The sequence below is a fragment of the Pseudomonas sp. ATCC 13867 genome (assembly GCF_000349845.1).
Lineage (GTDB): Bacteria > Pseudomonadota > Gammaproteobacteria > Pseudomonadales > Pseudomonadaceae > Pseudomonas.
The window spans coordinates 1-57,671 of sequence record NC_020829.1 but is presented as its reverse complement, the minus strand read 5'-3'; the positions used below and the strand labels follow the sequence as shown (position 1 = coordinate 57,671).

General features: G+C 59.4%; 48 protein-coding genes and 1 pseudogene. 26 read left to right on the top strand and 23 right to left on the bottom strand.

All coding sequences use genetic code 11. The features are described from left to right. Nucleotides 1-52 precede the first annotated feature (52 nt). The 4 genes from ehuB (at nt 53) to ehuA (ending at nt 3,166) form a co-directional block, all read left to right on the top strand. Complete coding sequence (gene ehuB, locus H681_RS00225) at nt 53-907, top strand: ectoine/hydroxyectoine ABC transporter substrate-binding protein EhuB (RefSeq protein WP_015474817.1); 855 nt, start codon at nt 53-55, stop codon at nt 905-907. Between the two features lie 77 nt (nt 908-984). Beyond that, nucleotides 985-1,641, top strand: coding sequence for an ectoine/hydroxyectoine ABC transporter permease subunit EhuC (gene ehuC / locus H681_RS00220; protein ID WP_015474816.1), 657 nt, complete (start codon nt 985-987; stop codon nt 1,639-1,641). Further along, complete coding sequence (gene ehuD / locus H681_RS00215) at nt 1,641-2,297, top strand: ectoine/hydroxyectoine ABC transporter permease subunit EhuD (protein ID WP_015474815.1); 657 nt, start codon at nt 1,641-1,643, stop codon at nt 2,295-2,297. Before ehuC ends, ehuD begins: the two co-directional genes overlap by 1 nt. A gap of 23 nt (nt 2,298-2,320) precedes the next feature. Continuing rightward, the gene (ehuA, locus tag H681_RS00210; protein ID WP_015474814.1) at nt 2,321-3,166 is read left to right on the top strand and encodes an ectoine/hydroxyectoine ABC transporter ATP-binding protein EhuA; all 846 of its coding nucleotides are present in this window, start codon (nt 2,321-2,323) and stop codon (nt 3,164-3,166) included. A 117-nt stretch (nt 3,167-3,283) separates the two neighbouring features. Here ehuA and H681_RS00205 read toward each other — a convergent pair whose 3' ends face one another. The 4 genes from H681_RS00205 to H681_RS00190 all read right to left on the bottom strand — a co-directional run bounded on the left by H681_RS00205 (nt 3,284) and on the right by H681_RS00190 (nt 6,766). After that, nucleotides 3,284-3,550, bottom strand: a complete 267-nt coding sequence (locus tag H681_RS00205) for a PilZ domain-containing protein (RefSeq protein ID WP_015474813.1) — start codon at nt 3,548-3,550, stop codon at nt 3,284-3,286. Nucleotides 3,551-3,608: 58 nt separating this feature from the next. Next, complete coding sequence (locus tag H681_RS00200; RefSeq protein ID WP_015474812.1) at nt 3,609-4,922, bottom strand: Nramp family divalent metal transporter; 1,314 nt, start codon at nt 4,920-4,922, stop codon at nt 3,609-3,611. A gap of 193 nt (nt 4,923-5,115) precedes the next feature. Beyond that, nucleotides 5,116-6,003, bottom strand: coding sequence for a lysophospholipid acyltransferase (locus H681_RS00195; RefSeq protein ID WP_015474811.1), 888 nt, complete (start codon nt 6,001-6,003; stop codon nt 5,116-5,118). Between the two features lie 214 nt (nt 6,004-6,217). After that, nucleotides 6,218-6,766, bottom strand: coding sequence for a DNA-3-methyladenine glycosylase I (locus H681_RS00190; protein WP_015474810.1), 549 nt, complete (start codon nt 6,764-6,766; stop codon nt 6,218-6,220). 193 nt (nt 6,767-6,959) lie between these two features. On the opposite strand from H681_RS00190, the gene glyQ reads away from it, so the two are divergent. From glyQ to H681_RS00170, 4 genes are all read left to right on the top strand, one after another. Further along, the gene (gene glyQ, locus H681_RS00185; protein WP_015474809.1) at nt 6,960-7,907 is read left to right on the top strand and encodes a glycine--tRNA ligase subunit alpha; all 948 of its coding nucleotides are present in this window, start codon (nt 6,960-6,962) and stop codon (nt 7,905-7,907) included. Continuing rightward, the gene (gene glyS / locus H681_RS00180; RefSeq protein WP_015474808.1) at nt 7,907-9,961 is read left to right on the top strand and encodes a glycine--tRNA ligase subunit beta; all 2,055 of its coding nucleotides are present in this window, start codon (nt 7,907-7,909) and stop codon (nt 9,959-9,961) included. Before glyQ ends, glyS begins: the two co-directional genes overlap by 1 nt. Before the next feature lie 95 nt (nt 9,962-10,056). Beyond that, entirely contained in the window at nt 10,057-10,587 is a 531-nt protein-coding gene (gmhB, locus tag H681_RS00175; protein ID WP_015474807.1) for a D-glycero-beta-D-manno-heptose 1,7-bisphosphate 7-phosphatase, read from the top strand. 6 nt (nt 10,588-10,593) lie between these two features. Beyond that, nucleotides 10,594-11,364, top strand: coding sequence for a lysophospholipid acyltransferase family protein (locus H681_RS00170; protein ID WP_041711631.1), 771 nt, complete (start codon nt 10,594-10,596; stop codon nt 11,362-11,364). A gap of 308 nt (nt 11,365-11,672) precedes the next feature. Here H681_RS00170 and H681_RS00165 read toward each other — a convergent pair whose 3' ends face one another. Together H681_RS00165 and H681_RS26290 are read right to left on the bottom strand one after the other, a co-directional pair. Next, the gene (locus tag H681_RS00165; RefSeq protein ID WP_015474805.1) at nt 11,673-12,773 is read right to left on the bottom strand and encodes a hypothetical protein; all 1,101 of its coding nucleotides are present in this window, start codon (nt 12,771-12,773) and stop codon (nt 11,673-11,675) included. Nucleotides 12,774-13,010: 237 nt separating this feature from the next. Further along, nucleotides 13,011-14,180 (bottom strand): hypothetical protein, encoded by a 1,170-nt coding sequence (locus H681_RS26290; protein ID WP_157883288.1) that lies wholly within the window; start codon nt 14,178-14,180, stop codon nt 13,011-13,013. A gap of 121 nt (nt 14,181-14,301) precedes the next feature. On the opposite strand from H681_RS26290, the gene H681_RS00160 reads away from it, so the two are divergent. Continuing rightward, nucleotides 14,302-15,282: a hypothetical protein gene (locus tag H681_RS00160; RefSeq protein WP_015474804.1), complete on the top strand. Its 981-nt coding sequence runs from the start codon at nt 14,302-14,304 to the stop codon at nt 15,280-15,282. Further along, complete coding sequence (locus H681_RS25465) at nt 15,270-15,794, top strand: hypothetical protein (RefSeq protein WP_015474803.1); 525 nt, start codon at nt 15,270-15,272, stop codon at nt 15,792-15,794. Before H681_RS00160 ends, H681_RS25465 begins: the two co-directional genes overlap by 13 nt. 78 nt (nt 15,795-15,872) lie before the next feature. Here the strand turns inward: H681_RS25465 and H681_RS00150 are convergent, their stop codons facing one another. Then, on the bottom strand, nt 15,873-16,799 hold the full coding sequence (locus H681_RS00150) for a competence protein CoiA family protein (RefSeq protein ID WP_015474802.1): 927 nt from the start codon (nt 16,797-16,799) through the stop codon (nt 15,873-15,875). Between the two features lie 143 nt (nt 16,800-16,942). Here H681_RS00150 and H681_RS00145 point away from each other — a divergent pair, with 143 nt between their 5' ends. The 5 genes from H681_RS00145 to H681_RS00125 all read left to right on the top strand — a co-directional run bounded on the left by H681_RS00145 (nt 16,943) and on the right by H681_RS00125 (nt 20,975). After that, nucleotides 16,943-17,932 carry a hypothetical protein gene (locus H681_RS00145; protein WP_015474801.1) on the top strand — a complete coding sequence of 330 codons (990 nt, stop codon included), beginning with the start codon at nt 16,943-16,945 and terminating at the stop codon, nt 17,930-17,932. Nucleotides 17,933-18,153: 221 nt separating this feature from the next. Next, a complete protein-coding gene (locus H681_RS00140) occupies nt 18,154-18,684 on the top strand; it encodes a hypothetical protein (RefSeq protein WP_015474800.1) in 531 nt (176 codons plus the stop codon). A gap of 65 nt (nt 18,685-18,749) precedes the next feature. Further along, nucleotides 18,750-19,301: a hypothetical protein gene (locus H681_RS00135; protein WP_015474799.1), complete on the top strand. Its 552-nt coding sequence runs from the start codon at nt 18,750-18,752 to the stop codon at nt 19,299-19,301. A 140-nt stretch (nt 19,302-19,441) separates the two neighbouring features. Continuing rightward, nucleotides 19,442-20,509, top strand: a complete 1,068-nt coding sequence (locus tag H681_RS00130; RefSeq protein ID WP_015474798.1) for a helix-turn-helix domain-containing protein — start codon at nt 19,442-19,444, stop codon at nt 20,507-20,509. Continuing rightward, a complete protein-coding gene (locus H681_RS00125) occupies nt 20,490-20,975 on the top strand; it encodes a PIN domain-containing protein (RefSeq protein ID WP_015474797.1) in 486 nt (161 codons plus the stop codon). Before H681_RS00130 ends, H681_RS00125 begins: the two co-directional genes overlap by 20 nt. Before the next feature lie 272 nt (nt 20,976-21,247). Here H681_RS00125 and H681_RS25585 read toward each other — a convergent pair whose 3' ends face one another. The 10 genes from H681_RS25585 to H681_RS00080 form a co-directional block, all read right to left on the bottom strand. Next, entirely contained in the window at nt 21,248-21,520 is a 273-nt protein-coding gene (locus tag H681_RS25585) for a CopG family ribbon-helix-helix protein (RefSeq protein WP_015474796.1), read from the bottom strand. A 101-nt stretch (nt 21,521-21,621) separates the two neighbouring features. Continuing rightward, nucleotides 21,622-22,164 (bottom strand): helix-turn-helix domain-containing protein, encoded by a 543-nt coding sequence (locus tag H681_RS00120; protein WP_015474795.1) that lies wholly within the window; start codon nt 22,162-22,164, stop codon nt 21,622-21,624. Nucleotides 22,165-22,399: 235 nt separating this feature from the next. Next, nucleotides 22,400-23,713 carry a type II toxin-antitoxin system HipA family toxin gene (locus tag H681_RS00115; protein WP_015474794.1) on the bottom strand — a complete coding sequence of 438 codons (1,314 nt, stop codon included), beginning with the start codon at nt 23,711-23,713 and terminating at the stop codon, nt 22,400-22,402. A 51-nt stretch (nt 23,714-23,764) separates the two neighbouring features. Continuing rightward, entirely contained in the window at nt 23,765-24,175 is a 411-nt protein-coding gene (locus H681_RS00110; RefSeq protein WP_015474793.1) for a DUF6957 family protein, read from the bottom strand. Beyond that, entirely contained in the window at nt 24,175-24,927 is a 753-nt protein-coding gene (locus H681_RS00105) for a metallophosphoesterase (RefSeq protein WP_015474792.1), read from the bottom strand. Before H681_RS00105 ends, H681_RS00110 begins: the two co-directional genes overlap by 1 nt. After that, nucleotides 24,924-25,310 carry a hypothetical protein gene (locus tag H681_RS00100; RefSeq protein ID WP_015474791.1) on the bottom strand — a complete coding sequence of 129 codons (387 nt, stop codon included), beginning with the start codon at nt 25,308-25,310 and terminating at the stop codon, nt 24,924-24,926. The genes H681_RS00105 and H681_RS00100 overlap by 4 nt, the downstream gene beginning before the upstream one ends. Nucleotides 25,311-25,653: 343 nt before the next feature. Next, nucleotides 25,654-27,567 (bottom strand): TniQ family protein, encoded by a 1,914-nt coding sequence (locus tag H681_RS00095; protein WP_051070414.1) that lies wholly within the window; start codon nt 27,565-27,567, stop codon nt 25,654-25,656. 1 nt (nt 27,568) lies between these two features. Then, a complete protein-coding gene (locus H681_RS00090; protein WP_015474789.1) occupies nt 27,569-28,477 on the bottom strand; it encodes a TniB family NTP-binding protein in 909 nt (302 codons plus the stop codon). Next, on the bottom strand, nt 28,470-30,404 hold the full coding sequence (locus H681_RS00085; protein WP_015474788.1) for a Mu transposase C-terminal domain-containing protein: 1,935 nt from the start codon (nt 30,402-30,404) through the stop codon (nt 28,470-28,472). Before H681_RS00085 ends, H681_RS00090 begins: the two co-directional genes overlap by 8 nt. Continuing rightward, entirely contained in the window at nt 30,397-31,110 is a 714-nt protein-coding gene (locus H681_RS00080; RefSeq protein WP_015474787.1) for a TnsA endonuclease N-terminal domain-containing protein, read from the bottom strand. Before H681_RS00080 ends, H681_RS00085 begins: the two co-directional genes overlap by 8 nt. Before the next feature lie 194 nt (nt 31,111-31,304). On the opposite strand from H681_RS00080, the gene H681_RS00075 reads away from it, so the two are divergent. Then, a complete protein-coding gene (locus H681_RS00075; RefSeq protein WP_015474786.1) occupies nt 31,305-32,234 on the top strand; it encodes a hypothetical protein in 930 nt (309 codons plus the stop codon). A gap of 30 nt (nt 32,235-32,264) precedes the next feature. Here the strand turns inward: H681_RS00075 and H681_RS00070 are convergent, their stop codons facing one another. Continuing rightward, a complete protein-coding gene (locus H681_RS00070; protein ID WP_015474785.1) occupies nt 32,265-34,196 on the bottom strand; it encodes a hypothetical protein in 1,932 nt (643 codons plus the stop codon). A 55-nt stretch (nt 34,197-34,251) separates the two neighbouring features. Further along, nucleotides 34,252-34,398 (bottom strand): hypothetical protein, encoded by a 147-nt coding sequence (locus H681_RS26600; protein WP_015474784.1) that lies wholly within the window; start codon nt 34,396-34,398, stop codon nt 34,252-34,254. A 134-nt stretch (nt 34,399-34,532) separates the two neighbouring features. On the opposite strand from H681_RS26600, the gene H681_RS00065 reads away from it, so the two are divergent. The 10 genes from H681_RS00065 to H681_RS00025 all read left to right on the top strand — a co-directional run bounded on the left by H681_RS00065 (nt 34,533) and on the right by H681_RS00025 (nt 51,106). Next, nucleotides 34,533-34,808, top strand: coding sequence for a DUF6804 family protein (locus tag H681_RS00065; protein WP_157883287.1), 276 nt, complete (start codon nt 34,533-34,535; stop codon nt 34,806-34,808). A 112-nt stretch (nt 34,809-34,920) separates the two neighbouring features. Then, nucleotides 34,921-35,937 (top strand): J domain-containing protein, encoded by a 1,017-nt coding sequence (locus tag H681_RS00060; RefSeq protein ID WP_015474782.1) that lies wholly within the window; start codon nt 34,921-34,923, stop codon nt 35,935-35,937. 163 nt (nt 35,938-36,100) lie between these two features. Beyond that, nucleotides 36,101-36,223, top strand: a complete 123-nt coding sequence (locus tag H681_RS27020; RefSeq protein WP_269078273.1) for a hypothetical protein — start codon at nt 36,101-36,103, stop codon at nt 36,221-36,223. Between the two features lie 149 nt (nt 36,224-36,372). After that, on the top strand, nt 36,373-38,520 hold the full coding sequence (locus tag H681_RS26800; protein ID WP_080636189.1) for a hypothetical protein: 2,148 nt from the start codon (nt 36,373-36,375) through the stop codon (nt 38,518-38,520). Nucleotides 38,521-38,957: 437 nt separating this feature from the next. Next, the gene (locus H681_RS00050) at nt 38,958-41,384 is read left to right on the top strand and encodes a DEAD/DEAH box helicase (RefSeq protein ID WP_086009582.1); all 2,427 of its coding nucleotides are present in this window, start codon (nt 38,958-38,960) and stop codon (nt 41,382-41,384) included. 71 nt (nt 41,385-41,455) lie between these two features. Continuing rightward, a complete protein-coding gene (locus tag H681_RS00045) occupies nt 41,456-43,246 on the top strand; it encodes a DUF262 domain-containing protein (RefSeq protein WP_015474779.1) in 1,791 nt (596 codons plus the stop codon). A gap of 95 nt (nt 43,247-43,341) precedes the next feature. Then, nucleotides 43,342-45,726 (top strand): type I restriction-modification system subunit M, encoded by a 2,385-nt coding sequence (locus H681_RS00040; RefSeq protein WP_015474778.1) that lies wholly within the window; start codon nt 43,342-43,344, stop codon nt 45,724-45,726. Between the two features lie 41 nt (nt 45,727-45,767). Beyond that, nucleotides 45,768-47,105 carry a restriction endonuclease subunit S gene (locus H681_RS00035; RefSeq protein WP_236620502.1) on the top strand — a complete coding sequence of 446 codons (1,338 nt, stop codon included), beginning with the start codon at nt 45,768-45,770 and terminating at the stop codon, nt 47,103-47,105. After that, nucleotides 47,092-50,526, top strand: a complete 3,435-nt coding sequence (locus H681_RS00030) for a type I restriction endonuclease subunit R (RefSeq protein ID WP_015474776.1) — start codon at nt 47,092-47,094, stop codon at nt 50,524-50,526. The genes H681_RS00035 and H681_RS00030 overlap by 14 nt, the downstream gene beginning before the upstream one ends. Continuing rightward, a complete protein-coding gene (locus H681_RS00025; protein WP_015474775.1) occupies nt 50,519-51,106 on the top strand; it encodes a hypothetical protein in 588 nt (195 codons plus the stop codon). Before H681_RS00030 ends, H681_RS00025 begins: the two co-directional genes overlap by 8 nt. Before the next feature lie 363 nt (nt 51,107-51,469). On the opposite strand, the gene gyrB is transcribed toward H681_RS00025, so the two are convergent. The 4 genes and pseudogenes from gyrB to dnaA form a co-directional block, all read right to left on the bottom strand. Continuing rightward, complete coding sequence (gene gyrB / locus H681_RS00020) at nt 51,470-53,887, bottom strand: DNA topoisomerase (ATP-hydrolyzing) subunit B (protein ID WP_015474774.1); 2,418 nt, start codon at nt 53,885-53,887, stop codon at nt 51,470-51,472. A 3-nt stretch (nt 53,888-53,890) separates the two neighbouring features. Continuing rightward, nucleotides 53,891-54,993 (bottom strand): annotated as a pseudogene (gene recF / locus H681_RS00015) (DNA replication/repair protein RecF). Nucleotides 54,994-55,002: 9 nt separating this feature from the next. Beyond that, a complete protein-coding gene (dnaN, locus tag H681_RS00010; RefSeq protein ID WP_015474772.1) occupies nt 55,003-56,109 on the bottom strand; it encodes a DNA polymerase III subunit beta in 1,107 nt (368 codons plus the stop codon). Nucleotides 56,110-56,138: 29 nt separating this feature from the next. Next, nucleotides 56,139-57,671 carry a chromosomal replication initiator protein DnaA gene (dnaA, locus tag H681_RS00005; RefSeq protein WP_015474771.1) on the bottom strand — a complete coding sequence of 511 codons (1,533 nt, stop codon included), beginning with the start codon at nt 57,669-57,671 and terminating at the stop codon, nt 56,139-56,141.

The following is a 57,671-nucleotide window of genomic DNA, read 5'->3' as shown; positions in this document are numbered from 1 at the left end:
CCAGAGCCGCGCGCCGAACGCGTACGGCAAGAGAAGATCAGGAGATCCGAAGATGAGTACCGCCCCTGTTTTGCTGCACCGCCTGAGCCTCGCCTGTACCCTCGTCGCCTGTGCGCTGGCCAGTGCCGGCAGCTATGCCGAGACCACCCTCGAACGCATCCAGAGCACCGGCACGGTGCGCATCGGCTACGCCAACGAAGCGCCGTTCGCCTACACCGAGACCTCCGGCAAGGTCACCGGCGAGTCCCCGGAAATCGCCACGCAGATCTTCACCAAGATGGGTGTGAAGAAGATCGAGCCGGTGCTCACCGAATGGGGCGCGCTGATCCCCGGCCTGCGCGCCGGGCGCTTCGACGTGATCGCCGCCGGCATGTACATCACCCCGCCGCGCTGCCAGCAGGTGATCTTCACCGACCCGCACTACCAGATTCCCGACACCCTGCTGGTGAAGAAGGGCAACCCGAAGAACCTGCACAGCTACGCCGACGTGAAGAACGCCCCGGACGTAAAGCTGGCGATCATGTCCGGCACCGCTGAACTCGGCTACGCCCGCGCCGAGGGCGTGGCGGAGGAGCAGATCGTCCAGGTACCCGACACCACCGCCCAACTGCAGGCCGTGCGCGCCGGCCGTGCCGACGCCAGCGTCGGCACCGCGCTGACCATGAAGGGGCTCGCGGCGAAAGGTGGCGATTCGGTGGAAGCCATCGCCGACTTCAAGGACGACCCCTCGCACATCGGTTACGGCGCCCTGGCCTTCCGCCCGGACGACAAGGACCTGCGCGATGCGGTGAATGCGCAGCTCAAGCAGTGGCTGGGCAGCGCCGAGCACCTGGCGACGGTCAAGCCGTTCGGCTTCGACAAGTCCAACGTCACCGACAAGACCGCCGCCGAGCTCTGCAAACAATGACCGGGCCGGGTGCGTCTCTGGCCTAGAGCGCGCCCGCCTGGCCGTTCCGTCGAACCTGTCGTTACGGGATGCGCATCATGGGTGAATTGCTTCCTCTGCTGCTGGAGGGCGCCTGGGTCACCGTCCAGGTGACCGCCTTCGGCTCCCTGCTGGCGGTCATCGCCGCCATCATCGCTGCGCTCGGCCGGCTCTCGCCGTGGCCTGCGGTACGCTGGCTGGCGATCAGCTACATCGAGCTGTTCCGCGGTACCTCGCTGCTGGTGCAGCTGTTCTGGCTGTACTTCGTGCTGCCGCTGCCGCCGTTCAATCTGGAGATGAGCGCCTACAGCGTGGCGATCATCGGCCTGGGCCTGCACATCGGCGCCTATGGAGCCGAGGTGATGCGCGGCGCCATCGGCTCGGTACCCAAGGGACAGTACGAGGCGGCGCTGGCGCTGAACATGACGCCGTTCACGCGCTTTCGCCGGATCATCCTGCCGCAGGCGCTGCTCTGTGCGATTCCGCCGGGCACCAACCTGCTGATCGAGCTGCTGAAGAACACCTCACTGGTGTCGCTGATCACCCTTTCCGACCTGACCTTCCGCGCCCGCCAGCTCGACCAGGCGACCTTCGAAACGCTGAAGATCTTCGTCCTCACCCTGGTGCTGTATTTCGTCATGGCCCAGATCATCGTCTTCCTCATGCGGCGCGTGGAACGCTGGCTGGGGCATGGCCGAATCCGCGGAGGCCTGTGATGAAATTCTTCGACTGGGACTTCGCCTGGCAGATCATCCCGCAACTGCTGCACGCCTCGCTGCGCACCATCGCCATCACCCTGGTGGGCTTCGCCCTGGCGGTGGTATTCGGCCTGCTGTTCGCCATCGCCCGCCGCAGCCGGCACTTCTGGCTGTCGTGGCCGGCGGCCTGGCTGATCGAGTTCATCCGCAGCACGCCGCTGCTGATCCAGGTGTACTTCCTGTTCTACGTGCTGCCGACCTACGGGCTGAACATGACCGCCCTGGTGGCCGGCACCCTCGGCATCGCCCTGCACTATGCCTGCTACACCGCCGAGGTGTACCGCGCCGGTCTCGAAGCGGTGCCGCGCGGGCAGTGGGAGGCGGTCACCGCGCTGAACTTCTCGCCGCTCAAGGCCTACCGCGAGGTGATCCTGCCCCAGGCGATCCGCCCGGTGCTGCCGGCGCTGGGCAACTACCTGATCGCCATGTTCAAGGACACCCCGGTGCTCTCCGCGATCACCGTGGTGGAAATCATGCAGCAGGCCAAGAACATCGGCTCCGACAGCTTCCGCTACCTGGAGCCGATCACCCTGGTCGGGGTGTTCTTCCTGCTCATTTCCATCGGCCTGGCGAGCGTGGTACGCCAGGTGGAAAAACGTACGGCGCTGCCATGACTGATTCTCCCGGAGGAAAACCGATGTCCGTCCACTCCCTACAGGCTGCGCCCCGCGCGGCCAGCCAGGATGCCCCGGCCGCGCGCGCCGAAACCGCCCAGCCAATGGTGAGCTTTCGCAATGTGTGCAAGAGCTACGGCAGCTTCAGCGTGCTCAAGGACCTCAACCTGGAAGTCGGCGCCAACGAAAAGGTCGCCATCATCGGCCCCAGCGGCTCGGGCAAGTCGACCCTGCTGCGCGCGCTGATGACCCTGGAAACCATCGACAGCGGCGTGATCGAGGTGGACGGCGAGCCGCTGACGCACCTCAAGCGCAACGACACCCTGGTGCGCGCGCCGGAAAGCCACGTGCGCAAGGTGCGCAGCAAGATCGGCATGGTCTTCCAGAGCTTCAACCTGTTCCCGCACATGACGTCGCTGCGCAACGTGATGGAGGCGCCGGTGCAGGTGCTCGGCCTGCCGCGCAATGAGGCGCGCGAACGTGCCGTCGAGTTGCTGGAGATGGTCGGCCTGGGCAACAAGCTCGACCACTACCCCTCGCAGCTTTCCGGCGGCCAGCAACAGCGCGTGGCCATTGCCCGCGCGCTGGCGATGCGGCCCAAGGTGATGCTGTTCGACGAGGTGACTTCGGCGCTGGACCCGGAGCTGTGCGGCGAGGTACTCAACGTGGTGCGCAGGCTGGGCGCCGAGCACAACCTGACCATGCTCATGGTCACCCACCAGATGGGTTTCGCCCGCGAATTCGCCGACCGCGTGTGCTTCTTCCACCAGGGCAACATCCTCGAACAGGGCAGCCCGCAGCAGCTGTTCGGCCACCCGCAGCATGAACGGACGCGGGCCTTCCTGAGTGCGGTGAACGAGGCGAACTGATAACACGGGGGCTTGCCTTGACTGTAGGAGCGAGCTTGCTCGCGAACAGCTCCGCTGCGGGGCCAGGGTTCGCGAGCAAGCTCGCTCCTACGAAGATCAGTTCGCAGTAATGGCCAATCAGCCGTTGCCGATGAAGCGGAAGCCCGCGCCTTCGGCATCGGTGCGCATCACTTCCATCTCCAGGATCGGCGCGTCGAAGGGCAGGTCCTGCACCTGGCCGCTGACCCGCGCGCCGGAGGGCAATCCGGCCAACGTTTCATGGCGCACGTAGACGCCGCCGTCGGACAGATCACGGGTATGCCCGAACACGTCGCCGAAGCTGGGATGGCTGATCTTGATCCGGCACTTCATCGGAGTGCGCGGGTATTGTCGTTGGTTGGACATGGCGTGGCATCCGTCCTGAATGTCAGGGCACTAATGGGCCTGAAAGCAGGGGGCCGGGTCAAGCCAGCAACTGCAATAACAACCAAAGGTTGGCGGCGCTGATGACGCCGAACAACGCCCACGCCAGCACACGGGTGCCGATGCCGTTGACGAACTCGCCCATCAGCGCGCGATCGCTGGTGAAGCGGATCAGCGGCCAGAGCGCGAACGGCAGTTGCAGGCTGAGCACCACCTGGCTGAACACCAGCAGCTTGCCCACCGCCTTGTCGCCCAGCATCACCACGCCGATCAGCGCCGGGATCAGCGCCAGCGCGCGGGTGATCAGGCGGCGCTGCCAGCAGGGAATCTTCATCTGCAGGAAGCCGTCCATGATCACCTGCCCGGCGATGGTGCCGGTGAAGGTGGAGCTCTGCCCGGAGGCGAGCAGGGCGACGCCGAAGAGGATCGCCGCAAGGCCGGCACCCACCAGCGGTTCGAGCAGGCGATAGGCATCCTGGATCTCGGTGACGCCGGTGTGGCCGGTCTCGTGGAAGGCCGCGGCGGCGAGGATCAGGATCGCCGCGTTGACCAGCAGCGCGAGGCTCAGCGAGACCACGGTGTCGATGCGCGTCAGGCGGATCGCCGCGGCCTTGCCGTTGCTGCCGCTGACCTGCCTTGTCTGCACGATGGAGGAGTGCAGGTAGAGGTTGTGCGGCATCACCGTGGCGCCGAGGATGCCGATCGCCAGGTACAGCGGCTCGCGCTGGGTCACCGCGTCCCAACTGGGCAGGAAGCCGGCGACGACGTCCGGCCAGTAGGGTTTGATCAGGATCAGCTCGACCAGGTAGCAGCCGCTGATGGTGACGATCAGGCCGAGCATGATCGCTTCCAGGTGGCGGAAGCGCTGGCCCTTGAGGCCGAGCACGATGAGCGTGTCGAAGGCGGTGAGGATCACCCCGGTGACCAGGTCGACGCCCAGCAGCAGGTGGAAGGCCAGGGCGCAGCCGAGCACTTCGGCGAGGTCCGTGGCGACGATAGACAGCTCCGCCAGCAGCCATTGCAGGCGCGCCGTGCCCAGGCTGTAGCGGCTGCGCGAGAGCTGCGCCAGGTCCTGGCCGGTGACGATGCCCAGGCGCATCGCCAGGCATTGCAGGACCATCCCCGCGAGGCTGGAGAGCAGCACCACGAACAGCAGCTGGTAGCCGAAGCCCGAGCCGGCCTCGATGGCGGTGGCCCAGTTACCCGGGTCCATGTAGCCGATGGAGACCAGCAGGCCGGGGCCGGCGAACTGCAGGATGCGCTTGAACAACGGCGCGCCGGCCGCGACCTGGATGCTGCCTTTGACTTCCGAGGGACAGAACGGCACGGTGGCGGTGGTCGGCAGGCCAAGCATGCTGGTTATTCCTGGCTTATGAGCGGGAGCCATGCCCTTCCCCGAAGGGAGGGGATTTTCTCACTGACTTTCTCACTGCAGAGGGCGGCTTCGCGAGCAAGCTCGCTCCTACCGGTCGACGCCGATGCGCTCTGTGTAGGAGCGAGCTTGCTCGCGAAGCGTACGGCGACCGGCTACGCAATCCCGGCTTGGCTCAGTACCACCTGGCCTCGCCCTCGGGGCGCTTCTTGAAGCGCTTCATGGTCCACATGTACTGGCTCGGATAGGCGCGCACATACTTGGCCAGTTCACGGCTGAGCGCGGCCACCGACACGTCCATGTCCTTGTCGTACATGTCCGCCGGCGCGGCTTCGAGGATCACCTTGTAGCCGCTGCCATCGGGCAGGCGCACCGCATGGAAGAACACCCCACGGGCCTTGCCGCGCGCGAGCAGCGAGGGCACGAACTTGCTGGTCAGCGCGGTGGTGCCCAGGTAGGGCACGAACAGGCCCGAGCCCAGGTCCGGCTCCGGGTCGCAGGGGATGCCGACGCAGCCGCCGTTCCTCACTTCCTTGATCACGCTCTTGATGCCCTCGGGAGTGGAGGGCGCAACGCGGTTGCCCAGTTGCACGCGCTGCTTCTTCAGCAATTCATCCACGGCCTTGAGCTTCGGCGGGCGGTAGAAAATGATCGGCTTGGCGTAGGAGCAGTAGAAGTGATTGAGCACCTCCCAGTTGCCCAGGTGGCTGGTGATGCCCACCAGGCCGTCGCCGGAGGCCAGCGCTTCCTCCAGCACGTCCATGCCTTCCACTTCGAGGATGTACTGCAGCGACTTCTGCGGCGACCACATCCAGGCGCAGGCGCTCTCGGTGAGCGTGCGACCGATGTCCATCAGGCTCCGGCCGAGCAGCGTCTCCAGCTCTGTCGGCGACAGCTCCGGGAAGCAGTGCGCCAGGTTGGTCCGCGCCACCTCGCGGGAGCGGTTGGGAATCTTCCACATCAGCCAGCCGATGCCCGCGCCCAAGGCCCCCACCGCGCGCCACGGCAGCATGGCGAACAGACGCAGGAAGCCCACCACCAGTGCGCCCTTGAATTTCTCCACGGGAAACTCCTTCATTCAGAGGCGCACATTCTAACCAGCGGTGAAGAGCGAAGGCGAAAGCACATCTCAATCGGTGCGATGATCATCCTGAATCAGCCCACCCTGCTGATCCCCTGTAGGAGCGAGCTTGCTCGCGAATAGCCCAACGCCGATGTCGCCGGGAAACGCTGTTCGCGAGCAAGCTCGCTCCTACAAGTGACTTCTCCGGCCGTGATCAAGAGAGCTCGGTATAACGGTCACAGTCGGTGGTGTGGTCCATCACCATGCCGGTGGCCTGCATGAAGGCGTAGCAGATTGTCGGGCCGACGAAGTTGAAACCGGCCTTGCGCAGGGCCTTGCTCATGGCCTCGGCCTCGGGTGTCACCGCCGGCACGTCGCCGCGGCCGCTGAAGTGGTTGACCTTGGGCTGGCCGCCGACGAAGGACCAGAGGAAGGTCACCGGGTCCTCCAGCTGCAGCCAGGCCCGGGCATTCTGCCGCGCCGCCTTGAGCTTGGCGAAGTTGCGGATGATGCCCGGATCCTGCATGCGTTCCTCGATTTCCTCGTCGGTCATGCGCGCCAGGCGCTCCGGGTCGAAGCCGAACAGCACCTCGCGGTAACGCTCGCGCTTCTTCAGTACGGTGATCCACGACAGGCCCGCCTGGGCCCCCTCGAGGATGATCATCTCGAACAGTGCACGGGCGTCGCGCTGCGGCACCCCCCATTCGGCATCGTGGTAGGCGATGTACAGCGGGTCGTCGTTACACCAGAAGCAGCGGGACATGGCGGTCGTCCTTGGAAACGGGAAGGTTCTGACTATAGACAAATGGCTGTACAAAAATACAGTTATCGATCCGTTTTTTTGCCCCTTCGAGGACCTACGAACGGTCGCGCAAAAAACGCTGTGAAGCCCAAGCTGCAAGCGTCTTGGGGTATACTGCCGGGTTTTAGTCGCATATCCAGCACAGGTGATTTTCGTGAGCCAGACTACGCCCGCCGTGCCCACCTTCCAGGACCTGATCCTCGCCCTGCAAAAATACTGGGCCGATCAGGGCTGCGTGGTGCTGCAGCCCTACGACATGGAAGTAGGCGCCGGCACCTTCCACACCGCCACCTTCCTCCGCGCCGTGGGCCCGGAAACCTGGAACGCGGCCTATGTGCAGCCCAGCCGCCGTCCCACCGACGGTCGCTACGGTGAGAACCCCAACCGCCTGCAGCACTACTACCAGTTCCAGGTTGTCCTGAAACCCAATCCGGAAAACTTCCAGGAGCTGTACCTGGGTTCGCTGCAGGCCATCGGCATCGACCCGCTGGTGCACGACATCCGTTTCGTCGAGGACAACTGGGAATCGCCGACCCTCGGCGCCTGGGGCCTGGGCTGGGAAATCTGGCTGAACGGCATGGAAGTCACCCAGTTCACCTACTTCCAGCAGGTCGGCGGCATCGAGTGCTACCCGGTCACCGGCGAGATCACCTACGGCCTGGAACGCCTGGCCATGTACATCCAGGGCGTCGACTCGGTGTACGACCTGGTCTGGGCCGACGGTCCGTTCGGCAAGGTCACCTACGGCGACGTGTTCCACCAGAACGAGGTGGAGCAGTCGACCTACAACTTCGAACACGCCAACGTCGAGAAGCTGTTCGAGCTGTTCGACTTCTACGAAAGCGAAGCCAACCGCCTGATCGAGCTGCAGCTGCCGCTGCCGACCTACGAAATGGTCCTCAAGGCCTCGCACACCTTCAACCTGCTGGACGCCCGCCGCGCCATCTCGGTGACCGAGCGCCAGCGCTACATCCTGCGCGTGCGCACCCTGGCCCGCGCCGTGGCGCAGAGCTACCTGCAGGCCCGCGCCCGCCTCGGCTTCCCGATGGCCACACCCGAATTGCGTGACGAAGTACTGGCCAAGCTGAAGGAGGCCGAATAATGAGCGCGAAGGATTTCCTCGTCGAACTGGGCACCGAAGAGCTGCCACCCAAGGCGCTGAAAAGCCTCGGTGAAGCCTTCCTGGCCGGCATCGAGAAGGGCCTCAAGGCTGCCGGCCTGACCTACGCCGCCGCGCGCTGCTACGCCGCGCCGCGTCGCCTGGCCGTGCAGATCGACCAACTCGCCGTGCAGCAGCCGGACCGCACCGTGAACCTCGACGGCCCGCCGCTGCAGGCTGCCTTCGACGCCAGCGGCAACCCGACCCAGGCCGCCCTCGGTTTCGCCAAGAAATGCGGCGTGGACCTGGAGCAGATCGACAAGAGCGGCCCGAAACTCAAGTTCAGCCAGAGCATCGCCGGCCAGCCGGCCGTGGGCCTGCTGCCGGGCATCGTCGAAGCCTCGCTGAACGAGCTGCCGATTCCCAAGCGCATGCGCTGGGCAGCCCGTCGTGAAGAGTTCGTGCGTCCGACCCAGTGGCTGGTGATGCTGTTCGGCGACGACGTCGTCGACTGCGAGATCCTGACCAAGAAGGCCGGTCGCGAATCCCGTGGCCACCGTTTCCACAACCCGGCCAACGTGCGCATCTCGGCACCGGCCAACTACCTGGAAGACCTGCGCAGCGCCCACGTGCTGGCCGACTTCGCCGAGCGCCGCGAGATCATCTCCAGGCGCGTCGCCGAGCTGGCCGCCGAGCAGAAGGGCAGCGCCATCGTCCCGGCCGACCTGCTCGACGAAGTGACCGCGCTGGTCGAGTGGCCGGTGCCGCTAGTGTGCTCCTTCGAGGAGCGCTTCCTCGCCGTGCCGCAGGAAGCCCTGATCACCACCATGCAGGACAACCAGAAGTACTTCTGCCTGCTGGACGCCAACGGCAAGCTGCTGCCGCGCTTCATCACCGTGGCCAACGTCGAGAGCAAGGCGCCGGAGCACATCGTCTCCGGCAACGAGAAGGTCGTGCGCCCGCGCCTGACCGACGCCGAGTTCTTCTTCAAGCAGGACCAGAAGCAGCCGCTGGAAGCCTTCAACGCCCGCCTGAAGAACGTGGTGTTCCAGGCCCAGCTGGGCACTGTCTACGAGAAAGCCGAGCGGGTTTCCAAGCTGGCCGCCTACATCGCTGCCCGCATCGGCGGTGACTCGACCAACGCTGCCCGTGCCGGCATCCTCTCCAAGTGCGACCTGGCCACCGAGATGGTCGGCGAGTTCCCGGAGATGCAGGGCATCGCCGGTTACTACTACGCCACCGCCGGTGGCGAGGCCAAGGACGTCGCCCTGGCGCTTAACGAGCAGTACATGCCGCGCGGCGCTGGCGCCGAACTACCGGACACCCTGACCGGTGCCGCGGTGGCCGTGGCCGACAAGCTCGACACCCTGGTCGGCATCTTCGGCATCGGCATGCTGCCCACCGGTAGCAAGGACCCGTACGCCCTGCGCCGTGCCGCCCTGGGCGTGCTGCGCATCCTCATCGAGAAGCAACTGGACCTGGACCTGGCCAATGCCATCGGCGTCGCCGTGGCCCAGTACGGCGACAAGGTGAAGGCCGACGGTCTGTCCGAGCAGGTGCAGGAGTTCGTCTTCGACCGTCTGCGTGCCCGTTACGAAGACGAAGGCGTGGACGTCGCCGTGTACCAGGCCGTGCGTGCCCTCAAGCCGACCGCTCCGCTGGACTTCGACCAGCGCGTGCAGGCCGTGCAGGCCTTCCGTCAGTTGCCCGAAGCCGAAGCACTGGCCGCCGCCAACAAGCGCGTGTCGAACATCCTGGCCAAGACCGAAGGCGAGGTGCCTGCCGCCGTCAATGCCAGTCTGTTCACCGAGACCGCCGAGAAGGCCCTTGGCAGCGCCGTGGCGACCGCCGAGAGTGAAGTGGCTCCGCTGGCCGCGGCTCGCGACTATCGCGCCGCCCTGGCCCGCCTGGCGGCCTTGCGCGCGCCGGTGGATGCCTTCTTCGAGGAAGTACTGGTCAACGCGGACGACAACGCCGTGAAGGCCAACCGCTACGCACTGCTGGCCAAGCTGCGCGGATTGTTCCTCGGCGTCGCCGACATCTCGCTGCTGGGTTGATGCCCGCCTGAAAGCCGGGAGTTCGCAACGGTTTGCCGTAACGGACTCCCGGCTTTTTCATTTCCGACTGATCGAAGTGCGTGACTTATCGAAGCATGAAGCTACTGATCCTCGACCGCGACGGTGTCATCAACCAGGACTCCGACGCCTATATCAAATCCCTCGACGAGTGGATTCCGATCCCCAGCGCCATCAGCGCCATCGCCCAACTGAGCAAGGCCGGCTGGACCGTGGCGGTGGCCACCAACCAGTCGGGCATCGCTCGCGGCTACTACGACCTGGCGACGCTGGAAAGCATGCACCAGCGCCTGCGCGAACTGGTAGCGGAGCAGGGCGGTGAACTCGGCGTGGTCGTCTACTGCCCCCACGGTCCCGACGAGGGTTGCGACTGCCGCAAGCCGAAACCCGGTATGCTGCTGCAGATCGCCCGGCACTACGGTGTGGACCTTCACGGCATCTGGTTCGTGGGCGACAGCCGGGGTGACCTGGACGCCGCGTTGGCCGTCGATTGTCAGCCCGTGTTGGTGAAGACCGGCAAAGGCGAGCGCACCCTGGGCAAGGCCCTGCCCGAGGGCACCCTGGTATTCGACGATCTGGCGGCGGTCGCTGCCCATCTACTTTCCTGAGGATTCATCACAGTGCAGGCCATCAGAACCGTTCTCTTCTACCTGCTGCTGTCGTTCAGCGCCTTCGTCTGGGGCACCCTCAGCCTGCTCATCGCACCCTTCCTGCCGTTCCGCGCACGCTACCTCTTCATCGCCCAGGCCTGGTGCAAGTTCGCCGTCTGGCTGGCCACCTGGATGGTGGGTGTGCGCTACGAGCTCAAGGGCGTGGAGAACATCCCGGATCAGCCCTGTGTGATCCTGGCCAAGCACCAGAGCACCTGGGAAACCTTCTTCCTCACCGGCTACTTCGCGCCTCTGAGCCAGGTGCTCAAGCGCGAACTGCTGTTCGTTCCCTTCTTCGGCTGGGCGATGGCGCTGCTCAAGCCCATCGCCATCAACCGTGACCAACCCAAGCTGGCCCTCAAGCAGATGGCCAAGCAGGGCGACGAGCGCCTGAAGCAGGGTGCCTGGGTACTGATCTTCCCGGAAGGCACCCGCGTTCCCACCGGCCAGATCGGCAAGTTCTCCCGTGGCGGCGCCGCCCTCGCCGTGAACGCCAACCTGCCGGTGCTGCCGATTGCGCACAACGCCGGGCACTGCTGGCCGAAGAACGGCTGGGCGAAGTACCCCGGTACCATCCAGGTGGTGATCGGCCCGGCGATGTATGCCGAAGGGGAGGGTGCACGGGCTATCACCGAGCTCAACCAGCGCGCCGAAAGCTGGGTCATGCAGACCCTGCGCGACATGGGCGAACTGCCACCCGAGGCCACGCCCCAGGCCGTCGCCGAAGCCTCCTGAGGCTTGCACCGACGAAAAGAAAAAGGGCCCCGAAGGGCCCTTTCTTTTTGCCTGCTGCTTTGCTGGCTGTAGGTGGGAAAAGATAATCAACTTTGACGCTTCTGAAAATCAGCGTTAGACAACAGTTTGGCCAAAGTTAATTTCAGCTTCGGCTATAGTTACTTAATTAAAATCTACTTTCGCCAAAAGTTACTTTCCACCCAATAAATTGACAAGCTGTCAAGAACTGTAAATATCCTACTCCGACCGGCAAAATAATCAAGTTTTAACTCAGAGTTCTTTTCAGAGAGCACCAACTCCTTACCTCATTACTTAATCTCTGGGAGCGAGTCATTCAGCTTGGCATAGAGCTCTTTCGCCAAAAGCTTTGCTCGAATATCAGACGCAGCGTCCAATGCTGGGATATGCACGCCCTCATCACCATCGACGTATAGCGGCCCACCAATATCGTCGTCGTACAGCTCTCCGTCATAGGCCCCCCCATCGTGGTAAGCACGCATGGTGCTCCGGCGAATGTCGCCGTCCAGCTCCGCAGATAAATAGATCCAGACCCATCCCTGAAAGTGGTTGTTCGGCTCGAGCTCCTCAACGAGCGTCCTCATCGCTTCTGTATCTCCTTGCACTGCAGCCACGTAGTACCAACGCCGCGCATCCTCTTCACGACCATGGCCATAGGCAAGCTCTGCCAGGCGCAGAGGGTCATCAACTGAATCGAGGTTCCAGGCTTGCTCGAGCCATCGGGGATCTTCGCCCAGCTCAGCCAGCTCCAACACTGCACCATCATGTCCCAGCGCCGCCGCGCGCATCAGATGAGAAAGACGCAGTGACCTTTTTTGCTGGAGCTCCTGTGCCGTAATCGCCCATTCGAGCGGAACGCCATCTAATACCTCTCCGGCCTGCATACGCTCCAACCAATACTCGCCTCCCATTCCTGGCTGATGATCGTCATCGGTGAGCTCTCCCCCATATAGGAGGGCCAGCGCGAAATGGGCAGCTGGGTTTCCTTTCCCCGCCAGCCTGCCTAACCCATCGATTAGCACCTGGAGCTCAGCATCTGTCTCGACATCCAGAAGCTCGAACGGATCCTCCTGCAAGATGGAAACGACGTTACGCAAGCTGTAGCACGCCAAATCCCCCTCCTTTATATAGGCAGCTAGGATTTCGGCCGCTCGAGCCGCCGTTTCCCCATACCCTAATTCCGCCAAACGGCGCTGCAGCAATGCCGGTGAGATCGGCCGCCCAGAACCGTTCGTAGCTACCGCCAGCAGGTGATCAGAGTTCAAAGCCGCGCTTGAATGGAAGCCAAAGGCGCCGGCCAGCAGCTCATAAGCGTGGCTATGCGCAATCGGCACGCCGATTGTGAACTGAAGGTGCTGTTTTACGCCGAATGCGAGCGATTTGAGTGACATGAAACCATCCTCTGTGCACAGCCGATAGGAGCGAGCAGCACACGTTTAAGCCCCGCACGGCCGCGCGGTAGGTGGTTTCAAGCTAAAGAGGAATGCCTGTTTTAACTCGTGTGCAAGTTGGGCGGGCGCCACCAGTGGATACTAGCTCGTCCCTTTACGTCGCGTCGAGAGCTACCGCAAGGCAGCTATTTGCTGAAATCGGCCGGCGGAAATAAGGGCGATCTTTTGGGCTTTCGCTCACCACGAGTATCGATGCGGTACCTCAATGACCTTATCGAGCCATTCATCAGGGAAGTCCGTAAGAGGATCCAGCCAATCGGCCTTAGCTCGCGCCCAAGCCAAATGCGCTAACTGATCAGGCTCTAGCTTGTCCTGCTGCCGTAAAGTCTGCTCGAGCTCATCGATGTAGCGACGGAGCAAACATGCGCGCTCCCATTGCCGAGCCGTTCGTAACAGCCCTTGGAGCCGTTTACGCTCAGCATCTTGCATCGATTTCTGCGCTAGAGCAGTTTCGTACTGGTGTTGACGTTCAGCTCGTACTACAGCCTGCCGCTCGCGGCTTATCAAGTGGTCTACGGCTTGGCGAGCAATAGCACAGACAACTTTATTGAGTTGTTCTTCTACTGCTTTCTTGGAAGAGTCGACAAACTTTCCACCATATCCATCAGAAACCAAAACTTGAAGGATGCCCGTCGGATGATACTGCCAATCCGGAATCCGCACCCACTGATTGCGTGCAAGCTTCTTCAAGTCTTGGTCGGTTGGTTGATATTTAGAGCGGCGGGCCGCCTCAAAAAAAGTTATACCAGTCCGTATTCCTAGTATATCTACGTAGGTAGCTTTCTTTTCCAACGTTACAGAGTATCCCCGTTGTTCGATCGCTTTGATCAAGGCGTCTGCAACGCGAAGGGCACGTGGAAGCATCGATTTAGAAACTCGAAGATCCAAAGCTTCACCACGTGGCCTAGGGAAATCGCGCTGATCTAAATATGGGTCGCTGAAAGCGTGTTGAGTTTTCTTCACCAGAAGGTGGGGCGCTCTCAAGGCTTTGGATACAGCAATCTTATGCTCAGGAATACTTTCATATTCTAGGATTGGCTGCAGCCGAGGATCCTCGGACTTCTCACCTTCTCCTTGGACGGGCGTGTGAGCCGCGGCCCTCGTATGGGCATTGATCTTGAGTAGATAGATGGGAAGACCTGTGTAATCCCTTAGGAGCGGCGTTGAGGCTACCCGCTTTCCAGCTCTGAGTTTTGCCCAATGGCCACGAGACGGAGTTGGAATCTGTAACCTGGAGCATAGCTTTTTAAGACCCACATCCGATAGGCCATATCTCGGAGCCACGGTGCTCATAGGCTCAGTCCATACCTCTTTGAGCAACAGAGCACGGTCGTATTCGTCCCGCATACGTATCTCCTACGAATACACAAAATCGCATCAGAAATAGCAAATGGCCGCCATCCCACTTGGCAAAACGCCGGTCTAGCGCTGAGGATATACACACTAATCTTGCAATGGAGTGCTCGCAGTGTCTCGTCGCCCGGTTCAGAAACCCATTCACTACGTTCGAGCGATCTATAACCAGAACACCGCCCCCACAAAGCCGCTTGAACAGCTGATTCGTACAGCCATGACCAAGCTGGGCAACATGGCGCAAACAGAAATCGCCATGGGGACGCTCGGAATCGTTGGCATTCGCCACCGAGAAACGGCGCCGAACGCCCCTTTATGCCTCGCAATAGGCGCCGGCGTACCTGGCGAAAAGATGACCACCATGGGGCTGAAGGTCGCTACCGCTGCTGATCTTGATCATGCTACGCAAGCACCAGCCAATCGAGCTTTCAAGTTGTCCGAAGCCTTCGTGCTCATTGATCAGAACGACTTGCTCCTCGTTACCGAAGGCAGCTTCCGAGTACCTACGATTGCGAGCTACCTACGCGAGCTAATCAGTAAAGCATCGTTACGGTCAGGCTCTGTGACATTTGAACTGCGCAAGGTGACCAATCAGAACAAGAAAAAGGTGCTGGAAGACGAGGGCATCAAAGAGCTGCGCCTGAATACCACCATGTATCGCGCCACACAGGAGTTGGATGGCCAAACCAGCGGTACTGCCACCGTTTCATCTCGCCTGAAATCCTTCGTCGGCACGCTTAAGGATCTATTCGCAGAAGACGTCAGCGACGCGCAGAGAGCCCTGCTAGCCCAGCACTGGGGAGAGGTTCAGGTGAGCACCGTGATCAAAGCGGATGGCGGTTCGCGAGCGGAAGCGATCGTGCTCGACGCTATGCGCTCTGTTGGCGAGGACGTTTTGGACGAAGAAGACGACAGCATCGATGTCACAGTTATCACTAAGAAAGGCACATCCATTCGGTTGGGTGAGGTCAACCCAACCAAGAAGGTTCGCCTCTTGCGACGCGACGGAGCCAACGATCTGATCAATACTGAAGTCTACAAGGAGCTAAACGACTACAGGGACGAGCTCGTCTTGCAAAAGCTATGGCAGAAGTAACCGCACTCGAGTCCAAGGTTAGCTGGCGAAAAGTCCTCCTCTTCGGGCTCCACATCCTGATCGCAACCTTTTTTGCCTGGCAATTCCAGGCCAAGTATCACAACAACAGTAACGCGCTGACCGTGCTCGTCACGGTCTTCTCGATCCTTGCGGGTTTTCTGATTGCCGTCATGGCTATCGTAGGTAATGAGCGCGCTCTTCGGGGCAGGAACTGGCGGCAAGATACCTTCTACCTCATACAGATCAGACGGGACTTGAAGCGGCATGCAGCGCTGTTCTATCTGTACCTTGCGATTCTGGCTCTGGCTTTCCTGGCCTCGTTAAATCTAGCCTGGCCTGACCCTGTGCAAATCGGAGTAGAAGGCTTCCTTCTGTTTCTGGCCTGCCTGGCCATGCTCTTGTCGTTTGCCCTGCCGGGACAGTTGACTCGTCGACACATCACCGACTTGGAGGCCATCATCAAGGCACGCCAGGACGAGGAGCTAAAACAACGCCCCCCTTCCGATCGTTAGTGCAGTTCGACCGTTTCTGACTGAGCTATAAGCGCGCCGACTCTGTCCATACCGACATGCTTGTGGCACTAGCCCCGATCATGGAGACGATGAGCTTGCTTGCCCGGCATCGGGAATGAACGTGATCAGCGGGGAGATGCCTTGCAGCTCTAGCGCGCTTAGCTCTGCCAAAACCATCTCACTTGCCCATAGGGCAAATACCCAATTGCGGTATTTCGGGGCATAGCGCCCACCAAAGCGCCGCGCCAGCAGCTTCAAATGCTGCACTACCGATGGGCTATAGGCCACGCTGCGGAGCGCCAAGGCGCCAAAAGGCAGTAACCAGGCGTCGATCCACATGCCCTCAACGACGAAGCGTCGCGGCAACCCTCGCCCTGCAAAGGAGTCGAGGGCCTCGGTATCACCGCCGGCAGCCTCCACCAGTATCTCTGCACCCTCACCTGCGAGCGGAACCAGCCAATGTTTGCTCTGGACTGCGTGCAGGATAAACGCGCGCAAGCTCTCCGAGGGAACGCGTATCGCCTGATGAGCACACTCTCGCAGGTCAATTTCCACCACGCGCGCAGTCTTTTCACGCAGACGCGCCAGCTTTTCCTCATTCACGAAAGAGGTCACGGCGATCTCGATAAATAGATCCCCATCCGAGAGCTGTGCCACCAGATCCGGCCGTACTCCATCAAGCCACACCTCTTCCTCAATAGCCTCGAAGTCCCACCAGCTACTGGTGTCTTCGGAAGCTGGTGCTTGCCCTGGCATTGGTGGCAGTTGGAGCCCCATCGCTTCGCAAATAACCTGCTTGGCATATCGATGCAACACGCTCTCTGGGGTAATGAAACAGCTGGCGGTGCGCGACTGATGGGAAAAGTGGTGCTCCCGTAGTACGCCTTTACGGGCAACTACCGCTTCACCGCAAGACAGGCAGTGGCAAGCACAAGCAAGCCCACGCTCAACCTCATCGATATGGACAATCTGCTTCAGCGAGTTCACGGCAATAGACATGGACATGGCGACCTCCTTCCTTCACGAGTCCGCCGTCAACATCGCTGAGCCATCCCGGCTAATCCGCCGTATTCAGGAGGATTCCGCTTTTCCCACCTTACAGCGAGGTGCTACAACCAGCACTTCGCTGACAACCAGGGATGGCAGGCATGCAAAGCGCGCTCAGTCGCCTCAAACAGGAACTTACTGATCGTCCCTTCACCGGTCGCACCTATGAACTGTTGCAGTTCATGGTTAATCAGAGCCTGGCGCGACTCGACGATACAAACACACAGCCGTTGACCTTTGAGGCAGTGGCCCTGCAAAGCGCCTGCGCCAGCTCAACAGAGCGGGAGATGTTGCCTAAGGATTGGATGCCGAAAAGGCCGGTGCTGGAGGCGACACTGACGCGAGTTCAGCATGCGCTACCGTTACCGCACCTGCAGTTTGGCTATGCCAAAGGCGGAGGGCGCGGCAACCCCAGCCTCTATTGGCTTGAGCTGGCCGCAGCGCCTGCTAGCTTTGCACCAGGCACAACATCTGAGTCGGCCCCCTCCGTCGAGTACCGACGATCTGCACAGGGAACGGTTAAACCCTCCTTACTGATTCGCTGGTTGATGCGCGACGGACAGATCCGCAATCGCAGCCCTCGTGGACTTACCCTACTGATCGGCGTGCTCATCGGAACGCTGATGTGGGGTTTGAGCCTGGCAGCAGTTTTGCTGGCGCTAGGACTCACTCACCAGCCGCTGACCTCGAGCAGCCTGGTGATCTTGCTCGTATCCTTGGCAGGCTCATGGGTAGGCTGGAAGCAGCTCTATGAACCTTGGTTCCGCCTACTGGATGAGCGAGTCGTCAAAGCGCCCTACTGGGTGCCAGCCATTCTTGAAGACCCCTGCGAGCTGGAGATTTTTCGTCACGACAAAGAACGCTGGATCCGCCTGGTGCGCTATGTCGCAGACTGCCCCTTATGTGGCGGTACCGTCGAACTGATGCCAGGGAAGCCGGATCAGTGCTTGCCTCTCGTTGGCCGCTGCCTCGAAAGCCCCCATATCCATGTCTTTACGTTCGATCGCACATCGCTACAGGGCACCTATTTAGGCCCAGCCCTTCCTGCGCCGAAGCTCGCCAGCACACTGGATGAGGAGTCCCCCGACTAACTCGCTGCTAGGGTGGCGACTCAATCGATTGGACAACGCGCATCATCCAGCGACCCTATGCCCAGTTGGCCAGCACCGCATCAAGCCCGCCTTGGAAGGTTGACTGCCGACGAACCGGCATTTCACCGATCACGGGTTATGCGAAGGACGGTTCGACTCCTAAAATTTTCTTGATTTATTTTAAAATAAAGATAAATTAAGGAAAACAAAGGAGCTCATCCATGACCGTACAGTACATTCACGACGCCGATGGCACCCCGATGTTTGCCGTACTGCCGATTGACCAGTACCGCCAACTGCTCAACGGGCAAGGCGGTATGCCGGCCAGCGCGACGCTGCTCTCGGCAGATGGGCGCTATGTCAGCCTGCCCCACGGCGGCTCCGACGCCAAGCTGGACGTCGTGCAACTGATTGAGTTCTGGCTCACCGGCATTAGGGACGGTGACTTGGACGAACACATGGCGATCAACTCCCGCGCCCAAGTGTTCGATCGCTTCCCTGCGGCGCAACAGACCTGCACTTTGGATCCGCTGGTGCGTGACCGGTTTCTGCAGTCCCCCAGCTATCGCAACACCATGCAGGTAACCACCGAAGTGGTCGACGCTCTCGTGGCCACCGGGGTATTTAGCCGCTGCAGCAAGCTCTACCCGGACTTGTCGTTTACCCGCAGCGTCAAGGCCCTGGAAATCGATCAGACCAAAGCCAAGGCTTTCCTTGAACAGCATGCGCCGGCCAAACGAGCGCGCTCGTAACTCGACACGGTTGCTCACTCACCATTTATTCACGCTCCCCCCATCCGCCACCCAGGAGGCGCTTGATGTTCGATGAACGCGTGTTGAAGCGGATCGCTGACGACCTGCAGGCCCAGGCTAATGCTGTGCGTAAGGCCAACGTTATCGCGCACCATCAGATCCGTGTGCCGCTGGCAGCGATCCACCAAGGCTATCCCGAGCAAGCCCTGCAGTCCCTGAGCCAGTGGGCCGGCCAAGGGAAATCGGCAACAGCCTACCTGTATCAACTCGCGGTTGCCGATCCTGGATTGGTACCGACACTGCATGCCGCCTTTGCTGATGCCAAAAACAATGGCCAGGCCAATCGCGCCTACGCACGTCAACAGGCGCCTTCGGCGATCCTCTATGTGGGGAGCTCGCAAAAACTGCTCGAGAGGATCAAGCAGCATTTTGGCTACGGTTATGCCCGTACCTACGCCTTGCAGCTCTGTCACTGGCTCCCGGCAGCAGTGGACGGCTCCCTGGAGCTTCAAGCCTGGCGGTTTGCCGCGGATACGCCGACATCCCTTATTCAGGCGATCGAGGACGGCCTTTGGCGCCAGCAGCAGCCGATGTTTGGTCGCCAAGGCGCACACTGATCCAGTCGGTATTCTGCCTCTCAACGATCCAGGAGAGGCGACGATAGGGTTCTAGGGGCCGCCGCTCACTCGACGAACCAGCACTTGCGGTTTACAATTTCTAGCTCAATATAGATTTTATAAACCAGCAGGAGGACAGGATGATTGGCGAACGCCTCAAGCGCGCACGTGCCGCCTCCGGTCTGTCGATGCTGGCCTTAGGGCAGCAAGTTGGCGTCAGCGCCAACATGATCAAGAAGTACGAACACGATGAAAGCATGCCCAGCTCCGGCGTTCTTATTCGTCTGAGCAAAGCTTTGTCGGTGCGAGTCGAGTACTTCTTCCGCCCAGTGAAGGTGGAGCTGCAAGGGGTGGAGTACCGTAAGCGCTCCAGCACCCCACAAAGTCTCCTCAAGCAGATTGAAGCTGACGTGCTTGATCAGGCCGAACGCTGGCAGGAACTGGCCAACCTATGGCCGGAATTTCCCGTGGATCAATTTGCCGTGCCCGCGTGGCTGCCCGATCAGATCGAAAGCCTGGAGCACGTCGATGAGCAAGCTGATCGGCTGCGCGCCGCGTGGGAGTTGGGACTCAACCCCATCCCCGATCTGATTGATGTCCTGGAGTCGCACGGCATCCTGGTGATCATTACCCAGGTGGACGTGCAGGCGAAGTTCGATGGCCTGCAAGCCAGCGTCGCGGGAAAACCCGTCATCGTGATTTCGGCCAACTGGCCTGGCGATCGCCAGCGATTCACCCTGGCCCATGAACTGGGTCACCTACTGTTACATGGCCGCTTGGCCGGCCACCTGGATGAAGAAAAAGCCTGCAATCGCTTTGCCTCGGCGCTTCTCCTGCCGGCGAGTGCAATGCGCCAACAGTTGGGTCTGAAGCGGCACATGCTGGAGATGCAAGAGCTGTATTTGCTGAAGCAGGAGTACGGCATCAGCATGCAGGGCTGCCTATACCGTGCTGCCGATCTGGAGATCATTCCCCCATCGACGCGTGAGCGCCTATTCATCGTCTTCGGCAAACAAGGGTGGCGCAAACGCGAGCCTGGCAACGCGTACCGCCAGGAAAGCACCCTGCTCTTCCAGCAGCTGGTTTACCGGGCCTTAGGCGAGGGCATTGTCGGCGAGTCCAAGGCCGCCGAGCTGCTTGGGGTTCCGGTATTCCAGTTCCATCAGGCGCGTAAACTGGAGTTGCTGGATGCGGTTGCTCATCAGTGATGCCAACATCCTGATCGATCTGGAGGAGGGGCAGCTACTGGATCAGCTGTTCCGCCTCCCTTACCAATTCAGCGTTCCCGACATTCTGTTTACCGAAGAGCTGGAAGCCCAGCACGCCCACCTCTTGGAAAGAGGGCTGCGGCTGGATGAGCTCACTTCAGAGTCAATGCTATATGCCCTGGCGCTGACAGCACGCGTAAGCGGCCCCAGCCGTAATGATTGTTTTGCACTTGCCTTGGCGCGCCAGGAGGGCTGCCCTCTGCTCTCCGGTGATCAGGCACTGCGGCAAACGGCCGAGCAAGAAGCCATTGAGGTCAGAGGCACTATCTGGGTAGTGGAAGAATTGATTCGCCATCAGATCATCACCGTCGTCGCAGCCCGAGATAGCTATCAGCGCATGCGAGACAACGCCCGTCGCCTTCCATGGGAGCAGGCACTCCGTCGGCTGGACTCATTCGAGCCGTAGCCAGCAAGCTGTTCGCCGAGAACAAAGCGAAAAAGCGCTCTAGAACGGTAGTTACAGGACTTTTATAGGCAATTATAGAGCGATTATAAAGCCGCCATTCTGGCCTCAGAGTTGGCTCGCCTCGCCGCCCTAGCCATCCCATATCAACCGCTTTGTACTGCGATGCGACACCGCTTACGCGCCGAGACAACAAAAGCTCTAAAGCGAACCAAGGGCATAGATTCGCTAATGAGAGCTATGTCGCTAACCTTCACCCAACACCTTATGGCTCTTTAACGCGACTCTCGCAAAGGTGTTTCACTGCTCAGACTATCCGCCCAGGCTTCTACTGTATCGTGATCAATCACGCGACCGAGTTCGACCTCAACCAGGTCTACTTGCGTCATGCTGCTGCGCTCTTCTTCCTGGTCGGCCCAAGCGGCTAAGGCTTGCTGGAAAATCCAGTCCAGTGAACGTCCTGAGCGAGAAGACAATCGCTCCAGCTTTTCCGCCAACGACACCGGCACGCAACATTTGACGACCTGCGTTTCAGTAGGTCTTGCCATAGCGTGTACTCCTACGTCATTAAAACTCTGGCCGGCCGTTCACAGGGGGGTATGGCTCAGCAGTGGCAAAATGCAGATTGCCATCCATTCCCATGTTGGTTTCAACGAAACACTGTGCTGGGTACACCGAAGCGCCCTGATAGCGCGCGGATCTGTTTCCGAGTAAATCGCTTTCTACCACCGAGCAAATCGGCAATACCAGCTGAGTTGGCTACTTCGGGCAGGTCGTCGAGGCCAAGGCCACGCTCCGTCATCAGATACTGCAGCACTTGGGCAGGGCTACACGATGACACGGGAAAGTGCTCGGCATCGTAGGCCGCGATTTTGTCGCTTATTAACGCCAGAAGCCCCTGTAAAGGGTGCTGCTCGTTATCGCCCACGATGTCCAATAGTTGATACAGCATCCCCACTGCCGTTAGGTACGCCTCCTCACTTGCCGGTGCCCTCAGCAAAGGCTCAACGCAGAGCCAGTGCTCACACGCCCGCTCAAGCAAGGCAGGCATTGCCCTTGTCCGCCCCAGAGAAATGAGCCGCGCGGCAAATTCAGCCCTCATTATGATCTGCCTGACGTCATCATCAGTTGCTTGCCCCGGATGCACTCGGCCAAAAGACAACGCATCAGGCAATACCTCATCGTCAAACATGCTTGCTGTCCGACGGAGACTGCGAAGCGTCGCTAGAGCATAGAAAAAGCAGCTTTCACACAGTTGCAGTCGGTACTGCTCCCCCACGTGCGCTGAGCCTTCACCCCAGTTCGCCAGCAACTCCCCATGCCGACAACCACTCCTATCGTGAGGAAGCCTGCGCCGACAAACATCGCAAAGACCCTCGGTGGCTGTACTGACCTTCTCCATGCTATCCCTCCAGTTGCCCAGTGCCTCAACGCAGGCCCCACTCACGCAGACGAACATCGAGGTTATTGAGTGGAATGACCGGTGCACTGCGTACTGCGTGGGGTAAGTCGACCAGCAGATCGGGCAAGGCTCGGAATCGCTGCGCGGCGTCGCGCAGCCGATCAAACATAGCGCCGGGCTCGGCAAACTCCGCCAGCGCCTGACAAACCGCCCGCCAGACAAGCTGGTGGCTGCGCTCAGCTGCCCATTTAGTGGAACGACTAATGCCGTGGGGATCCAACACCATAGGAGCGAGATCGTAGATCGGCGCCAGCGTCAGCTGACCGTCTCGAAGGATCGCGCTGTTTCGTCCGTGGTTGTCGGAGTTGCCCAGGATGCGATTGAGCAGATCCCGACGCAGATACTCGAATACAAGCTCTTCGACCAGGTGGGCCTGTCCAGCCTCCCGCCATAGTCCGACCAATGCCGTCAGCACCGCCTCGTGGCGTAATGCAGAGCCTGGATGGGTGTTTCCGCAGAGCGAGTACATCGACTCCATTGGCATGCGATGCACGGCTTCCCCCCTACGCACTCGATCAAAGCGCGGCATCCACAGGCTAGGAAGAGTGTCCGACTCGAGGGCCAATCCATGTAGCGCGATGCTGTCCAAACCCAGCTGCGCCACAGCGCGGTAGTACAGGTACTCGCTGCGCAGAATGTCTCGATCCAACGCAGTACTGCCTCGCGGAAACTTTACCAGCCAGTGCCTTTCTGCAAACTGATCCGGTAGCAGCGCATCTGCAAATAGCTCTCCGTGCCGTGTCTCAGCGAGGAGGAGCTTAGGCGCCTCGCCGCCAGCACCGAGTGAGCCACCTGCGACTAGTCCATGTTCTTCACCAGGATCGAAGAGGCGAAGGTTTTGCCGAATCACTTCCTCGCGCGGCACAGCAAATCGGGGGGCGGTGGCGATAAGTGCTGCGGACTCCTTTATCCGCAGATGTCCGACCGGCGCCGGGGTGCAATACATCAGCCCATCAAGACTTGGCGGGAGTTCCAACGCCTGCAAGGCTCGCCAACGACACAGCACTGTGCGCGCGGCACCCGACGGCATCAGGTCATACAAGAATGCGGGGAAGCCTTCGGTGTGAAAACGCGTCCAATCCAGACGATGGCGTACGCTGACAGCGCAGGCGAATGGAGTACCCAGCTCGCTGTGGAAACGGCTGATGAAAGGGTCGGTATAGGAGAACGCGCAGGGGCCAAAGCGCCCTTGTTCTGGGCGCGTGAAAACCAAGGTCAGCGCATCGAACCAGTCATCACCAATGTGCGCCTGGACGGTCATTCGGACAGCGTTCGACATATGCCTCTCCAGTTCACTGTGCCATGTCCCACGGGGGCGGAACAGAAACACCTAATGGATGGACATCACCACCCCCAGCGGAGCGGTTCGGCGCGTACCGGGGCCTAAGAGCACGTAAACGGTATTGCGGCTCTCGAAGAGGCCCGCACTATCGTCCCGAGACACCTCAAAAGTGCTACGAATCCAATTACCCGGTGGGCCGCGATGGGCACTATCCGAAACAATGCAATGGGCGAACACCACCGTGGGGCGCCGTCCACTTCGCTCGATGAGGGTCAAGGCAGCTGCAGGGCACTCCAGATCGATCAGGGCCCACTGTCGCACCAGGCAGTAGGGCTTACGCGGAAAACGTCGCTGCACCTCGATCACTGCCTCAGCCTCGGCTAATTGGCATCCGGGCATCGGCGTCCCCTCGCTGTACAGCGCGTCCCAGGCCTGCCCCACCAGCTCCTTCACGTCCATCACGACACCTCCGGCACAGTCAGCTGAATCAGCTTGTAGGGAGACCAACCCGTCTGCTCTCCGGGATAGCCTCGGGGATTGCATACCACGCGGGTACCACGCAGCTCGTAATCCACCGCCGTATGCACGTGGCCATGCAGCCAAAGCGAAATCGGATCGCCCATCAGGTCATCCCATTGGTTGGCGAAAGCCGCATCGAGGCGGCCACCCGCGTGCGGGTTACCCTGCAAGGATCTCAGCGAGGGGGCATGGTGAGTGATCACCACCGTTGGCCCGCTGAAGGGAATCGTCAACTGTTCCTGCAGCCAGAGTCGCGTCAGCGAGGCCTGGGTGATGAAATCCAGCGGCCGACAGGGGCGGTAGTTCTCGGTACGGATCTGTCGGAAATCGTTGAGCAACTGTCCAGCCAAGGCCGCAGCGGTGGGTTGATTGTCGGTCGCCGCAAAATCCGTCCAGGCGGTTGCCCCCAGAAAGCGCACCCCGCCGAGTTCCACTACATCCCGATCCAGCACGCATACTCGATCCGTCCGCGCAGCCCTGATTTTTTCCAGGGTTCTTTTGAGATGCCCTCGGTAAAATTCATGATTGCCGGCAACGTACAGCACAGGGCAGGTAAAGACTGATGTGGCCCATTCCACCCCCCGGATCCCGAGATCAATATCCCCGGCGAGAACCACGATATCGGCGTCCACGGAAGGCGGCTGATAGCACTCAAACTCGTTGTGCAGGTCGGACAACAACAGGATTTTCATACTGGCTCACCTGTGTCGTCTGGCCACGCCTCGGAGGAGCACAGGCAGCTCAACCGCTTATGGGCATAGTTGTCGCCTGTGATCCGGGGATACACGAGGTCGAAGAGTGCTTGGCGCTCTACTGAATTGGCCCTACTCAGAGCGGCCCTGCCAAGCTCCTCCAGCAGGCGCTGCTCGACCCGAGCGCAATCGCTCACCAGCTGGAGATTGACGGGCGCGCGAAGCTCCCGGCTGATCTGGGTGAGAAGGGCTGCCACGCTGTGCTGTTCGAGTGGGCTGTCTGGATAAAGCAGGGTGGCCACAGCGACGGCCTGTTGCTTCAACCACCACAATGCCACGCGATCACCTTCGGTCAACTCGAGCGTTATCATTGATGTGATCATGAGTCACCTCGGCTATTGCAGCGCCAGAGGCGTAGGGAATATGCCTCTGCACAGAAGCGGCAGGTACGCTTCCAGCGATTTCCGCCCGCCCGGTCGCTGGAACGACACGACGACGTATTGGCTCCGACTTTCGGTGGCGAGCAGCCAATAGCGTCCAGACTGCACCACTCGATGGATGTCCGAAGTCCTGATCAACCGACCATTAAAAAAGCGTCGCTGCACATCCCAATAGACGACACCCAGGGCGCAGCCAGCGCAGATACGAACGTCCGTTAGATACGCCGTCACTGGCTCGCCAAACCTATGGAGCCGGGCACGCAGCAGCCGCGCCTCGGTCGCAGGATCAATCAACCTGACCATAGATCGCTCCCACATCATGGACTGAGGAGGAAGGAGCCACCGGAAGGCTCGCTGGCTCGTCATTGACGGAGCGCCGCCACGCCGGCGCGCGGCCTGTGGCAACGTTGAGCAATGCAGCCGTGCTGAGCAGCAGCCCCCGCCGAACACCTTCGGTATTGAGGTGCCCTGCTTGGGCAACCAGTCCTCGGCTGTACAGCGACTCCTGTAACCAGACGGATTTGGTCTTGAGCTGATCAGCCGCATCCGCGACGACAACGTAGCGCGAGAGAAACTCCACCAGGTGCGCCGGTGAAATCCAGATGTGCTCCCGTCCGCGCAGCGTTTCGCGTCGGCATGGCAGCCAGCCAGCCTCTATCCAGCCTCTGATCGTTGCGTGCTTCCAGCGGGTGAACTTGGTGAGATCCGTGATACTCAGCTCGAAGCGTGGCGCCTCGGCCGGCGCCACGATGGCGAGAATGTCATGCTGATCGAAACGCAGGGATGCCAACCCCTCGACGTCCTGCAGGCGGATCACCGGCTTCAGTTGCCCCGAGCCGATTTGTCGATACAACTCGGTGAGTTGATCTCGCGGAAATTGCCGTGCACTGATCTCCGCCAGGCTCAGGGTTGGGCCGCCATCATGCACATCACAGGCTTCACTCAGTCGTGCCAAAAGCTGCTCGACCTCGGCGCGCCAAAATTCGCCCTTACCGAATAACGGCCGTTGCGCATCCGGAATACACTGCAGCACCCCACTCTCGATGAGGCGATCACGCAGATGACGTGAAACATTGAGCATTCGCTGTACGTCTTTTCGAGTAATCACCTCTGCCGCCAGGCGCTGCTGCTCCTCGACTTCCGCACGTTCGACCAGACAGTACTCAACGGCTCCACCCTGAAGCACCTGCCCACGAAGGCGCCCGGCTTTGACAAAAGCGACGATCCGATCTGGAGACGAACCCAACAGGCGAGCCGTTTCGGCGGTGGTGTAGGTCGACTTCATCCCGAGCAGGTCGCTGCCGATCCGCTTCATCTTCCGATTGAGTGGTGCGATCGCATGCAGCACCAGACACTCCGCAGCAATCCGCACGACGGCGGCATACTCGGGTCGATCGAAATCACGGGTGAGCTGGCGATACCAACCGCCCAACTCCGTGATGAATTTGGCGCTTTGGCGTTGATTAGCGTACTGAATCCGCCGCCGAACAAATGCTTGGAAACGCGCGGGGAGGTCTTCCAGGAAGTGATGAGCAGCCCTGTTTAATGTCTCAGCCTCGCCCAAAGGCATGTCGCGCCCTCGACGCCATGGCTGGGCTAGATTCAGGTTGGCAAGGAACACCACGAAAGCATCGATATCCTCAGGTAAGCAGGGCAGGCCTCCCAGTTGCTGTTGCACTGAGCGAACTGCTTGCTCCTCACCACTGATGAGGGCCGATACCAGCAGATTCCCTGCATCGGCAGTCTGCTGCGGCACCCCCGAAAGATCCACTCCGCACGAACAGTGAGTCAGCGGCCCCCGGTGGTGGCTAAGCGGCTGCCGGCATCCCGGACAACTTTCCAGGAGTGCAGCGCTGTGCCGTCTGCAGGCAGTCACCAACACGTGGTACCAGCTTTGACGGAGATAGGGCTCCTCAGCCAGGCATTGAGGGCACACCGCAGCTCTGAGCCGCAGGAACTTTCCTCGCGCCAATGCTCCTGAAACGGAAGGAAACGTGGCCATCTCAATAAGCTGCTGCGCTTTGAGGGCGTAATGCTCCGCAAACTGTTTGAGTTCGTCGGGGCTAAATAGCCGTTTGGAGCGCAGCCCTACAGGGCGTAACAGCTGCTGGCTACTGGTAAGAAACTGGGCAAGTGCCAGTCGCTGCAGGTAGCTTTCGAGACTCTCGTCGGCAAAGGGTTCAGGGGCGAAGGGCAGCATGTCAGCACCCTCCATGTGGAGCAAAGACTTCTGGCATCACCGACACATAGGCGCGCGCGAGATGCTCAGTTTCTACGACGAGACTTTGCTCAAATGGGTTATTGCACTCGCCCGGTTGCATGATGGCTTGGTCGAATGCCTGAGCAAACGCAGGGTAGTCCGCGTGTTTGGCCGAGCCCTGGGCCGTCGCAACTACCTCCTGAAACAAGCGATGCACCACACCATAGCGACCGGCCGAAGCCAGATACATACGTCTGGCAAACTCTACATCGTTGCTGGAAAAGGTCTGCCAACCCCACTCCTCCAGAGCTGCCAAGGCGCCCGCCAGGGCCGCACGGAAAGCGAGGAACTCGTCACCGTCCCATTGATAGGGGTAGTACTCGATCTCCCGCCGAGAACGACCAGCCAGCTGTTCGTTAGCTTGGAATAGCGCCAACATGGAGGGCAGGCCTAGCAGCAACACACTACAGCGAGCCTCATCGAACAGAGTCTTGAGGAAGTCGCCCGCCGCGCGGGCCGTGGTCGAACCGGCGCGCTCGAGCATGTGCTGCGTTTCGTCGAACACCACCAGCCTGGTGCCTGCTTGCTTTAGCCCTTTCAACAGAGCCTGATCAGCCATCACCTGATTGCGGTACAGGTCAGGCATCAGGCCCAGCGCTGCCAAACACGCATCGGGCAGCGCACGCCGACTCAAATGCTTAGGGCTGGTGACAATTAAAACCTCGCGATGACTGGTTCCGCGTGGGGCAGAGGGCAAACTGCGTAAGAGTGTGGACTTGCCGACCCGGCTCGGCCCCACGATCGGCAGAATCTGGGGATCGCCCTGGCGAGCACACAGGAGCAAATCATGTATCGCTGTTTCAGCGTTTAAGAATCGTTCATGACAAATCAGGGGATCGAACTTAGTCATTGGCGCGCTCCCGTCGTGGCGCCGGCACCACGATCTGATCTACTCCGCGGGAGGGGCCAACCTCCGGCAAGACTGCAACCGAGGTATGTGCTTGCAACTGCTGCTGCAAATTCTTCGTGTGCTGATGTTGCTCACGCTTACGTGCCTCACGATTGTTTTCGGAAACTTTCTTCCGACGCCCACCCTGGCTGTCTCGTGTATAGCGCTCCAGCGCCTCGGCATACAGACGTCGGTAATCGCTTCCCTGCATCGCTCCCGCCCGGGTGTAGAGCTTGCGCAGCGACTTGGCGATTTCAAACGACACCGGAGGCACGCCCGGCATTTTGTTCGGCAGCCGCATCAAGCTGCGATCATCCGGGTGCACGGCAAAAATCGCTGAGCAGTCGTCCGGGTTGTACAGTATTTCCAGCTGCGGAATATCGCGGCTGCGGGCCAGACCAGCCAGTGCGCTGCTGTGGTACTGAAAACCCTCAAAATCCACGCCGTAGTGCTGCAGCTTCCGCACGTCACGGTTGATGTTCAGGATCAGTCGCTGAATCGTCTCCAAAGGCGGTGGTGGCAGTGGCACGAACTGTTGCATCGCGTTGTCCATGGCCTCGTGAATCGAGGTCTTTTCACCAAAGCGGAACCCCAACTTTTCCCGGGGCTCGTGGATGTAAACGTCCGCGACGAATCGCATGATCTCGCGGTAGATCTGCTCAATCGTGTAGCACGCCTCAGCGCTAGCCCTCGCATGGCGACTGGGGTTACGCCCATCCTGGCTGCGGGTAGCGCCCGGCAACTTATGCAGCAGGCGCTTATCGAGTACGCCAAACAGCGACTCGACGTGACCTTTGTCGTCGCCACGCGCGACACGCGCGTATTCGAAGCTGATGCCAACCTCTCGCAGCAACGCAAGCGCCAGATCCGAGGAGTTTTCTGCTGCGTTATCGAATACCACTAGCGACAACGCGCTGGGCGCCACCAAGTCCGTACGAATACCAAAGCGATCCTTGAACGCTTGGTCTTTCGGCGTAAAGAAGTTCTCAAAGAGTTTCAACAGGGTGTACTCGCTGGGCTTTCCAGCGCAGACATAAATCGCCAGCGGATAGGAGGCGTAGGCACAAACCATCGCGTACAGCGTGAGTTGGGTGTACAGATTTCCCACCTCATCGCGGCAGTACATATCGATGGTTTTGGCATCCAGTTCAACGCGCTCGAGAGGCTGCCTCACCTCGAAGGTGCGCACCGCCTGGCGATTCCACAGCGCGAACGTGCGAGGATCGAGTCGTCCCTCCCTAACGAGCCCCTTGGGCATCCGCTGGATCATCCGACTGATGGTTTTTCGATCCAGCTGCGCCGGCGCCCCCTGGCTAGCGCTGCCTTTTTCCAGTCGGTTATTCACCATCAGAGCGAGGCCGCTCAAATTGATTTTGTCATCGCGCATGAAGGTTTCAAGGATGACCTCCTCGGCAAGTTCCTTCGCTGCGCGCTTACGCGACCACCCCGAGCCGCCACGACGGCTGAAGCTCGGAACAAGTCCTTCAAATCCTGCTGTGGCGAAGGCGTCACGGTACCTCAGCAAGGTCTTGGCACAGGGCAGCTTGCGCTTCTGCTGACTGCAGAAAGCTTCGAGCCTGAACTTGCGCTCCTGAGCGTCGATCGGGAGCCTCTCTAACTGGGCGTTAAGATCCAGCAATGCCAGGCGAAATTCGGCTTCCTGACGCTCCTTCATCGTTGTGACCCGTTTGGCCGGCGTGACTGCACCGCACTGCAGGCGAATCGCTCCGCTGGCGATCCCGTTCTGGAAATCTCGCAGTGGCAAGGTAAGCCTCACCCCTCCTTTGCCCTCCAAGTCGATGTCACCCAACAACGGTCTGATGGCAGAGATCCGATACCAGGCACCCTCGCGCTGGATGTACTGATTAACCGCCAATGAGTCAGTCATAGCGCAACACCTCAAATACGCCGAGCGAGCCGAGCGCCGGCTCTACCTCAAAATCCATGTGCTCCAGACAGTGTTCACACAGGTCAACCCGCAGAACCCCCAACAGCAGGGCGGCTCCCAGGTAATGATTGGCCGGGGATAGACCCGCGAGTACCTCACGCAGTGACCCACGCAGTTGCTCCGGCGCACGCCGCGTCAGCGGTTCTACCCAGGAGACCAAATGACTGGACGCCTGAGTCAGGAAGGGTAGGAGCACTGCGAGGTTGCGCTGATAGACCGGCGGAAGATCCGCCTCAGTGATCACCACGAAACGCCGACCGAGGGCCAAAAAGCGCGACCGCAAGTGCACAAGCTGCTCGCGACGCTCCTCAAGAAAGGCGGCTGGCTTGACCTCGATCACCACCTCCAAGCCATTCACATCTGCGACGAAGTCCGGTGTATAGAACGTCTCCAGCGCCTGCCGCCGGGAGGGGCGCTCGGCGAGTAATCGACCGGTACTGAGTTCCAGGGTGAAGGGCTGGGTGCGGTAGCTGCGTACCCGGGGATCAAGCTCCAAAGCCTGCGCAACGGACTGCTCCAGCCGCGACTCCAGGCGAATTTCGACTCGACCGTTTTTCGGCGAGCACAGGACAAAGGCGCGGCGGCCACGATGCGTACGCCGCGCAACGTCGCGGCTGTGAAGGGGGGAAAGGGCGTCAAGCTTCATGACTCATCCAACGACAATGTCCAATGGCGCCATTGCCATATAGTGCTGGTTGTGCGGTGGAAAACCGGCACTATATGACAGGCTGTAATTTATATCTGTCATTAGGAATAGCGCAGTCCACGGGTGTCGTCAAACACCATTACGTTTCGCCCGCAATTTCCGGCAAAATGAGGCGTCGATGGAAGGAGCCCTCAGTGGGACGGCGCGCCAACACAGCCTGGTTCAGTCAGTATCGAGTGGCCTCTGCAGAGCTCCCTACGGCGCTAGCCAAAGGGGAGCGTCAGGCAGACGTCCTCCTGCGCCACGCCCAAAGCGCCGGTGTCAAAAACGCCACATTTGCGCGGATGATGAAGGCCGGGCGGGCGCTAGATGACCTGAGACCGAACCTTGGCCTCGAGGAGGTCGGTTGCACCTATATGCAAGCCGACATGCTGGGCAAGATTGCGCAGATATCTCCCGCTCGTGCCCAGACATTGCTCCCCGACGTCCTGCGCAACCAGTGTTCTTTGGAGCAACTCAACAGCCTCTTGGGTGAGTTGCAAGAGGCAGAACCGCAGAAGGCGGTGCTGCACAATCGCGACAGTACCCGACGCCTCCTCCTTGCCCATGAGCGCAGCAGTGCTGACGCCATTGCGCGCGTTGGCGCAAAGTTCTTTGGTTACCCCGAAGGGCGCATCCTGCAGCAGGCGGGCGCCACCCTGTACCAGGCTCCCAATATGCTGGTCACCCAGGATGGCGTTGCCCAGGTGGCCCTGTTCATCCGGGTGGGCAGCATTGCAAAACCCGCCATGGCGGTTGGCTTGGAGTACCTTCAGCTCGCTTTGGCTCATCGAGCACTGGTGCCGCGAATCTGTTTCGTTCTGCCCCAGGACAGCCCCATCATCTCAGCGCTGACCCGCCTGATCACCCAAGTCGAAGCTGCCCCTTACCAAGGCGATTGGCTGAACCTCGCCATGCTTGATCCAGCGAATGGGCAATTGAGCATGCAGAGTGAGGACACATATCAGACACTGGCGGCCATGGCGGTTTTTGATGACGATGCAGCGGATCTGCGCTGGGCAGGGCGCGATTTGGTCAGCGGGGAGGCCGCGAACCTGAATTACTTCGCCGCCCTGCAGCGCTAAGAAGCCCAATGCTCTGCTCGACGAGGAGGTCTAAACCAAAAGTGCCGCGTCCTCCAGCTGCCGTAGCATGCCGGTAAGCTCCTCAATCTGCTTAATGACCGAGCCCTGCAGCACCTTGTCTTCCGCCAGTGCACAAACTGCTTTGCGCCAGCGGCCAGTGCTGATAATCGAGTCGCCATAGGGAGCCACCCAGAACGACTCGTCGATGAACTCGTCCCCGCCAAACTCTTCGATCAAATAGCTACGCTCGTCGGCGAAATAGACGATCGGCTCATCGACGGATAGCAAGCTCACAGCACTCTCTGCACCGGGTGGCATTTCCACAGCTGCCCTCAGCTCAAGATACTTCCAGTGTTTGAGGCTCAGCACGTTCTGCTGGGCTTCTTCGCAACTGAGATCAACAGGCGCTGGGGCATCCGGAGACTGCATCAAGTACTGCTGTGCGGCCACAGCCACTTCGCGGCAACAGGCATACTCTCCCCGAACAAACGCATGGTGATAACGCTGTCGCCAGAGGTTTCCCCGAAGTCGAGATGAGTGCGCCCGCTGTTCCACATCGACGATGCCCGCCAATTGCGCAAAGCGGTTGCCCAGTTCCTGCATTCCAGCAGTGGAGCAATGGGTAGTGAGTACCTGCAGCAACGCTCTGTCGTTCAGGACATGCAGGATTTCCGTCGACTTCCAGTACTGCAAATCATCCAGCACTCGATCCCGCAGACGTTCGTACCCACCAAAGCCCAAGACATAGCCAATGTGCAATAGCTTCAGCGCGATCAGGTGGCGCTGTGGGTCAAGCAGCAAGCGTTGAAAGAAGGAGAAGCCCATTGACTGGCCGACCAAATCCGCCCATTCATGATGGAGCATGGCCGCAACCTCGAGCTCCAACTCGGAGAGTCCATGGCTTTTGTCCCCACGTCCCCCCAGACGCTGATACCAACGACTGGCTTCGCTCCATACGAATTCGGGCCCCATCCCGTTGGCAGCGTAGGCACGCTGTACGTCAACGTCCGACGAGAGCGGCCCCGAGTGGGGGCGCAGCAAGGTGAAGAGCCAATCAATGCACCAGTTGCGAACCACTTCATACTGGTCGCGGTGACGATACTGCCGCGCTTTGTGCTCCAACTTAAACGGCCAATAGCGCAGGGCCGGAAAAATCACCGACCGGTGTTGATGCAAGGCGTTGGCAATACGCCCCTCCGCCTCATCGCGCATCTCCTCGGCCCACTGTTCATGTGACGACCCCGGGTCGGCCCACTCACGCGCCTGCTGATAACTCCAGCGCGCTTGCTCCCCCCCACGCTTTTGCTCAAGGCACCCCAACGCCAAGAGCATCCAGGCCTCAGAGTGTTGAGGATTGATCGCGACCGCCCGGCGTGCTACTTGGTGGGCCTGCGCCTGTAGGCCCAAGCGATGCAACGCCCAGGCTTTTTCACTGAGCTGCTCGGCATCCACAGTGGCGCCGCGCCCCTGCTCTTCGACGCTCTCGAGCAATTGCACCGCCCGCAAGGCGTAGGGTGCGCCCGGCTGCTCGGCCGCGCTCGCGGTGCTTAACGGCAAGCGATCTTGCAGTGCAAAGGTTTCCAGCGACGGTCGATCCTGCAACAGCGCCTCGAGTGACTCCAGGCGATCGAACCAATAGGCATAGGCCCGCAGCTTCTGTTGCAGGCGTGCCTGAGCGTGGGCGATTTCACGGCGTAGTTCGCCGTCCGCTACCTCGCCCTTCGCGAGACGGCCACAGAAGCTTCGGCTGTTGAACACGCTGTCCAGCGCCACTAGGTTCTTGATCAGGTTGTCGCATGCATCCGAGCGCTTGAGCGTCAGCGAATTCCCTTTGGGGTCGACGCGATGCGCCTGCAGTGGCGGTTCATCCGCGAGTTTGCTGACCAGGCTGCGATCCGCATCGTGGCCAAATAGGCGACGCAGGGTATCGGCGATGCCGTTGGTTTCGGCTTTACGGGCCATTTTTACGCTCCTTGTCAGACCGGGGAAGGAGGATTCCCCGGCCTACCATGCCTGGTTATTTGCCGGGCTTCGGTGCTTGCCGGCTGCTGTGGTACGCAGGGTTGTTCGGGTTCAGCTGGTTCGACCGATTGTCCTGAGCCGCCTGGTGGCTCGGATGGTTCGGATTGGATTGATTGGCGTGATGCTTGGTGTGATGGCTCATGGGGCAACTCCTGTGGGGTTGGAGTCCCCAACCTACAATTGCGCCGGGCGCAGAAAAGACTTTCCTCTGCTTTCGTTCATTCGCCCCTCAGGAGTCCCTCCATACCTTTCCCAGTGATTCTGCTGTGCGGTCTCATGCTGATGGCCGGCGCGTTCCCCCTACCGTACGCCTACTACAGTGTCCTGCGCCTGCTGGCCTGCGCGGTTTTCATATTCGCCACCTACTTGGCGGCGCAACGTCAGCATCGCTGGTTACCCTGGGCCTACGGCCTGTGCGCCTTGGTCTTCAATCCGCTCGCCAAACTGCATCTCCCCAAAGAGCTGTGGATGCTGCTGGATATCGCGGCAGGACTATTGCTGCTCGGTAGCGCGGGCGTTATTCGGCGCCGCGCGTCACCTCCCACCGAGTGATCTTGCCAGCACGAACGTGCCAACCGACAATTGCATTTCGCCACCAAGGGTGGCCCGGCGAGTTCGCCCAGGATGCACCGGGCGCCGATTGCGGCGCTTCAAGGCAAGGGACATGCAGAAACCGCGTACGCACTACGACAACCTGATGGTGGCGCGCACGGCCTCGGCCGAAGTCATCCGCGCCGCGTATAAGAGCCTGACACAGAAGTATCACCCGGATAAGAATCCGGGTGATCCGCAGGCCGCGCGGATCATGGCCATGATCAATCAGGCGTACGAGGTGCTTTCCGACCCACAGCGCCGGCGCTCGCACGATGACTGGATCGCGCAGCAAGAGCAGGCCTTTCAACAGGCACAGTTCGAACAGTTCCAGCGCCAGGCCGGCCGCGCGCACACGCAGCCACCACCGCCTCCGCCGCCGCCGCCGAAAACGCCCCCGCCACCCCCACCGCAGCAGCGTCAAAGCGCGCCTCCGCTCGCCTGGGGCGCACTGCTCGGCAATCTGTTCCGCACTGCCCGCTGGATCGGCGCGCTAGGCTTCGCCCTGGTGCTCGGGCTGTCCTACCTGGACTCGTACGGTCAACGCCACAGTGCCTACGTACCGCCGTCTGCCCCTGCGCGCACAACGGCATCGGCGACGCCCGGCAGTCCGTTGTTGCCGGCCGCAACCCCCGCCGCCAGCCGTACGGCACCGGCCGGGCCCCCTGTACCGCGCTGTCAGCCGATGCCACAGGATCCCAAGGGTCGTGCCTGGCCGCGCACGGCGGGCTACGTGCGCGGGTTTGGCATCCCCTACAACGCCGGTTACTCGCAAATCAGCATCGACAACTCCCAGGGCAACAGCGCGCTGTATATCAAACTGGGCCCTGCCACCTCACGCAGCGGCACCCTGGAGCGGCATGCCTTCGTGCCCGCCGGGCAGAAGTTCACCCTGCGCCAGATCAGCCCGGGGACGTACTACGTGAAGTACAAGGACATCGCCAGCGGCTGTAACTTTCGCTCCAGCCTGCTGCAGGTCGAGCAGTTCAGCACCGCCACCGGCTATCAGTACAGCGACATCAGCCTGACCCTGTACAAGGTGCTGCACGGCAACATGCGCGTCGAAAGCCTCAGCGAGGCCGACTTCTAGCGCACTGCAGAGCAGTGGACTGCGCGTAATAGGACGTTATGGTGAATAGCCCCCACACCTGAACCAGGGGCGGTGACCGCTTGGCCGGCGACGGCTACCGGCACGCCACGCTGCGCTATACCAGAAGGCGGGGAACTGGTTGGACGCGACAGCCAGGGGCGCCATGAAACGAGCCATCGAGCAGGAGACGTTGCGGGCATTGGTGGAAACCGGCGCGGCGTGGGAGATTCGCGTGCCGCCCAAGACGAGCCTGATACTTATGCTGGCTGACCAGAAAATTAATTGATGCCATGATGGCTTTCTGCCTTTCCCACAAAGTCAGTCTGGATAATGTGACAATGGCACGGGTTGCAATTGTCATGGAGCGGAAGGGCAGCTCACCCACGCGTCATGATCTAGCTCAAGCTAAGTGGTCGCCATGGAGCCGGCATAGAAATGGATTGGGAATCACTGCTAGACGAACTGTGGAGCTACGCCGCTTCTGATCCAAAAGAGTTGGAAACGAAGATTCGTTCGTGCCTGAAAGGCTATTCCTCAGAGGGTCTACTTCAAGCCATCTCCCTTCTTATTACTCAAGGGCAGCACCCCACAGCCCGGGTACTCCTCAGCGAGTTTCTTGAAAACCACCAGGCAACGGACGACATTCGACGCCGTCTTGAGCTAATCCTGCATTTCAAAAAGAGCCGCGTCCCCCAAACACTTTCGATCAAAAGCAAGCAGCAGAGCAAAGAGATGCTGCTTCGAGACGTCAATCACCTCGTCGCGTCAGGCAAGTTGCAAGCAGCTGAATCACTCCTGCTTGAAGCTATCGACATAAGCGAAGAGCCTGACTACCTGAATCTGCTCAGCCGCGTACACACGCTGCAGCGCCGCCCTTTAGAAGGGGCCAAGGCAATGCAACGTGCACTGCTGTTAAAACGCCAACAACAAGCCTTTACAGAGACAACTCTAGAGCCGGAAGTCGATCTACCAACGGCTAGCGACCTTGCATTTCTCAACGATTCATCCACTTCGCTGGCCACACTGGGGTGCCCAGTAGCGTCAACTGACCAGATCTCTTCGGAGGCAGTCGACAATTCTCTCAGTTTCATTCAACAAGCTGCCGCCCAGTTTCCACCTTTAAATTTGGACGGCTGGTGGGGAAATCATGTTGAGCCTTCCGCCAATGAAGCACCACCACTCGCCGATGCAGCTGAAGAGTTTGAGATATCCCCGGCCGTGGAAGGCGATACTGAAGAACAGGCAAGTGGGGACGCAATCACTTCGCGAGCTACTGAAAAGTCCATTCTTAAGCTTGCCATGCCGAGAAAAACCTCTGAGCCCGGCGAATTACAAGCTAGCGTCAGGATAATTAAGAGGTCGGGGCGATCTTTAAGCGTCATAAATTCTCCGTCCTTAAGTTCAACAGAAGCAAACACTGATGACGTCCCCGCGCCCCCGGATCATTCTCCTGTCCTCGACGAGCACGACGATGATCTTCCACTAGCTGAACTTGAGCTGGACGTACCTAGTCCTGTGCAAATGGGTCTGGGGCTTGAAGACCCGGAAGATGGCTTCGACTTCGATCATAACCTGCATGATCTGACCATCATCGAGCTGGGCAAAGAACTCGACGGAGATACCAACTCTGCTCTGGATGACTTCCGTGATCTAGATGATGACTACGCTGCCTATGCCTTTGACCCGGATGAAGTCTTCGGCAATGAGGAGCCGGCAGCATCCGAATCCAATGATTGGCTGGCAGACAAGCTTTCCCGTGAAGATCGCGCACTTCAGAAAGCTGCGGAACTGATTGGAAAAGCCAATTGGCCACTCAGCACACTACCCTTGGTTCAGCAGATTTTTGTTATGAGCGGCTGGGGGGCAACTCGTATTGCATTGGAGAGAGAGATCGAAAAAGGGCTGACTCCTGAGGAGCTGATCCTTGCTGCGCACATCAAAGTGATCTGGGCCGAAAACGATATCTACTGGATCGCCTTCGATAAAACCGGCAGCAGTCGCCTGTCCTACTACGTTCTGTCCTGGCCGACAGCACTGCTGATAGTGCGCTCCTTCGAGTCGCTTCCCCAAGTAGAAGAGATCGAGGTCTTCCTCGAAAACCTTTTTGCTTCCTGGTACGAGAACAGCACGTTGCGCCGTGCGTTTAAAGCCTTTGCTCGATACCTATGGTTCAGGTTCGCCAATCTCGGAGGTTGTCTGCCCGCCAGTCAGCAATTTGATTTTCATGATCCTCGCGAGCTACCACCGGAGGAATACAGTGATCTGGGACTTTGCGACACGCTAGAAATCGAGAAGACCGAGCGCCTGCGGGAATTTGGTGTTTTCCAAACAAAGCACCCCGAGGAACCCAGCTGTTACTTCAGTGACAAGCCGCCAGTTGTAGTAGAAACGCCTCCAATATTTCCCAAAAAGCGTTCGAAGAAACCAGCTGAAGACGCTGAGATGCCTAGCGATATTGAAGCTGAGGAAGATAGCGTTGACGTTGGTTCTGAAGGCGCTCCACCTCAGTGGTCAGCTGCTCCGCTCGCGTCTGCCTTGCACGCACAAAGTAGCGACCAACCCTCGCCAAACATTGAGCCATAAGGATAAAGGACTAGCCCATGAAGCCCCTTAGTCTTACCCACGTTCCCGGTTGCTGGGTATGCCAAACATTACCCAGCGGCCAGAGTGAACGTCGGGGCATTGTCAAAATGGCCATTGCTAAAGAAGCCGAAGATCAGCTTCAGGTTCACTGGTTCAGTCCGGAGAAGAAACTGGCCTATGTCGATGCATCTGCCGTGCGCTCAGGCTTTCAAAATGGCATGGACGTGATCGACGAAACACCAAATAGCGGTGTTCGCTCACTTGGGCAGGGCGTGATCATGCAGCAACGCACCTTAGCGGGGAGCGAGCAAGTCCTAGTCGACTTTCCTGAGCGAGGAGAACGCCATTGGCTGCCCTATCAGTACCTGCGTCAGGTGAAGGGCGTTAAGCATCGGTTTGTCACTGCCAGTAAAGGCGAAGCAGTCGATGCTGAACGCATGCGACTGCGCATGCTCGCCCATGCCATCAAGGTGTGGAATGAAAACACTGGTGCTCTTTCTCACCTAGAGATTGAACCGCTTCCTCATCAGATTCACTTGGTGCACCACATCCTCGCCTCCGGCAACTTCAACTGGTTGATCGCGGACGATGTGGGCCTCGGCAAGACTATTGAGACCGGCATGCTCCTGCATGCGCTGCGGCAACGAGATCTGGTCAAACGCATCTTGCTGGTTACCCCCGCAGGCCTGACCAAGCAATGGCAGGAAGAGCTCTACCACAAGTTCAAGATCGAAGACTTTGAGATCTATGGTGAGGACTTTTTCATCAACGAATCTCGCCAATGGAAGATGCACGACTGTGTCATTGGCTCCATGGATCGACTCAAGCAGGAAGGTCACTTGGAAAGCCTGCTCCAAGCAGAGCCCTGGGATCTGGTGATATTTGACGAAGGCCATCGACTCAGCCGTCGCCAGTACGGGCAGAAGCTGGACAGCTCGGAACGCTATGACTTGGCGAAAAATCTACGCAGTCAAACCAAACACATGCTGTTGCTGAGTGCGACCCCTCACCAGGGCATGCAAGACAAGTTTGTCGCTCTGCTGGAACTGCTTCGCCCCGAGCGACGCACCGACCTAATGGCTCTCAACATCAAGCCAGAAATCCTGCATGACATGGTGTTCCGCAATCACAAGGCGGATGTAACGGATGCAGAAGGGAACTTCATCTTCCAAGGCAAAATAACCAGTGCCTTGCAGGTACCCAGCAGCACGGAATCCATCGAATTCGATAAAACCCTTCAGGACTATCTGCGCAAAGGCTATGACGCGGGTGAAGCACTGGGACGAACCGGTAACGCTATTGGCTTCGTGATGACCGTCTACCGCAAGCTAGCAGCCTCCAGTGCAGCAGCTATTCATAGGGCGTTGTGCAACCGCCTTCAGCGCCTGCTCGACGATGAGGCCAACGGACTCTCGGATGAAGAACCCAGAGACCAACGTTATCTGGGTGAATGGGAAGAACAGTTCACCAGTGATGCCCGCGAATTCTTCGCTGGTGAAGTGCAGCTGCTTAAAGACCTGATTGCCGAAGCAGCAGTACTGAAGGCTAACGACCTCAAACTGAAGCTGTTTATCGAAGACATCATCGGCAAGATCCACGCCGCCAATGCCGACGAGAAGGTGCTGATCTTTACCGAATACCGCACCACTCAAAACTACCTCCGCGCAGCACTGGCTGACCAATATGGTAGCGACCAGGTCGAGCTCATTAATGGCTCCATGCAACATGCTGAGCGACGTGAGGCTATCAAGCGATTCGAGGAGCAAGGCCGCTTTCTGATTTCGACTGAGGCAGGCGGGGAGGGCATCAACCTTCAGAGCAAATGCCACGTCATGGTCAACTATGACCTGCCCTGGAACCCAATGCGCCTCGTACAGCGCATTGGCCGCCTGTATCGCTATGGCCAGAAGAAGAAGGTTGTCGTGTTCAACATCCAGCAAACCGACAGTCTGGATCAGAACATCGTCGACCTGATGTATGAGCGAATCGACAGCGTGGTGACCGATCTTGCCGAGGTTCAGCGGCATGAGTTCAACGAAGGCCTGAAGGATGAAATCCTCGGAGAGCTGGCCGAGCTGATCGACGTAGAAGACATCCTGCAACAGGCGACAAAACTCGGCATAGACCGTACCCGTGAGCGAATCGACGAAGCGCTGAAGCAGGCACGTACGGCTGCCGCTAAACAACGAGAGCTGTTTGCCCATGCCGCCACCAGCGACCCCAGTGAGCTACGCGATGAGCTCGAAATTACTGTCGATCATCTCTACAGCTTTGTCCTTGGGATGTTCGATCAATTGGGCATTGAGGTCGCAGAGCGCAGCCATAAAGAGCGGTTGCTGCGTATCCGATTGTCCGAGCAGGTAATGCGCGACATGGGGCTGTCCCCGAAGGCCTCACAGCGCATGGATGTAACCTTGGATCGCATGCTGGCGGCCAATCGTCCAGACACCCACATGCTCGACCTCAACTCCAAGCTGATGCAGTACCTACTGGGCAAGGCCTGCGAGTACGATTTTGGCGGTTTGGCTGCCATGCTCAATGCGCCAGAACTAGGAGAGGGTGCTCTGCTTGGAGCCATGCTGCGCTGGCAAGGCCCCCAGGGCAAACGCATGCGCCAGGAGTTTGTTGCCATTCAGGTTAACGGTGGTAAAGCCAAGCTGAACCCTGCGAAGGCCAGCCAATGGCTCCTGAGCCCTGCCGTACACAGTAGCCTTAGCCCAGCCGCAGAGGCCTCCAAGTGGCTGTTCAAAGTTGCAGAAGAAATGGTTAATCAGCGACTTGCTGATGCCAGTAACCGCTATCTAATACCCGAAAATTTGGACTGGGCAGCTGCAGGCTGGACTCAGGACAGCACATCGTTCTAGCGAAGCAAGTACAGATAAAGACAAACTCGGCCACCACACATAAACATCAACACCAAGGAAGTGCCCGAAGCATGAGCTTCAGAACCGCTGAACCGTCCCTGAAAGACGTCCTCGACTCAATCGCTAAAGGCGAAACCCAGCTGCCTGACTTTCAACGCGGCTGGGTCTGGGATGACAGGCACATCAGCTCCCTAATCGCGAGCTTGTCTCTTTCGTACCCCATTGGCGCGGTCATGTTTCTTGAAGCTGGCGGTGTCCCTTTTAAACCGCGCCTTTTCGAAGGCGTTGAGCTCAAGCCTGCTCCTAGTCCGAAGATCCTGGTGCTAGATGGTCAGCAGCGCCTCACCTCTATGTATCTGGCTTTACGAAGCGGTAAGCCCGTCAAAACCAGAACGGAAAAGGGCGCAGAGATTAATCGTGTGTACTTCCTCGATATGACGAAGTGCCTAGATCCGCAGGAGGATCGTGAAGACGCCGTGGTTTCTGTGCCGGAATCCCTAATGGTTACTTCCGATTTCGGTCGCCATGTGGATCTCGATCTCAGCACGCCTACTAAGCAGTATCAGCTGCGCATGTTCCCGGCTGCCCTGATGTTTGATACAGCGGGCTTCATGCAGTGGAAAATGGGCTATGCGAACCACTTCGGAAATAACCTCGAAGCAGCGATGTTTCTCATGCGCTTCGAACAGGATATCTGGCTTCGCTTCCAGCAGTTCAAGGTTCCAGCCATCGAGTTGTCCAGCGACACACCGCGCGAGGCGGTCTGCCAAGTATTCGAGAAGGTGAACACAGGTGGAGTAACGCTGACAGTCTTTGAGCTAATGACGGCGACCTTTGCTGCCAGCGAATTCAATCTACGCGAAGACTGGGACAAACGTGCAGCCCGGATGACCTCCAGACACAGCGTTCTGAAGGCCGTAGATGGTACGAGCTTCCTAGTGGCCGTAACATTGCTCGCCAGCTTCGAGCGCCATCTGAAGAGCAAGAGTCCAGTTTCCTGCAAACGGGCCGACGTACTGCGCCTGGAGAAAGAGGATTTCACCCGGCTTGCAGACAGCGTCGAGGCGGGATTCAAGAAAGCTGCAGAGATCCTGGCGGAAGAGAAGATCTTTGAGATTCGCAGCCTGCCGTATGCAACCCAGTTGATTCCCCTGGCAGTGATTTGCACGCACCATCAGATCAAAATCGATCTGCATGGTGTGAAGCAGAAGGTCTTGCGCTGGTACTGGTGTGGCGTCTTTGGTGAACTGTATGGCGGCGCCAACGAAACCCGCTTTGCAATGGACGTCCCGGATGTGGCCCAGTGGATTGAGGAGGGTAATGAACCTCGGACTCTGCGTGACTCCAGTTTTGCGCCCAATCGGCTGCTATCGCTGCAATCGCGCCAAGCCGCTGCCTACAAGGGCCTAACTGCGTTGCTGATGAAACATGGCAGCCGCGACTTCATCACCGGTACACCGATCGATCTGAACACCTATTTCAACAACGCCATCGACATACACCACATTTTCCCCCGTGCCTGGTGCGAAGCCCCAGCCCAGAGACTACCCCGCGAGAAGTGGAACAGCGTAGTCAACAAAGCTCCGCTAGCCGCCAGCACCAACCGCTATATCGGTGGGGATGCCCCCAGCATCTATCTAGGGCGTGTCGAGAAGCACAAGCAGGTTGATGCCAAGACGCTGGATACCTTCCTACATAGCCATGCCATTCCGGTGGCAGAGCTACGTGGTGATAACTTCGACGACTTCATCTGCAAACGCGGCAGTGAACTGCTGAAGCTCATCGAGGCAGCCACCGGCAAAGGCATCTCGGGTCGCGACAGCGAGGAAACCGTCAAGGCATTCGGCGCTGCCCTTGCCTGACGGTTGCTGGCGTATTCCGGGGTTTACAGCGACTCTGTAGGCCATCAGCAAGCGGATTGCCAAAAGACATTCTAGAAATTCCAAGGTTAAGCACCATGAATTCCCCCAAGCTCCAAGACCAAAGCCAGATCAAGTGGATTTCCGACTTCATCTGGAACATCGCCGATGACCGCCTGCGCGATGTGTATGTACGCGGCAAGTACCGCGACGTGATCCTGCCCTTCACCGTACTGCGACGGCTCGATGCAGTGCTAGAAGCTACTAAGGACGCGGTGCTGGAGCGCAAGAAACTACTTGATGCCCACAACGTGGCAGAGCAGGACGGTGCACTACGTGATGCTGCCAAGCAGGCGTTCTACAACGTTTCGGAATTCACCCTAGCCAAGCTGAAGGCTAGCGCGGCAGGCCAGCGCCTGCGCGATGACTTCATTGCATATTTAGACGGCTTCTCGCCCAACGTGCAGGAGATCCTCACCAAGTTCAACTTCCGCAACCAGATTCAGAAGCTAGTGGATTCCCACGTCCTCGGCTACCTGATCGACGACTTCCTCGACCCGGAGATCAATCTCGCGCCGCTGCCGGTCAAGGATGCAGACGGGCGCATCAAGCTGCCTGCGCTGGACAACCACGGCATGGGCACCGTGTTCGAGGAGCTGATCCGCCGCTTCAACGAAGAAAACAACGAAGAGGCGGGCGAACACTTCACGCCACGCGACGTGGTTCAACTCATGGCTAAGCTGTTGTTCCTGCCCGTGGCTGACTGGATTGAATCCAGCACCTACTCGCTATACGACGGCAGCTGCGGCACAGGCGGGATGCTGACTGTTGCCGAAGAAGTCTTGCACGAACTGGCGGACGAACACGACAAGGAGGTGTCCATTCACCTGTTCGGCCAGGAGATCAGCGACGAAACCTACGCCATCTGCAAGGCCGACTTGCTCCTGAAAGGCGAGGGCGCAGAGGCCGAGAACATAGTTGGCGGTGCAGACAAATCGACCCTGTCCGCCGATCAGTTCCGCAGCCGCGAGTTCGATTTCATGATCTCCAACCCTCCCTATGGCAAGAGTTGGAAAACCGATCTGGAGCGCATGGGCGGCAAGAAGGAATTCAACGATCCTCGCTTTATCGTCAGCCACGCGGGCGAGTCCGAGTTCAAGCTCATCACCCGCTCCAGCGACGGGCAGCTCATGTTCCTGGTGAACAAGCTGCAAAAGATGAAGCACAACACGCCGCTGGGCAGCCGCATCGCGCTGGTGCATAACGGCTCGGCGCTGTTTACCGGCGACGCAGGCCAAGGTGAGAGCAACATACGCCGCTGGGTACTAGAGAACGACTGGCTGGAGGCCATCATCGCCCTACCGCTCAACATCTTCTACAACACCGGCATTGCCACCTATATATGGGTGCTGGCCAACAAGAAGGCCCAAGCGCGCCGTGGCAAAGTGCAGTTAATAGATGCATCGCAGTGGTTTCAGCCGCTGCGCCGTAACCTCGGCAAGAAGAACTGCGAACTGAGTGATTCTGACGTTGCCTGCATCCTCGATCTCTACCTCGGTGAAGCACAGGAAACCGCCCAGTCCAAATGGTTCGATACCCAGGACTTCGGCTACTGGAAGATCACCGTCGAGCGCCCGCTACGCCTGAAAAGCCAACTCTCCGACGAACGCATTGAGCCCCTGCGTTTTGCCTCCAGCGACGAGGCACTGCGCGCCGAGATCTACGCCACCCACGGCGAAGCGCTCTACAGCGAGTTCGCCAAGCGCAAAACGGCCATCGAGGCCTGGCTAAAAGGTGAGGATGAGAACGAAGACGAGGACAGTGAAGACGGCGACAGCGACGATGACAGTGAGACCCCCGCAACCCGCAAGGCTGTGCCCGCCAAGCGCCGCAAGAAACTGCTCGACGCATCGACTTGGCAGCGTGACAAGCGGTTGCTGGAGGTGGCGCAACGGGCTCGGAAGGCGCTGGGCAGCGCCGTGTTCGACGACCACAATGAGTTCCGCACCTGCTTCGATGCTGCACTCAAAGCGCAGGGCGACAAGCTCAGCGCGTCAGAGAAGAAGGCCATCTACAAGGCTGTCAGCTGGCGAGACGAAACGGCTCCGCCCGTTATTGCAAAACGCACAAAACTCAAAGCCTCTGACCCCTTTGTGGGGAATTACGATGGTCGTTATCTGTTAGATGAACACAACCACCGCGAAGTCGTGGAATATGAATCCGACGCGGATCTGCGCGACACCGAGCAGGTGCCGTTAAAAGAGCCAGGCGGTATCGACGCCTTCTTTGCCCGCGAAGTGCGGCCGCATACACCAGATGCCTGGATCGCCACGGACAAAACCCAGATCGGCTATGAAATTTCGTTCGCCCGCTACTTCTACAAGCCCACGCCACTGCGCACTCTGGCGGAAATCCGCGCTGACATACTCGCGCTGGAGCAGCAGAGCGAAGGTTTGCTGCACAAGATTGTGGGGGGGGTGTGATGGGTGCAGCGAGCGCATACCCGAAGTATCGGAAGCCGAAGATGCGTTGGTTGCTCTCCGTACCGGAGCACTGGAATGAGCAACGCGCCAAAACCTTCTTCCGCGAGGTGGATGAGCGCTCGAAGACCGGGCAGGAAGAATTGCTGTCGGTGTCGCACCTCACAGGAGTGACCCCGCGCAGCCAGAAGAACGTGACGATGTTCAAGGCAGCGAGCTACATAGGCTCCAAACTGTGCCGCCCCGGCGATATCGTCATCAACACGCTATGGGCTTGGATGGCAGCGCTTGGTGCGAGCAGGCACGTGGGCATCGTCAGTCCCGCCTATGGCGTGTACCGCCCGCACCAGGCCGACAGCTTCAACCCGGCGTATCTCGATTACCTGTTGCGCACCCGTGCCTACGCGGCCGAATACATCGGCCGCTCGACCGGTATCCGCGCTTCGCGTCTGCGCCTTTACCCGAATCAATTTCTCGACATTCAACTGATCCAGCCGCCTCGCCCTGAGCAAGACCAGATCGTTGCCTACTTACGCGCGCAGGACGCACACACCGCCCGATTAATTAAGACCAAGCGCGATCTCATCAAGCTGCTCACCGAACAGAAGCTGCGCATCATCGACCACGCCGTTACACGCGGTCTCGATGCTGCTGTCGCGCTCAAGCCTTCTGGCATCGAATGGCTGGGTGAGGTACCGGAGCATTGGGAGCTTCGCCGATTGAAGTTCCTCGCCAGTAACACTACGAACCAGACCACAACCAAAGCCAACGAGGAAATTTATCTGGCACTGGAGCACGTTCAAAGTTGGACTGGCGTGGCGCGGCCGCTTGAGGGCGAAGTCGAATTTGCTAGCACGGTGAAACGGTTTATCGCCGGCGACGTTCTGTTCGGAAAACTCCGTCCCTACTTGGCGAAGGTAACGCGGGCGCACCGTGCTGGCGTATGCGTGAGCGAGTTTCTCGTGCTGCGGGCGCGCAAGGAACTAGTCCTTCCTGCTTATCTCGAGCAGCTACTGCGCTGCAAGCGCGTCATTGACCTGATTAACAGCTCCACGGCGGGCGCGAAGATGCCACGTGCCGATTGGACTTTCATCGGCAATGTACGGCTCCCCATTCCACGTCAAGATGAACAGGAAGCGATTCTGTCGCACATATTGCGTGAAACGAAGGACTTGGACGAAGCCATCGCCCGCGCCGAAGATGAAATCAAACTGATCCGCGAATTCCGCGACCGCCTGATTGGCGATGTGGTCACGGGCCAAGTGGACGTGCGGGGCTGGCAACCCAGTCCGGAGGACGTAGTGGACGACACGGCGTTGGCCGCGCTGGGCGATGACCAAGAGGATGTGACTGAAGAGGAGGATGGTGATGGCGAAGACTGACACCAGCGAGCGCTGGTTCGAGGCGCGTGTGGTACGCGGCCTGACCGGCGTACCGCAGCCCGAGTACAGCCATGAGCTGGCCCCCAGGGACTTCGCCGCCACCCACAACGGCTACGTGCAGGGCAAGCCAACCGACTACAATCGCGACGTAGCGCTGGATGTGGTGCTGTTGTTGGCCTTCTTGCAAGCCACACAGCCCAAGGCGGTGGACACACTGGAACTGGCTGCGGAGGGCATCAAGCGCACCCAGTTCCTGCACCGGCTGCAAGGCGAGATCACCAAGCGCGGTGTCGTGGACGTACTGCGCAAGGGCGTGAGCCACGGGCCGGTACACGTCGATCTCTACAAGCTGCTTCCCACACCGGGCAATACCGCTGCAACGGATGCCTTTAGCAAGAACATCTTCAGCGTCACCCGGCAACTACGCTACAGCAACGATTCCAGCAACGAACTGGACTTGGCGATCTTCATCAACGGCCTGCCGGTGCTGACCTTCGAATTGAAGAACTCGCTGACCAAGCAGACCTTGGCCGACGCCATCGTCCAGTACCAGACCACCCGCAGCCCGCAGGAGCTGCTGTTCCAATTGGGGCGTTGCGTTGCGCATATCGCAGTGGATGACGCGGAGGCCGCGTTCTGCACCGAGCTGAAGGGCAAGGCCTCGTGGTTCCTACCGTTCAACCAGGGCTGGAACAGCGGCGCAGGCAACCCGCCCAACCCGGATGGTCTAAAGACCGATTACCTGTGGAAGCAGGTGCTGACCCGCGAGTCGCTGGCCAACATCATCGAGAGCTACGCGCAGGTGGTGGAAGAGGAAGAAGCGGATGCTAGCGGCAAGAAACGCAAGAAGCGCAAGCAAATCTTCCCGCGCTTCCATCAGTTGCGCACGGTGCGTGCCCTGCTGCGCCGCGCCCACAGAGACGGGGTGAGTAAGCGTTATCTGATCCAGCATTCGGCAGGTAGCGGCAAGAGCAACACCATTGCCTGGCTAGCGCACCAGCTGGTGGAGCTACGCCGCAAGGATGACCCGATGACGGTGCAGTACGACTCCATCATCGTCATCACCGACCGGCGCGCGTTGGACACGCAGATCGCCCGCACCATCAAGGGCTACGACCACGTGGCGGCGATCTTCGGCCACTCCGACAACGCGCAGGAACTGCGCGAGTACTTGCGCCGGGGCAAGAAGATCATCGTCACCACGGTGCAGAAATTCCCGTTCATCCTTGATGAGTTGGGTGACCTCTCCGGCAAAAACTTCGCACTGTTGATCGACGAGGCGCACTCCAGCCAGGGCGGCAAAACCACGGCACGGATGCACGAAGCCCTCGGCGGAAAGGTTGCCGAAGAGGAGTTTGAGGAGGACAGCACGCAGGATGCGGTCAACACAGAAATCGAGAAGCGCATCGCCTCGCGGAAGTTGCTGGCCAACGCCAGCTACTTCGCGTTCACTGCCACGCCCAAGAACAAGACGCTGGAGTTGTTCGGCGAGAAGACTCTCGTTGGTGACAAGGTGGAATTCCGCTCGCCCGAAGAACTGACCTACACAACCAAGCAGGCCATCCAGGAGAAGTTCATCCTGGACGTGGTGGAGAACTACACCAGCTACGATAGCTTCTACCAAGTCGCCAAGACCGTCGAAGACGATCCCGAATTCGACAAGGCGAAGGCACTTAAGAAGATCCGTCATTACGTCGAATCGCACGACAAGGCCATCCGCTGCAAGGCCGAGATCATGGTCGATCACTTCATTGATCAGGTAGCGGGCAAGCACAAAATTGGCGGCAAGGCGCGGGCCATGATTGTGTGCAACGGCATCGCACGTGCCATCGACTATTACCGCGAGGTGTCCGACTACCTCACCCAGATCAAGAGCCCGTACAAGGCCATCGTGGCGTACTCAGGTGACTTCGATATCGGCGGCGAGAAGAAGACCGAGGCAGACCTCAACGGTTTCCCGAGCAAGGACATCCCGGTCAATCTCAAGCAAGACCCGTATCGCTTTCTGATTGTCGCAAACAAGTTCGTCACTGGCTTTGATGAGCCCCTACTGCACACGATGTACGTGGACAAGCCATTGGCAGGCGTGCTGGCAGTGCAGACCCTGTCGCGCCTCAACAGAGCCCATCCGCAAAAGCATGACACCTTCGTGCTCGACTTCGCGGACAACGCTGAGGCAGTAAAGGCGGCATTCCAGGATTACTACCGTGCCACGATTCAGATAGGAGAAACCGATGCCAACAAGCTGCACGACCTGAAAGCCGAGCTCGACGGGCAGCAGGTGTATAGCTGGCAGCAGGTTGAGGACTTGGTCGCGCTTTACCTTGGCGGCGCAGATCGGGACAAGCTCGACCCAATTCTTGACGCTTGCGTGGGGGAGTACCAGGAGAACCTAGACGAAGACGGGCAGGTGAAATTCAAGGGCAAAGCCAAGGCATTTGTGCGTAGTTACGGCTTCCTTGCCGCAATCCTGAGCTACGGCCATCCGTCGTGGGAGAAGCTGTCGATCTTCCTAAACTTTCTCATTCCGAAGTTGCCCGCACCCAAGGAGGAGGATCTCTCCAAAGGCGTACTGGAATCGGTCGACATGGACAGCTATCGCGTAGAAGCCCAAGCGGCTCTCAAGATGGCGATGGACGATACCGATGCAACGTTTGATCCCGTTCCACCGAGCGGTGGTGGCGGCAACGGCGAGCCCGAAATCGACAGGCTGTCGAACATCATCAAGACCTTCAACGATTTGTTCGGCAACATCGATTGGAAGGACGAGGACAAAATCCGCAAGGTCATCACCGAAGAGATTCCCGCGCGCGTAGCCCAGGACAAGGCCTACAGGAATGCACAGGCGAACTCCGATAAGCAAAACGCCAGGTTGGAACACAACAAAGCGCTCAATCGCGTCGTGCTGGAGCTGCTGTCTGACCACACTGAGTTATTCAAGCAATTCAGCGACAACCCGAACTTCAAACGCTGGCTGACGGACATGGTGTTTGATGTGACTTATCAATCCCAAAATGCCGATGGAGCGCGCAGCGGTGGGCAGATTAGGGCGCGTGCCCTAAAGGTGATACAGGAAAGGTTCGGTGTTGCAGGCATCTGGTCGAGAGCGGTTGATACCCTTTTTGAGCGCTTAGATAGTAGTTGTGAAAACTTGAGTCTTTCTGATCTGGTGGAAATAGAGAAGTTCAGTGGGCTGTCAGTCAGCAACATCTTGTTCCCTCTCTTGAACGTGCTGTCTGCCAACGACGTAGGTATTTTTCGTCGCGAGTTTCTTAATTTAGACTCATCTACCTCCCGCCTACCGATGGATTTTGATGAGGTGCGGCGCATGGCATCCGCACACCAAGGGGAAGGTGATTGGGCAGAGCGCCTGTCAATCCAATGGGCTCTTAGAGATGCTAGAGGAAATATGCATGGCTGACAGCCTGAAAACATTGTTCAACTGGTTTCCTGCTTTGCGAACGCTGTTTCAAGCAAAGACGGAGCATGAGTTTGATGATTTTTTGGATCGTCATTTCGAGGAATGTATTCAGCGTATGGAAGCTGAGGCACACCACTTGACGGCAGATAAAGAGGAAAAACTGTCCGCATTCTTGGCGGCTGCTTTGAGCATGCCGGGCCTTTCTGTAGTGCGTGAGGGGTACAGCAACGGTCGCGTTGACCTGACGATTAAATCTGAGAGCATTCAATCCTCTGAACGACGTCTGGCCGAAGCAAAGATCTATGCAGGGTCAGCTAAACATGTACAGGCTATCCAACAGCTGGTTTCCCGCTACTCCACTGGGCGACAAAGCCGTGGGTATGTCGTCGAATACATCCAGAAGCCTGGCATCTCCGACATCGTTGTTAAGCTGCGAGCCAAGGCTGATATCGGCTTTCCTGTAAATCAGCAAGGAACGACATGCGATCACCGGATGAAATGGGCGTATATCAGCGACCACCGACATACGAGCCAAGAGCTAATTCGAGTTGTTCACATTAATGTGAATCTTCATCGATGATTTAGAGCCAGGATAGAAACGAATGGGGCTGGAAGGCTGCTGTTTTCTGAGCCTTGATTGGCTTCCTGACGAGCCAGACAAGATCACTGCAATCGCTGGGGTTAGGGGCGCTGACTCCGTACCAGCACCTATTGGTGGTGGGGGTGGGGCGGGCTACAGGATGAGGATGCCAACTGATTAGAGCAATGCCGAACGCACTCCGCTTTCTTCATCTCCAAAAGATTCACCTAGCTCAACCTATCTAAAGAAAACCCCAGAAGGCACATGGCCTCCTGGGGTTTTCTTTTTCTTCTAGCCACTAACTTTGGCCGATACGCTTAACTCTGGCCGAAAAGGCAAATAACTTTGCCCACCTACACTGGCTCAGATGTCCAGGTTGGACACCGCCAGGGCGTTGCTTTCGATGAAGTCGCGGCGTGGCTCCACGGCATCGCCCATCAGGGTGTTGAACAGCTGGTCGGCGGCGATGGCGTCCTCGATGGTTACCTTCAGCATGCGGCGCACGTTCGGGTCCATCGTGGTTTCCCATAGCTGGTCCGGGTTCATCTCGCCCAGCCCCTTGTATCGCTGGATGCTGTGACGCTTGGTGCCTTCGGCCATCAGCCAGTCCAGGGCTTCCTTGAAGCTCGAGACGATCTTCTTGCGCTCGCCTTTCTGCACGTAGGCGCCTTCTTCCATCAGGCTGTTCAGCTTGGCGCCCAGCTCGGTTACCGCGCGGTAATCGTTGCTGGCGAAGAAGTCGCGGTTGAAGGTGACGTAGCTCGACAGACCGTGGGCAACCATCTCGACTTCCGGCAGCCACAGGTGGCGCTCGCGATCCTCACGCAGGCTGACCTTGTAGACCAGGCCGGACTTCTCGGAGGCCTTCAGGCGCGCCTGGTATTGGTCCAGCCAGCCCTGCATGGCGGCCTGCTCACCCAACTGCTCGACCTCGATACGCGGCAGGTAGACGAAGTGCTCGGTCAGGTCCTGCGGATACAGACGAGACAGGCGGGAGAGGGTACGCATGACGCCACGGTACTCGTTGACCAGCTTCTCCAGCGCTTCGCCGGACAGGCCCGGAGCGCTTTCGTTGACGTGCACGCTGGCGTCCTCGAGGGCCGACTGGGTCATGTACTCCTCCATGGCCACGTCGTCCTTGATGTACTGCTCCTGCTTGCCGCGCTTCACCTTGTACAGCGGCGGCTGGGCGATGTAGATGTAGCCGCGCTCGACCAGCTCCGGCAACTGACGGAAGAAAAAGGTCAGCAGCAGGGTACGGATGTGCGAACCGTCGACGTCGGCATCGGTCATGATGATGATGTTGTGGTAACGCAGCTTGTCGATGTTGTACTCCTCGCGACCGATACCGCAGCCCAGCGCGGTGATCAGCGTGCCGACCTCCTGGGAGGACAGCATCTTGTCGAAGCGAGCCTTCTCGACGTTGAGGATCTTGCCCTTGAGCGGCAGGATCGCCTGGGTCTTGCGGTTACGACCCTGCTTCGCAGAACCGCCCGCGGAGTCACCTTCCACGATGTACAGTTCGGAGAGGGCGGGATCCTTCTCCTGGCAGTCGGCGAGCTTGCCCGGCAGGCCGGCGATGTCCAGCGCGCCTTTGCGGCGGGTCATCTCGCGAGCCTTGCGCGCAGCCTCACGGGCACGGGCGGCGTCGATCATCTTGCCGACCACGGCCTTGGCTTCGTTCGGGTTCTCCAGCAGGAAGTCGGCGAAGTACTTGCCCATCTCCTGTTCCACGGCGGTCTTCACCTCCGAGGAAACCAGCTTGTCCTTGGTCTGCGAGCTGAACTTCGGATCCGGCACCTTCACCGAAATGATCGCGGTCAGACCTTCACGGGCGTCGTCGCCGGTGGTAGCGATCTTGAACTTCTTCGCCAGGCCTTCCTGCTCGATGTAGTTGTTCAGGTGACGGGTAAGAGCAGAGCGGAAGCCTGCCAGGTGGGTACCACCGTCACGCTGGGGAATGTTGTTAGTGAAGCAGAGGATGTTCTCGTTGAAGCTGTCGTTCCACTGCAGGGCGACTTCCACGCCGACGCCGTCTTCTTCGCGCTGGCAGTTGAAGTGGAAGACCTGGTTCACCGCGGTCTTGTTGGTGTTCAGGTACTCGACGAAAGCCCGCAGGCCGCCTTCGTACTTGAACAGCTCTTCCTTGCCGGCACGCTCATCACGCAGGACGATGCCGACGCCGGAGTTCAGGAACGACAGCTCGCGAATCCGCTTGGCCAGGATGTCCCAGCTGAAGTGGATGTTGTGGAAGGTTTCCGGGGACGGCTTGAAGTGCACCTCGGTGCCCGAACCATCGGTATCGCCGACCGGGCGCAGCGGGAACTGCGGAACGCCGTGGTGGTAGACCTGCTCCCAGACCTTGCCTTCGCGGCGGATGGTCAGGCGCAGTTCGTGGGAGAGGGCGTTCACCACCGACACACCCACGCCGTGCAGACCGCCGGAGACCTTGTAGCTGTTGTCGTCAAACTTACCGCCGGCGTGAAGGACGGTCATGATGACCTCGGCCGCGGAGACCCCTTCTTCCTTGTGGATATCCACCGGGATGCCGCGACCATTGTCGCGCACGGTGATGGATTCATCGGTGTGAATGGTGATGCTGATCTCGCTGCAATAGCCCGCCAGCGCTTCGTCGATCGAGTTGTCCACCACCTCGAAGACCATGTGGTGCAGGCCAGTGCCGTCGTCGGTATCACCGATGTACATGCCCGGACGCTTACGTACCGCGTCCAGCCCCTTCAGTACCTTGATACTGGAAGAGTCGTAGGTGTTCTCGCTCATTCTTCACTCCCGATGGTAGTGTCCTGAGAGACGCGCCCATGTTCCACGTGGAACATCGACACCGGCGTTTCCGTTTGCCAGCCGTCTTTCAATAAGTGCGGGTCGACGCAGGTGATGAATACCTGGCAACCCAGATCTTCGAGAAGCCGGCACAAAGACAACCGATGCTTCTCATCCAATTCGGAGGGGAGATCATCCACCAGGTAGACGCATTGCCCGCGCTTGGCCTGGTTGATCAGGTGCCCCTGGGCGATCCGCAACGCGCAGACCACCAGTTTCTGTTGGCCGCGGGACAGTATCTCCGCGGCATTGTGTCCCCCCAGGCGAATCCTCAGATCCGCCCGTTGCGGTCCTGCCTGGGTGTGCCCCATCTGCTGATCGCGGAGCAGGCTGGAAGACAGCACCTCACTCAGGTCACGCTCCTTGTCCCACCCACGGTAATAGCTGAGCGTCAGGTCATCGAGCTGGATCAGCTCGGCCAGGGTACGCTCGAACTGGGGCTTGAGAGCTTGGATATAGGACCTTCGATACGCGTCGATCTCATCGCTCGCGGCACATAATTCTCGGTCCCACGCAGCCTGCGAAGCACCGTCCAGTTTACCATGTCGGAGCCACGAGTTCCGCTGCCGCAGGGCCTTCTGCAATCTTTGCCAGGCGACCATGAAGCGTTGTTCCACGTGGAACACTCCCCAGTCGAGGAACTGCCGGCGAATCTTAGGCGCACCTTCCAGCAGGCGGAAGCTGTCCGGATTGATCAACTGCAACGGCAAGGTTTCCGCCAGCTGAGCAGCGCTACGCGCGTTCTGCCCGTCGATACGAATCTGGAACTCGCCTTGGCGATCTCGAGAAACCCCGAGGCTGCTGTCAAAGCCATTGCCCAGGCGCACCTGTCCGAACACCGTGCAAGCCGGTTCTTCGTACTGGATGACAGGTTGCAGGCGCATGCTGCGGAAGGAGCGCGCAAGACCGAGCAGGTAGATGGCTTCCAGCACGCTGGTCTTGCCGCTGCCGTTTTCGCCGTAGAGGATGTTGATGCGGGGGGAAGGGGAGAAGGTCACCGGGTGCAGGTTGCGCACCGCGGTGACCGAAAGGCGGGTAAGGGACATCGATACGCGTCAGAGGCGCATCGGCATGACGACGTAGGCGGAATCGTCGTTGTCCGCTTCCTGCACCAGCGCACTGCTATTGGAGTCGGAGAGGATCATGCGCACCTGCTCGGTACCCATGACACCCAGGACGTCCAGCAGGTAGCTGACGTTGAAGCCGATTTCCAGGCTGCCGCCGTTGTAGTCGACCTGCACTTCTTCTTCCGCTTCTTCCTGCTCCGGGTTGTTCGCCTGGATTTTCAGGAGGCCGTTGGAGAGTTGCAGACGGATACCACGGTACTTCTCGTTCGACAGGATGGCGGTGCGGCTGAAGGCTTCGCGCAGTACCTGGCGATCACCGAGCACCAGCTTGTCGCCGCCCTTGGGCAGTACGCGTTCGTAGTCGGGGAACTTGCCGTCTACCAGCTTGGAAGTAAAGGTGAACTCACCGGTGGTCGCACGGATGTGGTGCTGACCAAGAACGATGGACACTTCGCCGTCCTGCTCGGTGAGCAGACGAGCCAGTTCCAGGATGCCCTTGCGCGGCACGATCACCTGGTGGCGGTCCTGCGCTTCCGGCACCGCGTTACTCAAGGAGCACATGGCCAGGCGGTGACCGTCGGTAGCGACTGCGCGCAGGGTGCCGCCACCCACTTCCAGCAACATGCCATTGAGGTAGTAACGCACGTCCTGCTGCGCCATCGCGAAGCTGGTGCGGTCGATCAGACGGCGCAGCTTGCTCTGCACCAGGCTGAAGGTCAGCGAACCCGGACCTTCTTCCACGGTGGGAAAGTCGTTCGCCGGCAAGGTGGAGAGAGTGAAACGGCTGCGGCCGGCCTTCACCACCAGTTTCTGCTCGTCGACGCGGATATCGATCAACGCATCGCTGGGCAGGCTTTTGCAGATGTCCATCAGCTTGCGCGCGGGAACGGTGATCTCGCCTGGTTCGGCGGCCTCCTCCAGAGCGACGCGGCCAACCAGTTCGACTTCCAGGTCGGTACCGGTCAGCGACAGTTGCTGGCCTTCGACGACCAGCAGGACGTTGGAAAGAACCGGCAGCGTCTGGCGGCGCTCGACAACGCCAGCGACCAGTTGCAGGGGTTTCAACAGAGCTTCGCGTTGAATAGTGAAATGCATGGTCTAGTCCCTTGCCTCGTGAGGCTGCGTCAGGTGGTCAGAGTACGCAGCAGGTTCTTGTAGTCCTCGCGGATATCCGCGTCGGATTCCTTGAGTTGAGCGATCTTACGACAGGCGTGCAGCACCGTGGTGTGATCCCGACCGCCGAAGGCCACGCCGATCTCCGGCAGGCTGTGGTTGGTCAGTTCCTTGGAGAGTGCCATAGCAACCTGACGCGGACGCGCCACCGAGCGCGAACGGCGCTTGGACAGCAGGTCGGCGATCTTGATCTTGTAGTACTCGGCGACGGTACGCTGGATGTTGTCGATGCTGACCAGTTTGTCCTGCAGTGCCAGCAGGTCCTTCAGCGACTCGCGGATCAGCTCGATGGTGATCGGCCGCCCCATGAAGTGGGAATGGGCGATCACACGCTTGAGCGCACCTTCCAGCTCGCGCACGTTGGAGCGAATGCGCTGGGCGATGAAGAATGCAGCGTCGTGCGGCAGCTCGACCTTGGCCTGTTCGGCCTTCTTCATCAGGATCGCCACACGGGTTTCCAGTTCCGGCGGCTCCACGGCCACGGTCAGGCCCCAACCAAAGCGCGACTTCAGGCGCTCTTCCAGGCCTTCGATCTCCTTCGGATAGCGGTCGCTGGTCAGGATGACCTGCTGGCCGCCTTCGAGAAGGGCGTTGAAGGTGTGGAAGAACTCTTCCTGGGAACGCTCCTTGCGGGCAAAGAACTGGATATCGTCGATCAGCAGCGCGTCCACCGAACGGTAGAAACGCTTGAATTCGTTGATGGCGTTCAGTTGCAGCGCTTTCACCATGTCCGCGACGAAACGCTCCGAATGCAGGTACACGACCTTGGCATTGGGGTTCTTCTTCAGCAGATGGTTACCCACAGCGTGCATCAGGTGGGTCTTGCCCAGGCCGACGCCACCATAAAGGAACAGCGGGTTGTAGCCGTGCTTGAGATTGTCCGCCACCTGCCAGGCCGCCGCTCGGGCCAGCTGGTTGGATTTACCTTCGACGAAGTTCTCGAAGGTGAAGGTGCGGTTGAGGTAACTGGTGTGCTTGAGCGCACCTTCTACCTGCACGTTGCGCTCGGTACGCACCGACGTCGCCGGCATCGCGGCCGCCAGTGGATCGATTCCCGGGCTGGATTCGTCCAGGTCAGGCAGCGGCTGGGCAACGACCTGCACCGGCTGCGGCTCCGGAATCACCGGAGCAACCGCCACCGGCACGACAGGGGGCGGCGCAACCACTACGGTGGGCGCGGGAGTCGGCTGCACGCTGACATGGCTCTGCGGAACCAGCGCCGGGCGCGGAGTACGGCTGCGGCGGCTGCCGATCAGCAGCGACAGGGCAGGGATCTGGCCGTTGCCACGCTCACTGAGCAGCTCGAGCATGCGCCCCATGTACTTCTCGTTGACCCAATCGAGTACGAAACGATTGGGTGCGTACACGCGCAGCTCCTCACCCTCAGCCTCGACCTGCAGAGGTCGGATCCAGGTATTGAATTGCTGGGACGGCAGCTCGTCGCGCAGAAGCTCCACGCACTGCTGCCAAAGTTCCACGGACAC

Excerpts from the sequence above, each read along its gene's own strand:
- ehuB (WP_015474817.1), top strand. The coding sequence starts at position 53 with ATGAGTACCGCCCCTGTTTTGCTGCACCGCCTGAGCCTCGCCTGTACC.
- ehuC (WP_015474816.1), top strand. The coding sequence starts at position 985 with ATGGGTGAATTGCTTCCTCTGCTGCTGGAGGGCGCCTGGGTCACCGTC.
- ehuD (WP_015474815.1), top strand. The coding sequence starts at position 1,641 with ATGAAATTCTTCGACTGGGACTTCGCCTGGCAGATCATCCCGCAACTG.
- ehuA (WP_015474814.1), top strand. The coding sequence starts at position 2,321 with ATGTCCGTCCACTCCCTACAGGCTGCGCCCCGCGCGGCCAGCCAGGAT.
- H681_RS00205 (WP_015474813.1), bottom strand. The coding sequence starts at position 3,550 with ATGTCCAACCAACGACAATACCCGCGCACTCCGATGAAGTGCCGGATC.
- H681_RS00200 (WP_015474812.1), bottom strand. The coding sequence starts at position 4,922 with ATGCTTGGCCTGCCGACCACCGCCACCGTGCCGTTCTGTCCCTCGGAA.
- H681_RS00190 (WP_015474810.1), bottom strand. The coding sequence starts at position 6,766 with ATGTCCCGCTGCTTCTGGTGTAACGACGACCCGCTGTACATCGCCTAC.
- glyS (WP_015474808.1), top strand. The coding sequence starts at position 7,907 with ATGAGCGCGAAGGATTTCCTCGTCGAACTGGGCACCGAAGAGCTGCCA.
- gmhB (WP_015474807.1), top strand. The coding sequence starts at position 10,057 with ATGAAGCTACTGATCCTCGACCGCGACGGTGTCATCAACCAGGACTCC.
- H681_RS00165 (WP_015474805.1), bottom strand. The coding sequence starts at position 12,773 with ATGTCACTCAAATCGCTCGCATTCGGCGTAAAACAGCACCTTCAGTTC.
- H681_RS26290 (WP_157883288.1), bottom strand. The coding sequence starts at position 14,180 with ATGCGGGACGAATACGACCGTGCTCTGTTGCTCAAAGAGGTATGGACT.
- H681_RS25465 (WP_015474803.1), top strand. The coding sequence starts at position 15,270 with ATGGCAGAAGTAACCGCACTCGAGTCCAAGGTTAGCTGGCGAAAAGTC.
- H681_RS00150 (WP_015474802.1), bottom strand. The coding sequence starts at position 16,799 with ATGTCCATGTCTATTGCCGTGAACTCGCTGAAGCAGATTGTCCATATC.
- H681_RS00145 (WP_015474801.1), top strand. The coding sequence starts at position 16,943 with ATGCAAAGCGCGCTCAGTCGCCTCAAACAGGAACTTACTGATCGTCCC.
- H681_RS00140 (WP_015474800.1), top strand. The coding sequence starts at position 18,154 with ATGACCGTACAGTACATTCACGACGCCGATGGCACCCCGATGTTTGCC.
- H681_RS00135 (WP_015474799.1), top strand. The coding sequence starts at position 18,750 with ATGTTCGATGAACGCGTGTTGAAGCGGATCGCTGACGACCTGCAGGCC.
- H681_RS00130 (WP_015474798.1), top strand. The coding sequence starts at position 19,442 with ATGATTGGCGAACGCCTCAAGCGCGCACGTGCCGCCTCCGGTCTGTCG.
- H681_RS00125 (WP_015474797.1), top strand. The coding sequence starts at position 20,490 with ATGCGGTTGCTCATCAGTGATGCCAACATCCTGATCGATCTGGAGGAG.
- H681_RS25585 (WP_015474796.1), bottom strand. The coding sequence starts at position 21,520 with ATGGCAAGACCTACTGAAACGCAGGTCGTCAAATGTTGCGTGCCGGTG.
- H681_RS00120 (WP_015474795.1), bottom strand. The coding sequence starts at position 22,164 with ATGTTTGACGATGAGGTATTGCCTGATGCGTTGTCTTTTGGCCGAGTG.
- H681_RS00115 (WP_015474794.1), bottom strand. The coding sequence starts at position 23,713 with ATGTCGAACGCTGTCCGAATGACCGTCCAGGCGCACATTGGTGATGAC.
- H681_RS00110 (WP_015474793.1), bottom strand. The coding sequence starts at position 24,175 with ATGGACGTGAAGGAGCTGGTGGGGCAGGCCTGGGACGCGCTGTACAGC.
- H681_RS00105 (WP_015474792.1), bottom strand. The coding sequence starts at position 24,927 with ATGAAAATCCTGTTGTTGTCCGACCTGCACAACGAGTTTGAGTGCTAT.
- H681_RS00100 (WP_015474791.1), bottom strand. The coding sequence starts at position 25,310 with ATGATCACATCAATGATAACGCTCGAGTTGACCGAAGGTGATCGCGTG.
- H681_RS00095 (WP_051070414.1), bottom strand. The coding sequence starts at position 27,567 with ATGCTGCCCTTCGCCCCTGAACCCTTTGCCGACGAGAGTCTCGAAAGC.
- H681_RS00090 (WP_015474789.1), bottom strand. The coding sequence starts at position 28,477 with ATGACTAAGTTCGATCCCCTGATTTGTCATGAACGATTCTTAAACGCT.
- H681_RS00085 (WP_015474788.1), bottom strand. The coding sequence starts at position 30,404 with ATGACTGACTCATTGGCGGTTAATCAGTACATCCAGCGCGAGGGTGCC.
- H681_RS00080 (WP_015474787.1), bottom strand. The coding sequence starts at position 31,110 with ATGAAGCTTGACGCCCTTTCCCCCCTTCACAGCCGCGACGTTGCGCGG.
- H681_RS00070 (WP_015474785.1), bottom strand. The coding sequence starts at position 34,196 with ATGGCCCGTAAAGCCGAAACCAACGGCATCGCCGATACCCTGCGTCGC.
- H681_RS26600 (WP_015474784.1), bottom strand. The coding sequence starts at position 34,398 with ATGAGCCATCACACCAAGCATCACGCCAATCAATCCAATCCGAACCAT.
- H681_RS00065 (WP_157883287.1), top strand. The coding sequence starts at position 34,533 with ATGCTGATGGCCGGCGCGTTCCCCCTACCGTACGCCTACTACAGTGTC.
- H681_RS00060 (WP_015474782.1), top strand. The coding sequence starts at position 34,921 with ATGCAGAAACCGCGTACGCACTACGACAACCTGATGGTGGCGCGCACG.
- H681_RS27020 (WP_269078273.1), top strand. The coding sequence starts at position 36,101 with ATGAAACGAGCCATCGAGCAGGAGACGTTGCGGGCATTGGTGGAAACC.
- H681_RS26800 (WP_080636189.1), top strand. The coding sequence starts at position 36,373 with ATGGATTGGGAATCACTGCTAGACGAACTGTGGAGCTACGCCGCTTCT.
- H681_RS00050 (WP_086009582.1), top strand. The coding sequence starts at position 38,958 with ATGCGACTGCGCATGCTCGCCCATGCCATCAAGGTGTGGAATGAAAAC.
- H681_RS00045 (WP_015474779.1), top strand. The coding sequence starts at position 41,456 with ATGAGCTTCAGAACCGCTGAACCGTCCCTGAAAGACGTCCTCGACTCA.
- H681_RS00040 (WP_015474778.1), top strand. The coding sequence starts at position 43,342 with ATGAATTCCCCCAAGCTCCAAGACCAAAGCCAGATCAAGTGGATTTCC.
- H681_RS00035 (WP_236620502.1), top strand. The coding sequence starts at position 45,768 with ATGCGTTGGTTGCTCTCCGTACCGGAGCACTGGAATGAGCAACGCGCC.
- H681_RS00030 (WP_015474776.1), top strand. The coding sequence starts at position 47,092 with ATGGCGAAGACTGACACCAGCGAGCGCTGGTTCGAGGCGCGTGTGGTA.
- H681_RS00025 (WP_015474775.1), top strand. The coding sequence starts at position 50,519 with ATGGCTGACAGCCTGAAAACATTGTTCAACTGGTTTCCTGCTTTGCGA.
- gyrB (WP_015474774.1), bottom strand. The coding sequence starts at position 53,887 with ATGAGCGAGAACACCTACGACTCTTCCAGTATCAAGGTACTGAAGGGG.
- dnaN (WP_015474772.1), bottom strand. The coding sequence starts at position 56,109 with ATGCATTTCACTATTCAACGCGAAGCTCTGTTGAAACCCCTGCAACTG.